The following is a 56,685-nucleotide window of genomic DNA, read 5'->3' on the forward strand; positions in this document are numbered from 1 at the left end:
CCCTCGCCCCCATTCCGGCTTGGTGCTCCTTCAGGATGCCAATGATCTGCTCATCGCTGAAACGGCTTTTCCGCATCGTCTGTCTCCTCGCTTGGAGAACAGGCTAACTTCAAATCGCGGACTTTTCAGGGGAGCACGTCAGATGCTGCGCCGCAGTCCGCCGTTTCGGCCGTTCGCTGCGACTGCGAGGTGTCGGAACCGGTGCCCGAGGAAAGTGGCAAAATGCTTCATCGCACGGATATGCGCTTTCTGCGCCTTGTCGTCCGTCCCGCGGATGCGCATGTTGTCGATCATCCGCTCTCGAAGCGGTGGCGATCTCTCCCCTGGCATGGGAACCTCCTGTCTTCCGATTGAAAAGGCCTCGATCGTCAGGCAGCAATGCCGATCCCCAATTGCCCCACTTTCAGATCATCGCTGAACACCAGCCACCCGCGCCAATGCCGAGGAGCGGTTTCATCCTTTGGCTGCCCGCGGTCAACTGCGACAGCGGCGGTTACCGCCCTGGCCGGTGATCGGCACGCTGCGGTGCTGCAAGGGCAACCTTCGTCCGGCGCATTGAATGGCTGCCGTACGAGCCCAGCTCCAAGCAAATCGAAGACATCCACTTCCGTACGAGCCGCGCATACTGCGGGGGTGAGATGTGCAGCCTCTCGAGGAGCCGCCTTTGCAGGCGCCAGGGCACCAGCCCCAGCCGGAAATCAGCGGGGGTAGCTCAGGACACTATTAATTTTCGGGTGCGGCGAATGGCTGAAGACTTTTTTCGAACAGCGCCAGGAATTCCAGCGTCAGGATCGACGCTGACTTGTGGCTTGGCCAGACCAGCGAAAGCTGGTGGGTGATGTTGGCTGAAAAAGGACGGAAGCTGACCCCTCTGCCGGCATATTGCTGCGCGTCGAGTTCGCTGACCACCGATACGCAGACACCCTTGGCCACCAATTCACAGGCACAGGTGAACTGCCTGGTTTCAATAAAGCTGTCCAGCGTCACCCCTGCCGCATCGAGGGCATCGCGCAACCGCAGGTAAAACTCACTGCCAAGCCGGTCATGCGCTATGCGCTCGCCGGCAAGATCGCTCGGCTGGATGACCCGCTTGGCTCCCAGGCGGTGGCCTTCCGGAAAGATGCAGACACAGCGGATCGGTATTGTTTTACAGTCCAAGGCATGATGCGACCTGAACCCGTCAGTGATACCGCAGTCATATTGTTCGCCGATGACCCAATCCAGAATACGCTCTGGCCGGTCAGGCTCGATTGTCACGGTCGCTTCGGGCCGGGCCGACAGAAAATCGGCAACAACTCCGGGCAGGTGGCTGGTCGAAAAGCCGGGAAGGCAGGCGACCTTCAGATGGCCGCTTGTCCCGGTCTGAATGTTCTGGCGCAGATTGCGGATCTGCCCCATCGCGCCAAATATCCGTTGAATCTCAGGCAGAAGATACTGCGCCTCGCGCGTCAACGCCAGGCGGCGGCCGGAGCGGGAAAACAAGGGGTATCCCAGCTCCTTTGACAAGTCGGCCAGCAATCTGCTGACAGCAGGCTGCGAGATATTCATGGCCTTGGCGGTTAAGCTGATGGTTCCGCTTTCGGCGAGAATATTAAGGGCCTGAAGCTGCCGTATCCGCAGCGGCTCATCAACAGTCATCCCGTTTGTCCTTCTGCCGGGCAGCGATCTTCCGCAGCAACCATAACTCCATATTATATGTAACGAAAATAATAATGTTGAATTATACCCGCGGCTGCGGCACGCTTTCGCCAATGACAGCCGCCCGACTCTTTTTTGCTCTCGGGCGGCCCAAAGAATGGGAGCGTGCCGTGTTGTATCCTGCTCTGCGCAGTCTGCGAATTTCCCAGGCCTGTCAGCCGCCGCTGGAAGGCCGGATGCGTCAATGCTCCCGGGCACTCAAAGACAACAACAGGGAGTTCTACCATGTCAGACAAACTCAATAAGATCGGGCGCATCGCTTTCGCCACGACCGCGATTGCAGCCCTTCCGGTGATGGCAGGCGCCGAAACGCTGCGGCTACTGACATGGGGCGGATACGCGCCCGAGGAGGTCATCGCCAAATTCGAGGCCGAGACCGGCCATACCGTCGAAGTGACCACCTCCAACAACGAAGAGATGATTGCCAAGCTGCGCGCCACAAATGGCGGCGGTTTCGATCTGGCGCAGCCCAGCCAGGACCGGATCACCAGCGCGCAGGAAGAATTCGGGATCTACAAACCGATCGACATGTCGCGCATCAACGCTGACCTGTTCATCCCTTCCATGCTGGAAGCGACAGCCGAGAACACCACCTTCGAAGGCGAGGTCTACGGCCTGCCGCATGTCTGGGGCACCAGCGGCCTTGTCGTGAATACCGCCGCGGCCGGCAATGTGCAGGACTACACCGATCTTTGCGACGCGTCCGTGGCCGGCAAGGTGTCCTACCGCCTCAAGCGCCCGACGCTGATCGGTTTCGCCTATGCGATGGGTCTTGACCCGTTTGCGGCCTATGGCGACAGCGCGGCCTATCAGGGCATCCTCGATCAGGTTGAAGCGAAGCTGACCGAGTGCAAGCCGAACGTGAAGACCTACTGGGGCGGCGGCGATGAGATCAAGAACCTGCTGCGCTCCGGCGAGGTTGTGGCCTCGATGGCTTGGGATACCGGCGGCTGGCAGCTGAACGCCGACAATCCGGACATCACCTTTGTTGCGCCCAAATCCGGCGCATTGGGCTGGATCGACACCTTCGTCCTGCCCGCGCGCGGCCGGGCCGACGATGCGGCCTATGACTGGATCAACTTCGTGATGCAGCCGGAAATCGCCGCCATGATCACCAATACCGCAGGCAACTTCACCGCGGCGGTTGATGGCGATGCCGGTGTGAACGCAGACCTGAAGGCGCGCTACCAGGGCAGCTTCGATCAGGAGGCGATCGACAACATCAAATGGTATCCGCCGGTGCCGGCCGGACTGGAAACCATGGAGGGGGCAACCCTCGACCGGATCAACGCTGCGAACTGAGGTCCGCAAAATTTCAAGTGAAGGGCGCCGCAGGGTGCCCTTTCTCTTCTCATGAGGTTACACTTTGACTGTCTCTCCCCCCGATTTGGAGTGCCGCGACCTGGTGAAGGACTTCAGCGACTTCCGGGCCGTCGACCGCGTCAGCTTCGAGGTTCCGCAGGGCTCCTTCTTCTCCATTCTTGGCCCGTCAGGATGCGGCAAGACCACGCTGCTGCGGATGATTTCCGGGTTCCAATCGCCGACCAGCGGCGATTTGCGGATCAAGGGCAAGTCGATGATCGGCGTGCCGCCGAACAAACGGCCGGTCTCGATGGTGTTCCAGCACCTGGCGCTGTTCCCGACGATGAACATCGGCGACAACGTCGGTTTCGGGCTGCGCCAGCGCGGGGTCGCCAAGGCGGAGATCAGAACACGGGTGGAACAGGTCCTGGAACGGGTCGGGCTTCCCGGCGTCTCGGCGCGGCGGGTCGATCAGCTGTCCGGCGGCCAGAAGCAGCGCGTCGCGATCGCCCGCTGCATGGTGCTTGAGCCCGATGTGCTGCTGCTGGACGAACCGCTGGGCGCTCTCGATCTGAAACTGCGCGAGCACATGAAGGTTGAGCTCAAGGCCCTGCAGGCCGCATTCAACACGACGTTCGTCTACATCACCCACGACCAGTCCGAGGCGCTGGTTATGAGCGACAATATCGCGGTGATGAACAACGGCCGTTTCGAGCAGGTCGGCACCCCGCATGACGTCTACCACAAGCCCGGCACCGCCTTTGTTGCGGGCTTTGTCGGTGACGCAAACAGGTTCAGCGCTAAGGTTACGGCGGCAAATGGCTCCATGCTGTCGCTGGCGACGGATGCGGGCACCGAGATGAAGATCGAGGCGGCGGGCACGGGTCTCAGCGCTGGTGAGCGCGCCCAGATTTTCCTGCGCCCGGAGGCCATCGAGCTGGTGCCGCCGTCCGACGGGACCGGCGAGGGCATCAACGTCAATCCCGGCGTGGTGGATTCGGTCCTGTTCAACGGCGCAAACAGCACCGTGACGGTGCGGGATTCTGCCGGCGGGCTGGTGAAGGCCGCCCTGCCGCAGACCGGTGACTTCGCCGTCTTGCAGAAGGGAGACGCGGTGTTCACCCGCTGGCACCCGCGGCACGCCCGCTGCTTCCCTCTGCCGGGGGCCGGACGATGAGCTCCGATGCGTCCCGTCTGGGGTTCTATCTTCTGCTGGCGCCGATCCTCTTGTGGCTGGTTGTCCTGATCATCCTGCCGCATATCGGCCTGTTCCTGGTCTCGATCAGCGAAAAGACCGGCCCGCGGCAGTTTGAAACCGGTCTCGGGAATTACGCCGCCTTTTTCAGCGAGCCGCTCTACTGGCGGACCTTCGCGCGCACCGCGGTCATGTCGGTTCTGGCCACGGCGCTGACCCTGATCCTCGGGTTTCCGATTGCCTATTACATCGCAAAGCTGACACGGGGGCGGACCAAGACCACTCTGTTCCTGATGTGCATGATCCCGTTCTGGGTGTCGGAACTGGTCCGCACCTTCGGCTGGATGATCCTGCTGCGCGAAACCGGGGTATTCTCCAGCCTGCTGCAATACCTCGGCCTCGTGAACGGCCCGGTCGAGATGCTCTACAACGATGCGGCGATCATGGTGGGTCTTGTCTACACCTCGATCCTGTTCATGGTTGTGCCGCTGGTCACCACACTCGACAGTCTCGATGACAGCCTGATCGAGGCGGGCTATGATCTGGGCGGCACCAGCACGTCCATCATGCGTGAGATCGTCATTCCGCACGCAATGCCGGGCATCGTTTCGGGGTGCATCGTTGTCTTCATGCTGTCACTCGGCAATTACCTGACGCCGATCCTGCTGGGCGGAAAGGACAGCCTGTGGTTCACCGGCATGATCTACACCCAGTTCATCACCCGGTTTAACTGGGAGCTCGGCTCGGCCTTCGGCTTCCTGCTGCTGGCGCTGTCGTCGCTTGTTGTCTTCCTTGGCCTGAGGCTTTCCGGCCAGACCCTTTCCCAAACCATGGGGCGCTCATGATACCCACTGTCCCCCAGCCGGCCTTCGCCAAATGGTGCTACCGGGCTTATGTCGCCGCGTTCTTCATCTACCTCGCGCTGCCGCTGGCGGTCGTGTGTGTCTTTGCCTTCAACAACAGTGTCTTTCCGTCGCTGCCGTGGGAGGGCTTCACCCTGGCATGGTTCTTCGGCTCCGACGCGCCTTTCATCGGGGTCTTCAACGAACGCTCGATCCTGCGGTCCATCGGCACGTCGGCATTTGTCGCCCTGTGGGTGTCCGGACTTGCCGTTGCGGTTGGCACCTGCAATGCCTTTCTTTTTGTGCGCCATGACTTCCGCGGCAAGGCGGTGCTCTATATGCTGATGCTGCTGCCGCTGATCATTCCCGGCGTGATCCTCGGGATTTCGATCCTGGTCTTCTCCAGCTCAGCCGCCAATGCTTTGGAAGACGCAACCGGCATGTGGTTCGACGGGCTGCGCCCCGGCCTGCCGCTGGTGATCCTGGGCCAGTTCTCCTTCATCACGACCTTCGCCACCCTAGTGATTTCGGCGCGGCTGCAGAAGTTCGACCCCAGCCTGGAGGAAGCCGCGCTGAACCTCGGGGCCAGCAAATGGGGCGCAATCCGGCAGATCACTCTGCCGTTCCTGCTCCCGGCGATTGTCGCCTCCGCGGTTGTGTCGATCCTGATGAGCTTTGAGAATTTCAACACGACGCTGATGCTGGTCGGATCCGACTCGCCGCTGACGATCACCATGTTCGACAAGCTGAAGCAGGGGTCCACGCCGGTTCTGAACGCCGTGTCGCTTCTCCTGATCATTATTTCCGCGGCCCTTGGGCTTATTTCGCTGCTCTTCCAGAAAGGGAAAACACGATCCTAATCCGGGCGCCCCAACACCGGTTCGTACAGGTGCATGGGGTTCGGCCAGGCTTAGGGCGACAACCAGGTGTGCTTCACAGTTTCTGCAAAGCCCTCTTTCCGAGCTCCGCGGCCGCTGGACCGGGACGCGTTATCGGTCGGTCCGCCACAACCTCGTGGATGGCCGCTTTCGGATAAATGGCCCATATATTTCACACTCGCAGCGGAGCTGGCACTGCACCTGATACGCATGTCCCGTTTGGGCTGTGACCGGCCAAATGTACCCAGAGGGTTTGCATGAGAAGTGATATAGGCTGCGGATATCATAAGCATCATTGCTGACCTCGCCGCGTTCAAGACACAATTTTGCCAAGAAGGTATCTACTGTCAGTATCCATGGTGTGTGGTGTCTCGTTTCTTCGTTTCCGCAGATTGTTTAGACCCGTTGTTGCGGGGCTTCTTTTGAGTGGCTTGGCTGCGCCCCTGGCTCGCTCTTCGGAGATTGCACCTGATGAACCGGTTGTGATCCTTTACGATCAGGAAGGGCGGCCGGGGAAATGGGCCTTCACGAAGGCTCCGAAAGTCAGGTTGGTTTCAAGCTTCCTGTCAACAAATGCTTTAGCCTTGGAAGGCAGAACCGACGTATCCTTGCGCTTGGCTTCGACCGGTGTTTCGGGGGATGCCGGGGCCGACTGCACCGGCCATGAGACCGTCGTGTCACTGGGCCAGGACCTGACCCGGAACACCATTGAACGCTATACTGCCCGGCTGTCAGCCGAGGGCCATCAGACCGCGCCTGCCGCGGCTTTGCGGCAAGCGGTGGCGGACCTGGCGGCGCTCGGCGGCGGGCGGGTGATCTATTTCGCCGATACGCTGTCAAGCTGCGAAGATGACCCTCTGTGGGTCGCAGAGACGGCCCCGGACACGGTCCGGATCGACGTGGTCGCGATGGGCGCGGCAGCGGATCTGCATGAACTGTCGGAGCTGGCGCTGGCCTCTGGCGGCTTGTTTCATATCTGGTCCGGACCGGACGGTGCTGCCGAGCCCGGCGGAGCGATGATCGACGGGGCACTGCCGCCCGCCGAAGGCGGCGGTGGCGCGGGTTCCGGCACGCGGCCGCCGAGCGGCCGACCGCTGCCCGCAATCGAAGGCGGTGCGGATCCGGACCTTGATATCCCCGCCCTCCGGCTCAGGCGCCCCGGAGCGAACGCAGCTCTCGCACAGGTCGACACCGGGATTGAGCAATGTCCCGCCTTTGACTCGCTGTCGCGCACGCTGCTTGACTACGCGAACGGGGTTGCAGGAGATAAGCCGGTTACTCGGGACGGTCCCGTTGCCATCGCCTTCGTACTCGACGCCAGCGGCTCCATGGCCGGGCGGCAGGACGGCCGCAGCAAGATGGCGATCGCCAAAGAGGCGCTTGGCGAGGCGGTGCAGGCACTGGGTGGCGTGAATGCGGTGTCCTCTCTGCACGCCTATGGCTTTGATGACAGCCTTCCGAAGACGCCGGAAGCGAGCTGCCCAAACACCGCGGAAGTCGTTCCCTTTGGCGCGAACAACGGGCGGCGGATCGCCCGCGTTGCCGGAAGGCTGAAGCCCTATGGGTACACGCCGCTGGGTGCCTCCCTGCGTGCGGCAGGTGAGCGCTTGCAAAGTGTCGAGGCCAGCCGCCGGGTCGCTGTCCTGATCTCGGACGGGGAGGAGACCTGCGGCGGCGACCCTGTGGCCGAGGCTGCCGCGCTCGCGGAAGCGGGGATAGACGTGAATACTTACGTCGTGGGCTATGATCTTGATCCCTCCCAGCGCCTGGAACTGGAGGCCGTGGCTGCTGCCGGCGGCACCGGGTACCTTGATGCGGAGGACGGGCCCGGGCTGAAGCGTGTGCTCAAGGAGCTGGTCTCGGTGGTGGTCGAGAAGACAGAACGCATCGCCCCGAGCTGCTCGAACCCGGTGCGGGGCGGCCTGGCGCCGGACAGCGCCACCGAGATCCCGCCCGGCATCTACACAGTCGGTGAACTGCTGGAGCCGGGCGAGTTCCGGTATTACCGCGTCGCCATGGAAGAGGGCCACCGCGCTGTGATCCGCGGGCTGATCCAGTCCTGGCAATATGCCGACACCGCCGAGGGGCCAAGGGAGTCCGGCGCGGCGCCGGCTGCGCTGACCATCGAAACGCGCTACCCGGATGGCCGCCCCACCGCGGCGCAGTCCGCGCGCGAGGTGGGTATTCCGGGAACCCCGGTGGAAACGACTTTTGTGGACACGACCGGTAGCGGGGTGGTCTTCGGACTGGGGGATGCCTACCGCCGGCTGCCGCCGGAAAGCTTGTTCGAAGTAGAGATCGTGCCCTTCGGCGATGGCGGCACCGGAGATGCCGGCGCGGTGCCTGACGGCGAGGACGTGGCCCGGATCAAGCCGGGCGGAACCGCTGACGGGAATTTCGGATATGAAGACAGGAAGGATGTCTGGCATTACGAGCCGGACGGCCCCGGCCGGCTGACCGCCTCTCTTGTTTACCGCGAGGGGGCGCCGAAATACCGCCTGACGGTTTATGACGCGGCAAGCGGCAAGCGGATCGGACGGGGCAACAATGGCCCGGTTCAATTCGACGCCACTGGCGCGGTCCGGATCGAGGCCGAGAACCGGGCCCCGAAACTGCGGCCGGAACTGGGTGCCTACACGATCGTGGTGTCCAATGAATAGGCATGCGGCAGCCCTGACGGCCATGATCCTGACCCAAGCGGGCCAGGCTGCTGCACAGGACAGTGCGGCAGTAGCGGAGCTCGCCTCAGCCTACCTTTCCGAGGTGATAGACGCAGCTCGCGCCCAGGCCGGTGCTCCGAGCACTGTTGGCGCGCCGCAGGTAACAGAACTGCTTGCAGGGGATCCCAGGTGGGTGGCTCCTCAGGTGCAACCCGGAATCGGCCCTCTGATAGGTCACCTCGCAGTCCACGGCGCCGAAGCCGCGCATATATCCAGCGTGCAGCTGGCAGGCGAAGCAGCGCGCGTGACGGCAGAGGTCTCCTATGCAGAACTGCCCGATATCGAATGGCCTGTCACGGTGGACCTACTGTGGCTCGGCGGGGAATGGAAAGTCCGTGAGGTGGAGCCGGCGCGGCGGCGTGCCTTGCCGGCTGATGCCAGTCCGGACGACGTGCTTGTGGCCTATCTCTCCGATCTGAAGGCAGCCGTCGAACGGCACTCCGGCCTGCCGCCGGAAAGCTGGCTTGCGCAGGCGCTTCAGTCACGCTGGATTGCCGGTGGGGGCGGATATTGGCGGCGGGCAGGCGATTGTCCCCGGGAGCGGCGGGCGGACTGCATGGCAGCGCCGCTGCAGGGCGCTGGCCTATGGACCGCCTTGGCGCGGGACCGCGCCGTTGATGCCCGGATTACCGATTTCCGGCTTCACCCCAGTCGTCCCACAGGCGAGCTGACCGTCACGACCGCGCGCCGAACCTACACAGCGGTCGAGGTCTTCGCCGCCACCCTTGAAAGGGACAAGCGGCACGGATGGCAGGTCACGTCCCTGAAGCGCCGCCAGAATGCGCTAGCCCCGGCCGCGGTGAGCCTGAAGGTAGAGACGAGCAGCGGCCTCGCCCTTGTTACTTCTCTGCTCGACGCGCTGACTGGTCCCGGGGCACCCTCGCAGGCCCAACTGCTTGCCGATCCGGGGGCGATTGCCCGCTACTTCGCCGACAGCCGCGAAGGCCGCAAGGCCGCGGCGCGGACCATGAATTTGCCCCTCATGCTTTCGGCAGCGGGAGTCGATGCAGGCGGCCGGACCATCGCGGCAGAGGGACTGGACCGCGTGAGAGTGTATTACGCCGTTGACCGGGGGATAGCGCGCAGCCTGCTGTTCTCCCTCCTCCCCACCGATGACGGTCCGAAGATCAGAGAGGTCCTGATAGAATGAACACCATTCGCAGCTTCGCGGCCGCCTGCGCCGCCGCCCTGACTGTTTCCGCCGGCGCCCAGGCGGCCAAGCTGACGGACGTCTTCGCGGCGTCGGGATTTCTTGATCCCGGCGCGAACACCTTCGACCAAGTCACCGACTTCCTGAACGCCTGGGATTCGGGGCAGCAGATGCCCGATCAGTGGAATGACGACGCGGCGCCGCCGGAGCCGGAGGACATGACAATCGGCTCGCAATGCCTGACTCACCAGGCCTGCATGACCTGCGCCGAAGGGGCCGCCGACCGGGCGAACCGTGCCTTCGAGGTGCTGGTCAACAACGAACGGCTGCTGGCGCGTACCCTGCGCAAGGCAAAGATCCTCCACACTCTCGCCGAAGGGGCGGCCGCGCAGCACCCGGCGGGCAAGGCGGCTTATGCGCTGCAGCAGATCCGCGATATCGAGCCGGCAAAACGCACCTTTTTCGAGAATCTGGGAAAGGCGCAGGGCAACGCGCTTGAGGCCATGCGGGACTCGCTGAACGTGATCGGCACCTGCGAGCAGCAGCATCTGGGGCACACGGCCTTCCTAGCCCTCGCCGAGCATACCTACCAGATCGCGAAGATCCGCTTTGCTCTGAGCTTGAAAGGGGAGGCGCAATGAAGCGGTTGGCAGCAGGATTGCTGGTGGCGATCGCACTGCCCGTCTCCGCCGCCCCCGTCAATGACGGCGGCTACGCCACTGCCGAGCCGGTGGCGGTCACCCAGCCCATCGCGGGCGGCCCTGTCGGCGGACGCGAGGGGTTCTGGCTGATCTCCCTTGGAGGCGGGGACCAGGCCGACGGCTACCTTATTGATCCGCCGCCGCAAGCCGGGGAGAGGGTCGACATTGTTGGCGCTACGGAGGACGGCCGCCGCATCCCCGCAACGCTTGAACTCGTGCGGCGGTTCGGCGGGCAAGTGGTCGCCCGCGCCAGCCTCATGGAGAGCAAATTCTATGCCAGCTGGGTCGCCGATGCACCGGTCTTTCTCCGGGTATCCATTGAGGCAAGTTCGGCTCCGGTGGAGATGCTGGTTGGAGTTCGGATTGCCCCGGCGGAGCAGACGGCCGCGCCGAAACCGGCTTCAGACATACAAAACCGGGGTGCCGCGCCGGTACCGGCACTCGTTGTTCCCGCGAACTGACCCGAGGCTGCTGGTTGGCGGGGCGTGTCGGGGATTGTCAAGGCAGATTGGCTTGGTGTTGGGACGCACGTAGCCGCAGTCAGCCCAAACGCGACATTCGTGCCAGGCGCAGTGGTTCCTTCTCTATAAGTGTAAAGCGTTTGGGCCATCTTCACGAAAGCAGCCATCCAGCAGGTGGTAGCGGCCTTGGCTGATGTCGCGTTGAATGCTAGTGGCAGCGCTGCGCAGATAGCGACCTTTGCAAAGTTGTGCTGCAGATCCCAAACTGTTGGACTTATCCTCCCCCACTGAAGTGTTCCGCCGATATGTTCAGGAAAACGGAGGATCATAATGGGAACGAAGCGACACAAGCCCGAAGAGATTGTCACGATGCTGCGGCAAATTGAAGTACCTGTTGGGCAAGGGATGGCGCGGGTGGATGCGATCCGCGAAGTGCGCATCACCGAATGGTCATACTACCGCTGGCGCAAGCAATACGGCGGAATGGGAAACGACCAGTTCAGGAAACTCGAACGGTTGCAGAAAGAGAACGAGCTGCTGCGTCATGCCGCCTCGGACCTGACCCTGGACAAGCTCATCGTGACGGAAACAGCGAAGGGAGACTTCTGAGCCCCGCCCGCCGCCGTGCCTGCATTGAGAATGTGCGCAGCCTGTTCAGGGTGTCTGAGCAGCGCGCCTGCCGCGTCCCGGAGCTTCAGCAGCGTCTCGAAAGAAAACTTGGCTCTCTGAACAGGACGCCCATAGACATCCAGCGCGACGACATGAAGAACTTTCTTGCCAATGTCGATCCCGTAGGCTGCTGAGTTCGATTTTGGTTTGGTGCGCATCCGGCGGTTTTTCCCTGCCGGTTGTGGCGCCAAGAGTGACACTGGTTTGATTTTGGTAGGTCGTCGGTCTCGCTTGCCCGTGCCACCTTCAGGCCGGCCAGGCGCGATCGCGGTGTAGAAAGCCGCCCGCCGCCGAGGGGGCGCGAAAGCGCCCTTCCGGCTGGCCGTTTTCCGCGGGATCATGTGGATCAGGGCTTCGCCGCGGCGGAGGATGGAGGATCATGCCGGGGTGCCCGAAAAGTCGATATCTGCAGGCAGCTCGGCTGCCTCGATCCGGGCCGCGTTGGCAAGGTCGTTGCCTTCGGCGCGGGCTGCTGCAGCCTCGGCATCGAGCCCATGCGCCTCCCAGCGTGCGATCAGCCGGCGGCGCAGTTCCGGCACCGGGACCCTGACGCGGACGGAGACATCCCAAAGCAGCGCAAGGTCGCGCCAGCCGGGTTCGCCAAACAGGAGATAGTTGCCTTCCGCCAGCACGACCCTGTGTTCCGGTCCGACCCGGCCGGCCCCGGCAATGGCGATGTCGCGGGCACGGTCGAAAACCGGGTAGAACACCTCGTCCTCCTGCCGCAGCGCTGCAAGCAGGCGGGCAAAGCCGCCGAGGTCGAAGGTCTCAGGTGCGCCCTTGCGGGCGAGGAGGCCGCGGGTTTTCAGGATTGCGTTGTCAAGGTGAAACCCGTCCATCGGAACCACCACGGTGCGGAGCCCCTTCTGATTCAGCGCATCGGCGGCGGCTTGCGCGAGGGTCGACTTTCCGGAGCCCGGCGCACCGGAAAGCCCCACCAATAGCCGCCGCCCCCCAGGCGTGGCCGTGGCAATCGCTGAAGCCAGCGCCCCAATGCCGGACAGCCTCGCGGTCATGCGCTCGCGTGGTCCTCTTCCGGGGTTTTGGCGCCGGTCATATAGGCCACAGCGTCCGACATCGAGTGCTCTTTCGGGTCCAGCACGCACAGCCGCCGGCCGAGGCGGTGGACGTGGATGCGGTCCGCCACCTCAAAGACGTGCGGCATGTTGTGGCTGATCAGGATAATCGGGATGCCGCGCGACTTCACGTCGAGGATCAGCTCCAGCACGCGGCGGGATTCCTTGACGCCAAGCGCCGCCGTCGGCTCGTCCAGGATGATCACCTTGGAGCCGAAGGCCGCCGCCCGCGCCACCGCAACGCCCTGGCGCTGGCCGCCGGACAGCGTTTCGACCGCCTGGTTGATGTTCTGGATGGTCATTAGCCCCAGGTCATTAAGCTTTTCCCGGGCGATGCGCGCCATCTCCGGCTTGTCGAGCTGGCGCAGGTATTTGCCGCGCCAGCCCGGCTTCCTGAGTTCGCGGCCCATGAACATGTTGTCGGCAATTGACAGCGCGGGCGACATGGCGAGGGTCTGGTAGACCGTCTCGATGCCTTCCTCGCGGGCGTCGAGCGGCGAAGAAAATCGTACCTTGCGGCCCTCCAGCCAGACTTCGCCGTCATCCGGGGCCACCGCGCCGGAGACCGCCTTGATCAGGGTGGACTTGCCCGCCCCGTTGTCGCCGATCACGGCGAGGATCTCCCCGGGCATCAGGTCGAAATCGCAGTGGTCCAGCGCGGTCACCTTGCCGTAGCGTTTGACCAGGTTGCGGGCTTTGAGAATGGGTTCCATCAGACCGATACCTTTCTGATCCATTGATCCACGGCGACGGCGGCGATGATCAGCAGGCCGATCAGCAGATAGGTCCACTGCGCGTCCGCTCCCATCAGGCGCAGGCCCAGCGAGAACACCCCGACGATCAGCGCTCCGAAGAAGGTGCCGAGGATCGAACCGCGGCCGCCGAAGAGCGAGATGCCGCCGATCACCACCGCGGTGATGCTTTCGATGTTTGCAAGCTGGCCCGAGGTCGGTGAGACCGAGCCGATCCGGCCGATCATCGCCCAGCCGGCAAAGGCGCAGATCAGCCCCGACAGCATGTAGACGGAGATCAGGGTGCGCTTGACCTTCACGCCTGACAGCTCCGCCGCCTCCGGATCATCGCCGACGGCGTAGACGTGGCGCCCCCAAGCGGTATGGCGCAGCACGTAGGCCAGGAGCAGCACCAGAAGCACCATGAAGATCACCCCGTAGGTGAAGACGGCGCCGCCGACCCGGATCTTTTCTCCGAACAGTTGCAGCAGCGGCGCCTGTTCGGCGATGTCCTGACTGCGGATGGTTTCGTTTGCGGAATAGAGGAAATTGGTCGCCAGCACGATTTGCCACATACCCAGCGTCACGATAAAGGGCGGCAGCTTGATCCGCGCGACCAGCCAGCCGTTGATGAAGCCGCAGAGCGTGCCGCAGGCCAGCCCGCAGAAGATGGCGACTGTTGGCGGCAGGCCGTAGCGGAAGGTGAACTGCCCCATCACCACCGAACTCAGCACCATGATGGCCCCTACCGACAGGTCGATGCCTGCAGTGAGGATCACCAGCGACTGGGCACAGGCGACGATTCCGACGATGCCGACCTGCTGCAGGATCAGGGTCAGCGCGAAAGGCGAGAAGAACTTCGAGCCGAGCAACAGGCCGAAAACGATCACCGACAGCGTCAGCACGATCAGGGGCACCAGCGACGGGGTCACGTGCAGCAGGTGCTGGAATTTCGACAGCAGGGATGCGGAGTGTTCGTCGAACTCGGCCACGGCCTGCGGGCTGCCAGCGGCCGCCGCCTCGAAGTTCTGCGGATTGGTGGTCATGGGAAGCCTCCGTTCGCCCGGAAAGCGCCTTGGGGCTCCGGGCCGGTGAGGGGCAAGCGCAGCGCCCGCCCCCCAAGGATTCAGGTGTTAACGCAAGGAGAAGCTATGCGGCATCAGCCCCAGCACAGCTCGGTGCCCTTTTCGGTGTCGATCGACTCCACGCCATCCACCGGCTTGTCGGTCACCAGCGCAACGCCGGTGTCGAAAAAGTCCTTGCCTTCGGACGGCTGCGGCTTCTCGCCGGTTTCGGCCCAGGTCTTGATCGCCTCCATGCCGAGCGCGGCCATGTCGAGCGGATATTGCTGCGAGGTGGCGCCGATCACGCCGTCCTTCACATTCTGCACCCCGGGGCAGCCGCCGTCGACCGAAACGATCAGAACGTCGTTTTCCCGGCCGATCGCCTTCAGCGCTTCATAAGCACCGGCAGCGGCCGGCTCGTTGATGGTGTAGACCACGTTGATCATCGGATCGGAGGCGAGAAGGTTCTCCATGGCGCGGCGGCCGCCCTCCTCGTTGCCGGCGGTCACGTCATGGCCGACGATGCGCGGGTCGTCCTCGTCTCCCCACTTGTTCGGATCGCCCAGATCGATGCCGAAGCCCTGCAGGAAGCCCTGGTCGCGCAGTACGCCCACCGAAGGCTGGCTGACAGCCAGGTCCAGCATACCGATTTTGGCGTTTGCGGCTTCCTCGCCCAGGGTGGCGGCGGCCCATTTGCCGATCAGCTCGCCCGCGACGAAGTTATCGGTGGCGAAGGTGGCGTCGGCCGCGTCGATCGGCTCCAGCGGGGTGTCGAGCGCGATCACCAGGAGCCCGGCATCGCGCGCCTGCTCTACGGCCGGCACGATCGAGCTGGTGTCCGAGGCGGTCAGCAGGATGCCCTTTGCGCCGTCCGCAATGCAGGTCTCGATCGCCGCGACCTGGGTTTCGTGGTCGCCATCGACCTTACCCGCAAAGGATTTCAGCGACATGCCAAGCTCTTCGGCCTTGGCCTCGGCGCCTTCCTTCATCTTCACGAAGAAGGGGTTTGTGTCGGTCTTGGTGATCAGGCATGCGGTGATATTCTCCTGGGCCTGAGCCATCCCGGCCAGACCGGTCAGGCCCACGGCGGCCCCCAGCATCAGTCGTTTCATCTTGTCCTCCCTACATCGGTTGTTTTTTGCGCAATGCGCCCGAATGCAGGCAGGAAAGCCCGAATCGCGCGCCTGCGTCAATAATTAAATCAAGTTGATTTATTAATCGGCGCGGACCATTGTTCTTCTACCCCGGACAGGTTTAAGGCTGCGGCATGGCAATCGACAAAGTCAGAACCTTGAGCAGCGGCGTGAACCAGAGCGGTGTGCGCGCCTATAACGAGCGGCTGCTGCTCTCAACCCTGCTGCGCCACGGTGCGCTTCCGGGCAGCGAGATCGCGCGCCGCACCAAGCTGTCGCCGCAAACGGCCTCGGTAATCCTGCGCAAACTGGAGAGCGACGGGCTGCTGATCCGCGGTGAAAGCGTGAAAGGCAGGGTGGGCAAGCCCTCGGTGCCAATGACCATCAATCCGGACGGGCTGTTTTCCTACGGGCTCAAGATCGGGAGGCGCAGCGCCGACCTGCTGCTGATGGATTTCACCGGCGGGATCCGCAGCCAGTTGCAGCTGCGTTATGACTATCCGATGCCGGAACCGGTGTTTGACTTTGTCCGGGCGGGCATGCGCAAGATCGAGGGGGCCCTGCCGCCGGAAAGTGTGGGGCGGATCTGCGGCATCGGCGTCGCCGCGCCGTTCGAGCTGTGGAGCTGGCATGAGCAGGCCAAGGCGCCGAAAGCGGACTTCCGGGTATGGAAGGACATCAGGGTTCCGGATGAGATCGCGCGCTTCTCGGCGCTTCCGGTGTTCCCGGTTAACGACGCCACCGCCGCCTGCCGGGCCGAGCACGCCTTCGGCCGCGGCAAGGAATTCCGCGACTACGTCTATTTCTTCGTCGGTGCCTTCATCGGCGGCGGGGTCGTACTGAACCACTCGGTCTACGAAGGCGTGCGCGGCAATGCCGGCGCTCTGGGACCGATGACGATCCAGGGGGCGCACGGACCGCAGCAGCTCTTGGACGTCGCGTCCCTGCATGTGCTGGAAAGCCGCCTCAATGCGGCCGGGCTGGAGCGCGAACGGCTCTGGCGCCTGCCGCTCGACTGGTCCGGGTTCGAGGCGCAGTCCGGTCCGTGGCTCGCGGAGGCGGCTTCGGCTCTGGCGCAGGCCAGTCTCGCAGCATGCGCGGTGATCGACTTTGAGGCGGTGCTGATCGATGGCTTCCTGCCGGTGGAGATCCGGGCGCGGCTGGCGGAAGGTGTGCAGCAGGAGATCACAAAGCTCGATGTCCGGGGTCTGATCCGTCCGGCGGTTGCGGAGGGGCTGACCGGCGCCAATGCCCGCCCAATCGGGGCGGCAAGCGGCCCGCTCTTTGCCCAGTTCCTGCTCGACACCCATACCGGCCCGGGCGAGGTTTACCAGACACCCTGAGACATCACCCCCAGGGCTCGGCACGGCTGCTGTCCCTGGCCCCAACCATGGCCGCTGTCCTATGACACCAGCGCGTCAGGAAAATCCGCCAGCGGGGCCGGGTGAGCGAGCGCCCCCAGCCTCTCTAAATCCCTGCCACCTGCGCGCCCGCTTCCTTCAGTATAGACCAAGGTCCCCGGCATTGCCGCGGAAGGTCCGCCGGAGCTCTTTGGCTGGTCCCGCCTGGCGCCAGCCGAAAACGGCGGTCCCAGGCCTGCGGGGGAGGAGGAAAAGTCCGGCACCTTTTAGAGCTGAACTGTCGTTTGACCCCGCCCTTTGAGAAAAAGGGCGGGGCAGTTGGCGCAGGATGAAGTCCCGGGGATCGGGGGCCGGCGCGTGACCGGCCGCGCTCAGGGCAGGAACGCGGGGCTGTCGATGCTTGCGAGAAGCTCCTGGGCCAGCGGATTGGGGAACCGCCGGCGCAGAGTGATGGCATAGAAGGTTTCGTGGATGCGGGGGTGCTCCTCAGCCTCCAGCAGCACGCCGGATGCTAGCTCCCCCTGCACCACGATCGGCGCCACCAGTGCCAGGCCGATGTCCTCGCGCGCAAGCAGCCGCATCATCGCCATGTCGTCCACCTCCGCTGCAACCTGCGGGCGCACAGACAGGCGGCTGGCCAGTGCGTCGAAAGCAGTGCGCAGCGTATTGTCGGGGGTAGGCAGGATGAAGGGCTGGGTCTCCATAAGCGCCTTCAGCGGCAGCGCAGGGTCGAGCCGTCCGGGGCAGCCGACGATGCTGACCGCCTGTTCGGCGATGCGGTGGGTTTCATACGGCGTGAGGCTGTCGTCAGGTGGCGGCCGGTTCATCAGAACCAGATCGAAATTCAGCGTTTCCAAGCCTTCAAGCAGCTCCACAGGGCTGCCGGAGCGCAGGATCACCTCCACATCCCGCCGCGCCAGGATCGGGCGCAGGAAGGCGATCTGGAAGTTGCGCGACAGGGTGGCCTGCGCGCCGATGCGCAGCGCCTTGCGGCCCTGACCCGCCTCCTGCAGCGTCGCGACAAGCTCCTGCCCGGCGGCAAAGATCGCATCTGCATGGTCCAGTGCGATGCGCCCCGCCTCAGTCAGGTGCAGCTTTCGGCCGCGCCGCTCGAACAGCGCATGGCCAAGCCGTTCCTCCAGCTGCCTGATCTGCACTGACAGGGCCGACTGCGATAGATTCAGCCGGTCCGCCGTCCGGGTCAGGTTGCCGTCATGGGCGACTGCCCAGAAATAGCGCAGATGATGATAGTTCAGCGGCATGTCGTTTAATTTAATAGAATGATATCGCGCTAACAATGAATTTTATTCGCGAAGGCTGGCAATCTATTTCTCCCCCCGCAAAGGGCCGCGGCCCGTCGATAAATAGGGGAATCGCATAATGCTCCATCTCTTTCTGCCATTGGTCAGCCCGCTGATCCTGCTTGCGGCGGCGTTCCATGCCAGCCGTCATCCGGGGTTCCGCCCGGGGCGTGTGCCGCAGTTTGCGGCGTGGGCGGGGCTCTCTGCTTTTGGCGTCTCGGCCGCCGCCGCGGCGCTGCTGGTGATATACGGCCCAGGTACTTCGCCCCTGATAGGGGCGCTGGGCGTGGGGCTTTCGGTGCGGCTTGATGCGGTGAGCGCTGCCATGCTGGTGCTGGTGAGCTTCATCGGCTGGATAGTCTTGCGTTATTCGGCCACCTGCATGGATGGCGAGGCGCGGCAGGGGGCCTTCACGGCCTGGATGACAGCTACGCTGGCGGCCGTGCTCCTGCTGGTGACCGCGGGCAACCTGATCCAGCTGCTAGGCGCTTGGGTGGCCACCAGCTTGGCGCTGAACCGGCTTCTGCTGTTTTACCCGGAGCGCCCCACCGCCCGGCGGGCGGCGCGCAAGAAGGCCGTGGTATCGCGCCTTGCCGAAGTGGCGCTGGGCGCCGCCGTTGCGGTGCTGATCGCGCTGCATGGCACCACCGACATCGCCACCATCCTCGCTGCTGCGGAGCCCGGCGCGCTCACCATCGCGGCGGCGCTTCTGCTGGCGCTGGCGGCGGTGGTTGCCTCGGCGCAGTTCCCGGTGCATGGCTGGCTGACCGAGGTGATGGAGGCGCCGACGCCGGTCTCCGCCCTGCTGCATGCGGGCGTGATCAACGCGGGCGGCTTCCTCCTGATCCGCTTTGCCGACGTGATGCTGGCGGCGCCCGGAGTGATGGCGTTGCTGGTGATGCTGGGCGGCTTCACCGCGCTGTTCGGCGGCCTGGTGATGCTGACCCAGCCCGCGGTCAAAACCTCGCTCGCCTGGTCCACCATTGCGCAGATGGCTTTCATGGTGATGCAATGCGGCCTCGCGCTGTTCCCGCTGGCGCTGCTGCACATCGTGGCGCATTCGCTCTACAAGGCGCATGCCTTCCTGAGCGCTGGTGAAGCGGTGCGCAATGTCGCAGCGATCCGCCGCCCAGGCCCCGTCGCGGTGCCGAGCGCGCGCAACGTGCTGCAGGCCTTTGGCGCCGCCATCGCGATCTACGTGCTGATCGGGGCGCTGTTCGGCTTTGACGGCAAGTCGGTGCAAGCAATCGCGTTGGGCGTGATCCTGATCTTCGGGGTGGCCTACCTGCTGGCGCAGGGTTTTGCCGACGCCGCCCCCGGCGCGCTGACCCGGCGCACGGTGCTTTGCGCGTGCGCTGCCTCGGTCAGCTACTTCCTGCTGCAGATGGCGGCGCAGTTCCTGACCGCCGGCACCCTGCCGCCCGCGCCGGCTCCGGGGCCGCTGGAATGGGCGCTGATCGTGCTCGCGCTGCTGAGCTTCGGCGTCACTGCCGTCGCGCAGGCCACCTTCCCGCTCTGGGCCACGCATCCGGCCGCCGCCGGCCTCCGGGTGCACCTGTCCAACGGACTTTACGCTAACGCGGTCTTCGACAAGCTGCTGGGCGGCCGGGCGAAGCAAGAAACTGCCTGAAGGGAGCTCCAACATGTTCATGAAGCTTGAAACCTATCCCGCCGCGCTCCTGGAGCTGGTGTCCGAGGCGAACAGCGCCGCCAAGGCAATCCCGCCGCTGTTTCCGCTTTCGGCCAGTGTCGCGGTGAACCCCTTCCTGGGCCAGACCGGCGAGCCGCTGGCGGTGACCGCCGCCCGGCTGGCGCGGGTGGCGGGCGGCCGGATCACGCCGGAGCGCCAGCATTGGGCCGCGAAACTGGCGGCCGGAGAGATTCTGGACGAAGACTTGCGCGCAGCGCTTTCCGGGATGGACGGCCCTTTTTACAGGCCCAGCCTGGAGGACGTCAAAGCCGCTCTCGGCAGTGAGGGGGATGCACCCCAGGCGCTGCCCACGGTGGCTGAGCTGGCCGCCGATGTCTCCGGTATCGATTGGCCGGGGCTGATCGAGGAGCGCATCGGTCATTGGGCGGCGAGCCATTTCGACCAGGGCCAGGCGCTCTGGCAGCCCGGCCGGGCGGGCGGCGCCTACACCGCGTGGCGCGAGTACGCAATGCGCGACCTGACGCCGGAAATCCACGGGCTGACCGGCTTTGCGGCCTTTGTTGCGGACACCAACCGCTCGCACTGGCGGGTGATCGGCCGCGCGAGCGAGGCGCTGGGCGTGAGCTCAGCCGCCGCCGGCACGCTGTTCCACCGCTGGCTCTGCACCCTGGGCGGCTGGGCGCAATATGCCCGCTACCTCCTGTGGCAGGCCGAGCTGGAAGGCGGCAGCGACAACACGGTGACCGAGCTTCTGGCGATCCGCATGGTTTTTGAAGAGGCGGTGTTTGCACTCTACCGCGAGCAGATCGCGGAGCGCTGGCAAGAGGTCGTCGAGGCGCATGAGGCGCCGGTGGCCCCTGGCCGCGCGGAGGTGATCGACGCCGTGCTGCAAGAGGCAGCCGAACGGGCCGGGCAGCGCAAGCTTGCGGGCATGCTGGCTGAAGCCGCCCCGCGCAAGCGGGAGGGCCGCCCGCAGGTGCAGGCCGCCTTCTGTATCGACGTGCGCTCCGAGGTGTTCCGCCGGGCGCTGGAGGCGCAGGATGCAGGCATCGAGACCATCGGCTTTGCGGGCTTCTTTGGCCTCGCCAGCGCCCACAAGGCGGCCGGATCCGACGTGACCGAAGCCCGCGGGCCGGTGCTGCTCAACGCCGGTGTCCAGTCCGAGGCCGCCGAGCCCGAGCAAGCAAGCCACGACCGCCGCTATGCGGCGCGGGCCAAGCGGGCATGGGGACGGTTCAAGCTGGCGGCGGTTTCGTCCTTTGCCTTCGTGGAGGCAACCGGCCCGGTCTACGCGGGCAAGCTGCTGCGCGATGCGCTGGCACCGGGCGGCAAGCCCGCGGCCGCGGAGCCCGCGCCGCAGCTCGACCCTGCGATCGGGCTGGAGGCGCGCATAACCATGGCAAAGACCGTGCTGGGGGCGATGTCGCTCACCAAGGACTTCGCGAAGATGGTGATGCTCGTCGGCCATGGCGCCGATGTGACCAACAACCCGCATGAAAGCGCGCTGCATTGCGGCGCCTGCGGCGGCTACGCGGGCGATGTGAACGCGCGGCTGCTGGCGGGGCTGCTGAACGACGCCAAGGTGCGCGAAGGGCTGCGCGAACATGGGATCGAGATCCCCTCGGACACCGTGTTCCTGCCCGCGATGCACCACACCACCACCGACCGCGTCACGCTCTACGAGCAGGACCTGCCGAACGGACCGTGGAAGGACGCCGTCGCACGGCTGCAGTCCTGGCTGGAGGCCGCGGGCCGGCTGGCCCGGGCCGAGCGGGCGGGCCGTCTGCCGCGCGCGGGCGGCGAGGCGGACGTGCTGCGCCGCGCCCAGGACTGGGCCGAGCTGCGGCCCGAATGGGGTCTCGCGGGCTGCCGTGCCTTCATCGCCGCGCCGCGCCACCGCACCGAGGGCACTGCGCTGGCCGGGCAGTCCTTCCTGCACAGCTATGACTGGCAGAGCGACGAGGGCTTCGGCGTGCTGGAGCTGATCCTCACCGCGCCGGTGGTGGTCGCGAGCTGGATCAGCCTGCAATACTACGGTTCCACCGTGGCACCGGAGCTGTTTGGTGGCGGCAACAAGCTGCTGCACAATGTGGCGGGAGGTATCGGCGTCCTCGAAGGCAACGGCGGCGCGCTGCGGTCCGGGCTGCCGTGGCAGTCAGTGCATGACGGCAGCGGGCTGCAGCATGACCCTGTGCGCCTGACGGTGGCGATCGAGGCCCCGCGTGAGGCGATGAGCGAAATCTTTGGCCGCCATCCGCAGGTGAAGGCGCTGTTCGACAACCGCTGGCTGCACCTCTTTGCCATGGATGACGCGGGCCAGCTGGCCTGGCGCTACGAGGGTGATCTGGCTTGGAGCCCGGCAGGGAACCGGGAGGCGGAGACTGCGCTCGCCGCCGAGTAGGGCGCTCACCAAACGGCACTCACCGGGCTCTTGCGGTCGTGCAGGCGCCCGGCTTTCTTCGCGGGCGGGGCCCGCGCCCGCGTGCCCCCCCGGCGCGGGACAAGGCCGAAAGCCGCCGGTGGTGGGCACTGCCGCAGGAGTGGTGCGGCTTGACGCTGGTTCAGAGGCGTTCCGCGCCAGTCCCTTCCGGGCAAACCTCTGGCGTCACGGCGTTTGGTGGTACAGTTTGCAGCGCGGGCGGTACGGCGCTGCCCGCGGAACTGCGAGGGGTAAAGTCTTGAAACGGATACTGCTGATCCACACCGGCGGCACCATCGGCATGGCCGAAACACCGGATGGGTTCGCGCCGCGCCAGGGCGTGGTGGAGGCTGCGGTGCAGGAGCTCACGGCGAAGGCCACGGTGGCGGCCGGGATCCGCATCGAAACGCTGGAACCGCTCATCGACAGCGCCGAAGCGACGCCCGCTGACTGGAACCGCATCGCAGAGACGATCTTCGCCGCGCGGGAGTGCTGCGACGGCTTTGCCGTGACCCATGGCACCGACACGCTGGCCTATACCGCCGCGGCGCTCTGCCTCGCGCTGGAAGGGCTGGAAAAGCCGGTGATCGTGACCGGCGCGATGCTGCCGCTGACGGTTGCGGGCAGCGACGGGAGCCGCAACCTTGCCGACGCGCTGAACGCCGCCGCCAGCACCGCGCCGGGTGTCTGGGTGCAGTTTGCGGGCAAGCTGCTGCACGGCGCGCGGGTGCGGAAGTCGCATTCCAGCGCACTCGATTCCTTTGCCGCGAATACCAGTGCCGTCGCGCCGCTGATTCCGGCGGATCAGCCCGGACTGCGGCGCACCGCGGGGGACCGGGTGGGCGTCTTCTCGGTCACGCCGGGGCTTTGGGCCGGGCTTCTGGACCACGCCGCCGCGCATTGCGCCGGGCTGGTGCTGCGCTGCTATGGCTCGGGCACCGCACCGGACCTGCCGGAGCTGCGCGCCGCGCTGGAGGCCGCCCGCGCGCGGCAGGTGCCGGTGATCGCGGTCAGCCAATGCCCCGAGGGCGGCATGCGGCTCGGCACCTATGCGGCGGGCAAGGTGCTGCGCGACAGCGGCGTGATCGACGGCCGCGATATCACTCCCGAGATGGCTTATGTGAAGATGCATTTCGCGCTCGCCCGCGCGGCGGAGTTCGAGGCGCGGCGGCAGTATCTGCAAACCTGCCTCTGCGGCGAGCTGACCGCGGCGCCCTAGCTCAGGGGCGCTTCGATCAGGCTGGAGCGGTCCCGCAGGCCGGCAGCCAGCGTGCTGCGGATCTCCTCGGGGATTTGCGGATCCTCGGGCCGGAGCAGCGCGCACATCCGCATCGACTTGCGCAGGTCGGCAGTCTTGCCAAGGTACTGGAACACGATCTGCGTCGCGGCAGGCGGCCGCGGCGCGCGGGCCGCTACGCCCGAGACCACGCCCGTCAGGAAGCGGATGCGGTTGTTGTAGCTGGGATAGAGGATGATCTGCATCACCTCGTTGCGGGTCAGCATCTCCATCACCGTCATGAAAATCCGGTCGCCCAGCATGAAGCAGGCGCCTTCGTACTTGCAAGTGAATTTGCGCGCCCCAGGAAAGCCCACGCTCTCCACGCTTTTCACGTTGATCCCATGCGGCGTGCGGTAGAGCCGGGTCAGCGAGCGCAGGATCAGCCCCGGGTGCGACATCGAGTTGTAGTAGGTGAAATAATAGCCCGTGTAGTGATCAAGCGGCGCGCGCGAGCCCTGGCGCAGGTCGCCGGCGATGGCCGCGACCAGATCGGTTTCCGCCCGCACCCCGGACTCGCTCGGTTTCAGCCGCACCACCTCGGCAAACTGGCCGTGCGGCAGCAGGAGCTCGCTTTCCTCCACCCCGAAGAAATCGCACAGCCGCCGCATCAGCCTGAGCGACGGGAAGCTGGTGCCGTTGAGGTAGCGGTTGAATTGCGAGCGGTTGACGCCGAGCCGCCGGCACACCTCGGCGACGGACTTGTGGTAGCTGCACAGCAGGCGCAGGTTTTGGGGCAGGTCGCGCGACATCTGAACGGAACTTTCGCTAGTTGATGCGGTTTTTGTTACAAGCCGCTCATTCCGGCCGCAAGTTTGTGAATTCAGAATTCCGGCCGCCCTGCCTAGGTTGCGCCGAACTGGCGGGGAGGCGTTTCCCGCCGCAGAAGGAGTCATCTTATGGAGTTTGTCGAAGGAATTTTCGGCTTGATCGGCGACCTGACCTGGGGCTGGTCGCTGATCCCGATCCTGGTCATTTTCGGCGTTTTCATCACCCTGGCCACCGGCTTTGTGCAGTTCCAGTTCTTTGGGCGCATGTTCCGCGTGCTGCGCAATGATGCCAACTCGGACGATCCCGGCCAGATTTCCGCGCGCGAGGCGCTGTTATTGTCGGTCGGCGGCCGGGTCGGCGGCGGCAATATCGCGGGCGTGGCTGTGGCCATCACGCTCGGTGGGCCCGGTGCAGTGTTCTGGATGTGGGCAGTTGCACTGGTCGGCATGGCGACCAGCCTGGTCGAATGCTCGCTTGCGCAGCTGTTCAAGCGCCGCGAGGGCGAGAACGATTTCCGCGGCGGGCCCGCCCGCTCGATCATCCACGGGCTCGGGGTCGAGTACAAGTGGCTGGCGGTGATCTATGCCATCTGCCTGATCGCGGCCTTCGGCTTCGGCTTCAACGCCTTCCAGGGCAACACCGTGGCGGGCGCCGTACAGGACAGCCTGGGTGTGGACCGGCTCTACACGGGCGCGCTTCTGGCCCTCGCGGCGGGCATCATCATCTTCGGCGGTATCCACCGCATTGCCAAGGTGGCGGACGTCGTGGTGCCGGTTATGGCGATCGGCTACATCCTGATGGCGCTGGTGGTGATCGTCCTGAACTTCACCGAGCTGCCGGGTGTCCTCCTCTCCATCGTCAGAAACGCCTTTGGCCTTGAGCAGGCCGTCGGCGGCGGCATGGGCGCGGCAATCGCGCAGGGTCTGCGGCGCGGGCTGTTCTCCAACGAGGCCGGGCTCGGCTCGGCTCCCAACGTCGCAGCAACTGCTGACGTGCGCCACCCGGTAAGCCAGGGCATAACCCAGGCATTTTCGGTATTCATCGACACCATCCTGATCTGCTCCTGCACCGCTTTCGTGATCCTTCTGGGCGACGTCTACCAGCCGGGCGCCGAAGGCATTGATGGCGTGGCGCTGACGCAGCAGTCGATGGTCCATCACCTGGGCGACTGGGCACAGTACTTCCTGACCGGGGCGATCCTGCTGTTTGCCTTCTCCTCGATCACCTACAATTACTACCTGGGTGAGAATGCGCTGACCGTGCTGACGCCGCACCCGATGTCGCTGACCCTGTTCCGGCTGGCGATCATAGGCATCGTCTTTTTGGGTGCGACCGCGCCGGGCGCCACGGCGGTGTTCTTCTTCTCGGATCCGATGATGGGCATTCTGGCACTGGTGAACCTGCTGGCAATCATGATGCTCTTCCCGGTCGCGATGCGTCTGCTGCGCGATTTCCGGGCGCAGCTGAAGGCGGGCGTGGCACGCCCGGTGCTGGATCCGGACAACTATGCCGACCTGGACATCGACCGCACCGCGTGGAAGCCGGTGGCGCAGCAGCGCGAAAAGGCCGCGTAAGCGCTGATGGGGGAATGCGGCGCGCCGCTATGGCGGCGCGCCACTGGCAGTCCCCGGCTCAGACCGGCGGCTTGCCGGGCGGCGCAAAGGGCTGAGCCCCGCGCGGCCACCCAAAATGCCGGGGGCGTCCCGCAGAGTTTCGCCCCCGGCAGGGCCCCCATGCGGACCTGCCAGCGCCGCGCCGGGATTGATCTCAATACCGTTTCCCATGGCCTGGAATTGCATCGCGCGGAACTCCGCAGCCCGGCCGGGACCATCCAGTCCGTCGGTGCGTGTGAGCTTGCCTGCAGTGCATCTGCGGCATCTGTATCTTTCCGGCCTTTTACTTGGATATGAATGCGCCAGTGAACGGCGCGCGGGCAAGGGCAGCCATAGCTGCCCCCGCCCCGGCGCTAGCTTGCCGCGGCCAGCTTGTCTTCCAGCGCTTCGGCGCAGCGTTTCAGCTCGCGGTCCAGCTGCTGCTGCAGGGCCGGAGCAGCGGCCAGCTGCTCGCGCTGGCCCGCAGCTTCCAGTTGTTCGGCGAGGGCAGCGACACCGGAGGCGCTCACCACCTTGGCAGAGCCCTTCAGCGTGTGGGCCGCGCGGCGCAGTTCCGCGGCGTCGCCCGCAGTGCGCGCCGCCTCGATAGCTTCGGCCAGCCCGGGGGCCTGGGACAGGAACAGCTCCGCCATCTCGCGCAGGAGCGCTTCGTCGCCCAGCCGCCCCAGAGCATCCTGCCAGTCCACCGGCGCGGGCTCCTGATCCGCACCCTGCGCCGTTACTGCAGCGGAAGGGCCGCGGTCCTCTCTGCCGCCGGCCAGCAGCGCGAGCCCGCCGCGCCCAGCTTGGGCCGGGGCTTCGGCGACCGCCTGCAGCAGGTCTTCGCCGCGGAACGGTTTGCCCAGAAAACCATTCATCCCGGCGGCGGCGCAGCGGGCGCGGTCTGCCGGGGTGACGCTGGCGGTGCAGGCGATGATCGGCACTGGAGGGCGGCCGTCCGCCTGTTCGCGGGCGCGGATTTCCCGGGCGGCGGCGACGCCGTCCAGCACTGGCATATGCATATCCATCAGCACCACGTCATAGCGGGACCGCGCCGCCATGTCCGCCGCCGCGCGGCCGTTCTCCGCGAGGTCGACCCGGTGGCCCTGACGGCTGAGCAGGTCCATCGCCACCCGCTGGTTCACCACGCCGTCCTCGGCCAGAAGGATGTGCAGCGGCGGCGGTCCTGCGTCCGCGCCTGCTTTTGGACCGGCGGGGATGCCCGGCTTGACGGGCACTTCGCCGGGCCCGGCCACGGCCAGGATGGCATTGAGCAGGTCCGATTGCTTCACCGGCTTTACCAAGAGGCGGTGGACGTCCAAGCTATGCAGCCGCTTATCGCCGTCCGGATAGCCTGCCGAAGACATCATCAGGATGCGCATGTTCTTCAATTCCGCTCGGCTTCGGATCTGCTCGGCCAGCATCAGCCCGTCGGTTTCCGGCATCATCAGGTCGAGCAATGCCAGCCGCGGCGCGGCATCCTCCGCAGCCAGTGCATCGAGCCGCTCAAGTGCGCCCGCGGCATCCTCGCTCAGCACCACCTTCATGCCCCAGCTTTCCAGCACCTCGGCCAGGATGCGGCGGTTGGTGGCGTTGTCGTCGGTCACCAGCACCGCCATACCCTCCAGCTCCCGTGGCACGGCGGCCCGCGGCAGCTCATCTTCGCTGGCGCGGCCCAGCTGAACCGCAAATGAAAACACGCTGCCCTGGCCGGGAGCGCTCCGCAGCCGCATTCCCCCGCCCATCTTGCGCGCCAGCCGGGCGGAGATAGCCAGTCCCAGCCCGGTGCCGCCATAGCGCCGGGTGGTGGAGGCGTCGGCCTGGCCAAAGGCCTCGAAAATGCGCTCCTGCTGTCCGGCCGGGATGCCGATGCCGGTATCGCGCACCTCAAATTCCAGTGTCACATGATCTTCGTTCTGACCGGTCAGGCGGGTGTCGACGATGACTTCGCCGGTCTCGGTGAACTTAATGGCATTGCCGACCAGATTGACAATGATCTGCCGCAGCCTGGTCGGGTCCCCCATCAGCCGGTCGGGCACCTCGGGCGGGATGTGATGCGCCAGCTCCAGCCCCTTTTCGGCGGCCCGCATCGCGAGCGTGTGGAGTGTATCGCCGAGAAGGTCCCGCAAGCGGAAGGGGACGGTTTCAAGCTCCAGCCGCCCCGCCTCGATTTTGGAGAAGTCGAGGATGTCGTTGATCAGCGCCAGCAGCGTGTCGCCCGCCTGCATGATGATCTGCGCATATTCGCGCTGCTGCGGCGTGAGGTCGGTGCCGCAGAGCAGCTCAGCCATGCCGATCACCCCGTTCAGCGGTGTGCGGATCTCGTGGCTCATGTTGGCGAGGAACTGGCTCTTGGCGGTGCTCGCCTGCAGCGCCGCATCGCGGGCCTTTTTAAGCTCCGCATGAGAGCGGCGCAGCTCCTCAGTGCGCTCGTTCAGTTCGGCGGTGCGGCCGGCCACCATCTCTTCCAGCCGTGTGCGGTGCTTTTGCAGCTCGGTGATGTCGGTATAGGCGCAAACGGTGCCGCCGTCGCGGGTCTTGTGTTCGCTGATCATAATCCAGCGCCCGTCCGTCGTCTCCGCTGTTATCGGCTTGCCCGGATTGCGGTGAATGGCCAGGCGGGACTCCAGGAACTCGTCGTCGCTCATTTCCGCCGGCCGGAGGAGACCGCCGCCAGCCCGAAGCGCTGACGATATCACTTCGTGGAACGTCATCTCCGGTTCCAGTTTTTCCCCCGGCGGGTAGAATTTTTGCTGGAAGACCGAATTGAACAGGACCAGCCGGTCGTCGGCGTCGTAGAGCACAAAGCCCTCCTCCACCGCCTCGATCGCGTCGGTGAGCTGGGCGCTGGCGTATTCGGCCTTGGCACGGGCCTCGCGAGCGTCGCTTTCGGCGCGCTGGCGGGCCACCACGATGCCCAGCTGCACGCCGATCTGCGCCATCATGTCCATCAGCGCGGGGTCTTTCTCCTCCACCTGGTCCGAGAAGAACTCCAGCACCGCCACCACTTGGCCATCATGGGTAACCGGGAAACCCGCGGCGGTACGGACGCCGATATCGGTACCCTGCTGCGCGCGCGGGAAGTTGGCATCGCGGGTGACATCTTCAATCCAGGCGAGCTGCCCGCTTTCGTAGACCCGCCCGGGCAGGCCGGTGCCGGGTGCAAAACGTGCGGTTGCGGTGACCCGGCGCAGGGCGGCGAAGGCGTCCGGCTCCGGCAACTGCCAGATGCCGGAAGGGACCAGCTCACCGGAGGCGGCATCGAAGAGGTAGACATGCCCGGCCGGCCAGCCGGTGTGGCGGCAGATCTCGGTCAGCGCGGCTTGCAAGGCTTCTTCCTGCCCCGCGGCCTCGTTGGCGGCGCGGGTGATCGCCTGGTTGCACCGCAGCAGGGACGCCTGTTCGCGCAGCGCGGCCTCAGCGCGGCTGCGCTCGGCGATCTGGCGGCTGAGCGAGGTGAGGAAGGCCGCAAGCAGCGCGGTCACCGTCAGCCCGCCCGCCAGCGCGACGGTAGCTCCCGACAGCCATTGCCCGGGCGGTGCGGTCCGGGCCGGCAGGGCAATCAGGGTCAGGCCGCGGCCACGGAAGCGGATGCTGGCCCGGTGGCTGACAGGTGCCGCTGCCAGAAGCGCCTCGGCATCCAGCGCGTCCTCCGTAGCCGCAGGGCCCGGCGCCACGCCGGCCATGTATGCGCCGCTGGTGCCGTCGAACAGGTGCAGCGCGATACCGTCCCGGGGAAACTGCTGCTGCACGGCAGCCAGGATCCCGCTTATCTGCAAAACCACCGCAACTACGCCCTGCGGCTCCGCCTCGACCTGGCCCTCGCGGCCAAAGTGGAGCCCCACGACCGCGATGCGCGCCTGCCCCGCTGCCAGCCCTGGCAGCGAGAGCGGGGCGGTGGCAGCAGTGCCGCGGCTCGCGCGGGCGGAGGCAATTGCCGCCATCACCACCGGCTCCGCAGCAAGGTCATAGCCCAGAGTTCCGGTGACACTGCCCTCGGCGGACTGGGCAAAGAAAACCGGATAGTGGAGTGGCCGCGGCTCCACCTCCCGGCGGCTGCCTTCTGGCGCGGTCTCAAAGATGGCGAAGGCCTCACCAAGTTGAGCGGTGCCGAGGTTTTCCCAGAAGCCCAGCAGGTTATTTTGCACCGCAGGGGCATAAAGTGCGAGATCGATGTTCGGCTGGCTCTCCAGGAACGGGCGGGAGAAGGTGGCGAACTCGCGCCGCTCGACGGAGCGCGAACTGGCGAAGAAACCATGCAGCGCATCCAGCGCCGAGGCGCCCTGCAACAGCTGCCGTTCAACTGCTTCGACCTGGCGCGCAGCCATACGGGCAAATTCCGCCGCCCTCGTTTCGCGGGCTTCCTTCAGCAGTGCCAGCCACACCACCAGGGTCAGCGCCAGGCTGAGGAGCGCAACTGTGCCGATCACCCAGCCCCGGCCGCGCAGCAGGATGCGTTCTGCCAGCGCGGTCCGGGCCGGTGCGGCGGTATGGGGCGCCTTTTGCATCCGGCCGGCCTTTCCATTACCGCGTCATGCGTATGCGCGATATCCCCCCGCTCCTGTCCGGCTTGCCGGACTCACGGGAACAACCCGCGCAGGAGCTTCGCGTCGGTCACCCGCTGCACCCCTTCCACCAGCGCCGCGGTCCGCATATCGAGCCCGCCGCGCGCCGCCCGTGCCACCGTGCGTTCAAAGGCATTGAGCATGATCTCCCGCAGGCGGCGGTTGATTTCCTCCAGCTTCCAGGTGAGGTTCTGGGTGCCCTGCACCCACTCGAAATACGATACGGTGACACCGCCGGCGTTTCCCAGAATATCAGGCAGGATCGTGACGCCTCGTTCATTGAGGATCTCATCCGCCTCCAGAGAGGTCGGCCCATTGGCACCCTCGGCCAGGATCCGGCACTGCACGCGGTCGGCATTGGCGGCGGTCACCTGGTTCTGCAGCGCGGCCAAGGCTAGCACGTCGCATTTGGTCTCCAGCAGTTCGGCATTGGTGATCGCCTCGCCGCCCGCAAAGCCCTTGAGCACCCGGTTTTCCGCCACATGCTGCATCAGCGCGGCGACCGGCAGCCCCTTGGGATTGTAGAGCCCGGTGGAAACGTCGCTCACAGCGATGACCCGGGCGCCGGCGTCCTCCAGGAACTTTGCGGTGAAGCTGCCGACATTGCCGAAGCCCTGCACCACGGCGCTGGCGCCTTGCAGATCGAGGCCGGTGTGTTTTGCCGCCGCCTCGATCATGTAGACTAGGCCGCGCCCGGTGGCCTCGCGGCGGCCAAGCGAGCCGCCCAGCACCACCGGCTTGCCGGTGACCACCGTGGGCACGGTGTAGCCCACCTGCTGGCTGTAGGTGTCCATCATCCAGGCCATCACCTGCTCGTTGGTGCCCATGTCCGGGGCGGGGATGTCCTTGTCCGGGCCGATGATGTCGATGATCTCGGTGGTGTAGCGCCGGGTCAGCCGCTGCAGCTCGTGGCGGGAGAGGCCGGTCGGGTCGACGCGGACGCCGCCCTTGGCGCCGCCGAAGGGCAGCTGCATCAGTGCGCATTTCCAGGTCATCCAGGTGGCCAGCGCCGCCACTTCGCCCAAGTCCACGTCTTCGTGGTAGCGCACCCCGCCCTTGGTCGGCCCCATCGTCAGCACATGCTGCACCCGGTAGCCGAAGACGGTTTCCACCTGGGTGCGGTCGTCGCGGAAGAAGGGGAAAGAAACCACCTGCGTGCGCTGCGGAAACAAAAGCCGCTGGCGGATGTTGTCGTCGAGCTCCATGATTTGCGCCGCCTTCAGGAACTGCTGCTGTGCGAGCCGGAACATTGGCGAGTCCCACTCCGCGGTGCGCGCCCGGGCACGCGCCAGCGTGTAACGGATGGCCCGGTCCAGCGAGACCGCGTTGAGATCGGATTTCACCAGGTAGTCGCTGGCGCCTGCCTCCACCGCGCTGGCGGCGAGCTTGAGATCATCGACCGCGGTCAGCACCACCACGGGCGTCTCGGGTGCCGCGGCCCGGACCCGGAACAGGGTTTCCAGATCGCGGCTGTCGGGCAGCACCAAGTCGAGAAGCACCAGGTCCACCCCGCCCGCGCTGAGGCACGAGAGTCCCTCCGCCAGGGTCGCTGCGGTCTCCAGCGCGCAATTCAGTTGCGGCGCGCCTTCGATCAGGCGTTCAACAAGCTTTGCGTGCAGCGGGTTGTCCTCGACCAGGAGGAGACGGACAGGCGGGCCGGCCATGCTGTGTCCTTTCAGCAGTGAAAACGGCGGCAAACGGCTGTTCTATGCTGATACAGAACACCGCCGCAGTCACCTTTTCGGGCTTCTGATCGCCAAGATGTGATCGCAGAACACGCGCGCCGCGGCTGGCGGGAGCGCTAGGTCCGGGCGAACGGAAGGCAAGCAAATCGCGGCAGAATCGGAAAAATAAAACCGGGAATTGGGCCTTCGCGATTCTCACAGTTCATGCCGACTTTGTGATATCCTGTTTCTTGCGCGTGCGTGGCGGTTGAAGCGGGACGCTGCGTCTCACACGCCATTAGCGGCCGTCCGGTGCTGTTCCCCTGCGGTTCCGGAAACGGCGCATTGAAGACCTGTGTGATTAATTAGTGAAACGGGGGAATCGATGTCCGGTACTTTTCATGCGGCCAGGCGGCCGGCCGATGGCTCTTGGTCCAATCCGGAAAATCCCGACTGGGGGGCAGCAGGAACAGCCCTGCTGCAACTGGCACCGTCCGAATTGGGCCCGAATGGCGAGATGTCCGGCGGAGACAGGCCGAACCCGCGGGAGATTTCCAATATGATCGCGGTGCAGACGGGCGGGCCCGGCAATGCAGCGGGCCTGTCCGACTTCCTGTGGATCTGGGGGCAGTTCCTCGATCACGACCTGTCGCTGACCGAGGCCGGGCACAGCGTAACCGCCAATATTCCGGTGCCCGCCGGAGATCCTTACTTCGATCCCAATGGCAGCGGCGATGCAGTGATCCCTTTCTCCCGGGTGGACCAGGAGAACGGCGCCTATGTCAATCAGATCACCGGCTACATCGATGCCTCGATGATCTATGGCTCGGACGCCGCGGCGCTGGAGGCCATGCGGGGCGAGGGCGGCAAAATGAAGATGACCGCGGGGGGGTATCTCTACTTGGAAGACGGCGCCCTGCTGACCGGCGATGTCCGGGCGGCAGAGAACACGGCACTGTCCTCGATGCACACGATCTTCACCCGCGAGCACAACCGCCAGGTGGACCTGCTGGCCGAACGCATGCCGCACCTTTCGGAAGAGGCGCTGTTCGACGCCGCGCGGGTGCGGGTGGAGGCGGTCATCCAGGCGATTACCTACAGGGAGTTCCTGCCGCTGCTGATTGGCGAGGACGCGCTGCCGGAGTACCGGGGCTTTGATGCCGCGGTGAACCCGGGCATCTCAGCGGAATTCTCTACCGTGGTGTTCCGGCTGGGTCATACGCTCCTGTCCGCGAACCTGCAGCGAACCGCCGAAGACGGCACCGCGCTGGAACCGCTGGCGCTGCGCGATGCCTTCTTCCAGCCGCATCTGCTGACCGAAAAGCACATGATCGACGACGTTATACGCGGTGCTGCGGGGCAGCAGTCGCAGGCCATCGACACGCAGGTGGTGGAGGATGTGCGCTCCTTCCTGTTTGGCCCGCCAGGGGCGGGGGGCTTAGATCTCGCGGCGTTGAATATCCAGCGCGGCCGGGATCTGGGGATGGCCAGCTACAACAACCTGCGCGAAGCGATGGGGCTCACGCGGGCGGCGCACTTCTCCGACATCACCTCCGACCTCGATCTGGCGGCGCGTCTGGAGGCGCTTTACGGCGACACTGATCTTGTCGACGCTTGGATCGGCGGCCTCGCCGAGGATCCTGTGGGCAGCGGACTCCTGGGAGAGACCTTCACCGCGGTGATGGTCGATCAGTTCACCCGGCTGCGCGACGGCGACCCCTTCTGGAGCGCCAGCAGCAGTAATCTGACAGCGGCGGAACGGACGGCGCTGTGGGAGACCCGGCTGTCCGATGTCCTGCTTGCCAACACCGGGATCGAGGCGATCCAGAAGGACGTGTTCGCCGCGATGAACCGGATTGGCGGCAGCGAACTTCAGGACATTCTCAAAGGGACGGGACAGGCAGACTTCATCTTCGGCGGCGACGCAGATGACTTTTTGTATGGCCGGGGCGGCGATGACGACCTGCAGGGCGGCGCCGGTGACGATCTCCTCAAAGGCAGCAACGGCGCCGATTGCCTGGACGGCGGCTGGGGCAACGATCTGCTCCGTGGCGGCCGGGGCGACGACTTCGTCTTTGGCGATGCCGGGCACGATACGCTCTACGGCCTGGGCGGAAACGATGCGCTGAAAGGGGGCAGGGGCAACGACGTGCTGCGCGGCCACCGCGGCAATGATCTGCTGGAGGGCGGCGGGGGAAATGACACTCTGGCCGGCGGGGCCGGAGACAACATTTTGCAGGGGGACGCCGGCTTGGATGTGTTTCTGTTCAAGACCTATGAGCAGGGTGCCAACAGGGTCACGGATTACGAGGCCGGTCATGACCAGATCCGCATCCACAGCCGCGATCCGGGTGGGCTTGAGGTCACTGAAACCAGCGACGGTGTTTCCATCGTCAACGGCGACGGCTGGTCACTGCTGATCGAAGGCACGGGCCTGGCTGAATTGGATATGCAGGGGGCGAGCCTGTTCTGGTAGGACCTTACCTCGCCGGCCGCACCGCGTCCGGGTGCGCCGCGGCAAAGGCCGGGTGCTGCGCGCAGGCGGCCTCCACTGCAAGCACCCGGTGCAGGCCAGAGAGATCCGTCTGCCAGCGCCGCGCGTTGTAGAGCTGCGGCATCAAACAGATGTCGGCCAGCCCCGGTGATGCCCCGGCGCAGAATGGCGCGGCATCGAACTCCTGCAGCAACGCCTCGAACGCCCTGAGGCCGGGGGTGATGAAGTGCTGCATCCAGGCCATCGGCATGTCCGCTCTGTTGCCACTGATGAGGGTGGCGTGCTTGGCGACCTGCAGGTTGCAGACCGGGTGCACATCCACAGCGATCGAGTGCGCGAGCGCCCGCACCTTGGCCCGCTGGGCGGGGGGTCTGGGCAGCAGGCCGAGGTTTCGGGATTCCTCCAGGTAATCAATGATTGCGAGCGACTGGGTCAGCCGCAGCCCGTCTATCTCCAGAACCGGCACGAACCCTTGCGGGTTGCGGGCCAGATGTTCACGGCTGCGCTGTTCGCCCGCGGCCAGATCCACCGGCACCGCGCGGTAAGCGATGCCCGCGAGGTTCAGCGCGATGCGCACCCGGTAGCTGGCCGACGAGCGCCAGTAGTCATAAAGCACTACCTCGCTCATGCCGCATGCCCCCTGCGCCGGGCACCGCAACTCAATTGCGCGCAGCTCAAGCGCTGGCCTCCGCGGGCTTGCGCGCGGCAGCCTGCAGCGCCTGGTTCAGCACACTGCGGGAGCCGATGTGGTTGGCCAGCACCAGCACCAGCCGGGCGTTATAGGCATCGCTTTCGGCTTTGCTCAGACCCTCATGCGCCGCGAGGAGATCGGCGTAGAAGTCGTCTGCGCCTTCGATATTGGGGGTCAGGATCAGGTCGTCCGTGGCAGTCATTGCGCGTGCTCCATACCTGCAGCCCGGCGGATCGCGTGCCGGAACTGATTGTCGTCATAACTGGGGCGGCGGGCAGCGATGTGCTGGTCCGGGCGGATCAGGTAGACGCCGCTTTCGGCTTTGCCCAGATAACGGTCCTTCAGTGCCAGTGTCTTGTCGTCCTTCACCGAAAGCGCCAGCCGGGTGGCCTCGATTCCCGCTTCCTCGATGCGGTCCGGGGCGTCGGCATCGATTGTAAGCAGCACGAACTTGCCTCCCAAGCGATCAAGCAGGAAGCCGTCGCCCAATGGTGCATCGGGGCAGGGGGCGCCGGGGCGGGTGCGTTCGGGCCCGTCCAGCGCGTCCGCCGAATTGAGTGGCGAGCCATCGTGGATCGCCGGCAGCGACAGGCGGCCCGAGTTCACCAGCGGGCGCGCGAATTCATGATGTTCTGACAGGTCCAGCACCGCATCGCGCAGTATCCGGCTCATTTCCGACTTGGGGGTGATGAAATCGGTCGATCGGGTAGAGTTCAGAATGTTCTCGTCCGCCGCCTGGATGCGCTCGGCGTCATAGCTGTCAAGCAGCGCCTCCGGCGCGGTACCGTCGATTACCAGCTTCAGCTTCCAGCACAGGTTGTCGGTGTCCTGAATGCCCGAATTCGCCCCGCGCGCCCCGAAAGGTGAGACCTGATGCGCGGCGTCACCCGCAAAGATCACCCGGCCGTGACGGAACTCCTCCATCCGGCGGCACTGGAAGGTGTAGATCGAGACCCACTCCAGCTCGAACTGCACATCCTCGCCCAGCATCGCCTTCAGCCGCGGGATCACGTTTTCCGGCCGCTTCTCGCGCTCCTTGTCGATGTCCCAGCCCAGCTGCAGGTCGATGCGCCAGACCCCGTCCGGCTGCTTGTGCAGCAGCGCCGACTGGCCGCGGTTGAAGGGCGGGTCGAACCAGAACCAGCGCTCGGCCGGGAACTCGGCCTCCATCACCACGTCGGCAATCAGAAAGTTGTCCTCGAAGACGCGGCCGGCGAAGTCGATGCCCAGCATCTTCCGGGTCGGGGAATGTGCGCCGTCACAGGCGATCAGCCAGTCGGCCTCGATGTTGTAGGCGCCCTCCGGCGTGTCCACCTCCACCGTGACATGCTCCGGGTGGGTGCCGATGGCGGAGACCTTGTTGCGGCCGCGGATCTCCACCGGGGCGCCCTGTTCCTGCAGCTCGCGCAGGCGCTTCACCAGGTAGGCCTCGAAATAGTACTGCTGGAGGTTGATGAAGGCGGGGCGGCGGTGGCCGGTCTCCGGCAGCAGGTCGAACTCATAGACCTTGCGGTGATCGAAAAACACCTTGCCGGTGTGCCACTGCACCCCCTTTTCCACCATCGGCCCGGCGCAGCCCACCCGGTCGAGGATCTCCAGCTGCCGCTTGGCAAAGCAGATCGCGCGGGAGCCGAAGCTGACCTTGTCGTTGTCGTCGAGCACCACGGTCTCGACGCCCTGCGTGGCGAGGTCGATGGCCGCGGCCAGCCCGACCGGCCCGGCCCCCACCACGAACACTTTGTGGCGCACCGGGGCCGGGGCATCCTGATCCGGGCTGCGCTGGTAGGCGTACTGGGGGCGTTCAAAGATCTGGTTCATCGGTTTCCTCCCTCGGGTGGGTGCCATCCGGCACAGCTCCGCCGCGCCCCGGCGCCCGGCCAGTAACTGGCCGGCATCCGGACGGCATGCGGCACGCCGGGAGGGCAGCCAATTGTCCCACGGTTTTGCCGGGCGCGACACGATCTGGATCAAACCACGTCCGGGATGCGGCGCGCGGCCTAGCCCTGCAACGCGTCCCACATCTCCAGATCGCGCTGGGCGGTCCAGATGCGGGGCGTGTCGATGCCGCGGGCTTCGTCATAGGCGCGGGCGACGTTGAAGGGCAGGCAATGCTCGTAGATCGCGTAGTCGGCGAACTTCGGGTCGCATTCCGCACGCACCGCGTCCCAGGCCTCCTTCAGCGAGCCGTTGCGGGCGGCCACCTTCGCGGCCGGGCGGTAGGTGCTCTCGACGAAGTCGCGGGTGTTTTCGATTGCGGTGTTGACCATCTCGCGGCCCACGAGTGCATCGCCGCGGCCCGGGGCAATGGCGTCGACGTCAAATGCCTTGATCGCGTCCAGTGTCTTGCCCCAGTCGCCGAAGTGCCCGTCGCCGCAGTAGCAAGCCGAGTGGTATTCGACGATGTCGCCGGTGAACATCACGTTCTGGTCCGGCACGTGGATCACGATGTCGCCCGCGGTATGGGCGCGGCCGAGGTGCATGAGGTCGACCCGGCGGCTGCCGAGGTAGACGCTCATCCGGTCCGAGAAGGTGGTGGTCGGCCAGGTCAGCCCGGGGATCGATTCATGCCCCTCGAACAGCCGCGGGAATCGCTGGAACTCGCTGTCCCAGTCCTCCTGCCCGCGTTCCGCCACCATGGAGCGGGCCGTGTCCGACATGATGATCTGTTCGGCGCCAAATGCCGAGGCGCCAAGCACGCGGACGGCGTGGTAATGGGTGAGCGCCACATGGGTGATCGGCTTGTCGGTGACCGAGCGGACGCAGTCGATCACCTTCTGCGCCAGCCGCGGGGTCGCTTGCGCCTCGACGATCATCACGCTGTCGTCGCCGATGATCACGCCGGAGTTCGGGTCGCCTTCGGCGGTGAAGGCATAAAGCCCGTCGCCCACCTCGGTGAAGGAGATCTTCTTTTCGCTCATGTCCCCTTGGGACGCGAATGCCTTGGCCATGGGTCTGTCCTTTCAGCGCTGCGCCGGAGGGCGGGTGCAGGAATCTCCGGCGGGGATATTTGGGGCAAGAAGAAGGGCGGGGCCTACTTCCGGAACGGATCGTCAAGCGCGGGCAGCAGGGTGCCGGTGCAGTCACCAAAGCCGATGGAGTAGCCATCGCCCCGGGCCGCGCCCTTCAGGGTCAGCGTGTCGCCATCCTCGACGAAGGACCGGGTTTCGCCGCCGTCCAGTGTCAGCGGCTCCTTGCCGCCCCAGCTGAGTTCCAAGAGCGAGCCGCGGCTGTCCTTCTCGGGCCCGGAGATGGTGCCGGAGCCCAGGAGGTCGCCCGCGTTCATCGGGCAGCCCGAGGTGGCGTGATGCGCAAGCTGCTGGGCGGCGGAGTAGTACATCTCCTTGTAGTTGGTGCGCGCGATGGTGACCGCGTCCTTGCCCTCGGGTGCCAGCGTCACTTCCAGCTCGATATCGTAGAGCATCGGTCCGCAATCCTTCAGGTGGTCCAGGAGTTCCACTTCGCGCTCCGGCGTGTCGCAGCGGAACGGCTCCAGCGCGGCTTTCGTGACAATCCAGGGGCTGATCGAAGTTGCGGTCGCCTTGGCCTGGAAGGGCCCAAGCGGCTGGTATTCCCAGGCCTGGATGTCGCGCGCGGACCAGTCGTTCAGGAGCACGTAGCCGAAGATGTGATCGTCCGCCTCCTGCACGGTGATCGGACCGTTCGAGGGCGTGCCGACGATCGCCCCCATCTCCAGCTCGATGTCGAAGCGGGCGGAGGGCGCCCAGCGGGGCGCATCATCATCCGGGCCCTTCAGCTGCCCCCAGGGGCGGCGCACATCGGTGCCCGACACGACCACCGAAGATGCCCGCCCGTTGTAGCCGATCGGGATGTGCAGCCAGTTCGGCGGCAGCGCGTTCTCCGGTCCGCGGAACATGGTGCCGACGTTCTGAGCGTGGTGGCGGCCCGCGTAGAAGTCGGTGTATTCGCTGACCGCGAAGGGCATGTGCAGATCGGCCTCCGCCATCGGCACCAAGAGCGGCTCCACCTTTTCGCGCTCCGCAGCGCCCGACTCCAAGAGCGCCATCAGCCGCGCGCGCAGCGCGGCCCAGACCGCCGGGCCTTGCTCCATCAGGTCGTTCCAGTAGGGCACATCGAACAGCGGGGCATCCCCTAGCTGGATCAGGCCGCGCTCTTCGGCCGCCTGCATATCGAGGATCATGTCACCGATGGCAACGCCGCAGCGCGGCTCGCCATCGCCGGTGGAAAACACGCCGTAGGGCAGGTTGTTGAGCGGGAACGGGTGGGCCGCGTCATTGGCCGAGGCCACCCAGGATTTCAGAAGCGGCATGTTGCCTCCAGGTATTCGGGGGGCAGGACCCCGTGTTCATCTTTCCGGAAATACTCCGGGGGTGAATGGGCCGCTTGAGGCCCGGAGGGGGCAGCGCCCCCTTTGCCGTCACTTCAATCCGGGCGTGCCGTCGAACTTCTTCTCGATGTCGGCCCAGCAATCAATGTAGTCGTCCTGCAAGGGCGCTTCCGTGGCGGCGAACTCGGTCAGGTGCTGCGGAAAGCGGGTTTCGAACATGAAGGACATTGTGTTGTCGAGCTTCTCGGGTCCCAGCTCGGCGTTCGAAGCACCTTCGAAGGCGTTTTTGTCCGGTCCGTGCGGCAGCATCATGTTGTGGAGCGACATGCCGCCTGGCACGAAGCCCTTGGGTTTGGCGTCATACTGGCCGTAGATGTTGCCCATCAGCTCGGACATGATGTTCTTGTGATACCACGGCGGGCGGAAGGTGTTCTCGGCCACCATCCAGCGCTCGCGGAACAGCACGAAGTCGATGTTCGCGGTGCCCGGCACGCCCGAGGGCGCGGTCAGCACGGTGAAGATCGACGGGTCCGGGTGGTCGAACAGGATCGCCCCGACCGGGCAGTAGGTGCTGAGGTCGTATTTGTAGGGCGCGTAGTTGCCGTGCCAGGCGACCACGTCCAGGGGCGAGTGGCCGATCTTGGTCTCGTGGAACTGGCCGCACCACTTGATGGTCACGGTGGAGGGCGCCTCGCGGTCCTCGAAGGCCGCCACCGGGGCCTTGAAGTCGCGCGGGTTGGCGAGGCAGTTGGCGCCGATCGGCCCGCGGCCGGGCAGTTCGAACTTCTGGCCGTAGTTCTCGCAGACAAAGCCGCGGCAGGGGCCTTCGAGTACCTCGACCCGGTAGACTAGCCCGCGAGGTATAATCGCGATCTCCTGCGGCGCGAGGTCGATGATGCCCAGCTCGGTGGCAAAGCGCAGGCGGCCTTCCTGCGGCACCACCAGCAGTTCGGAATCGGCGGAGAAGAAGTAGCTGTCCACCATCGACTCGGTAACCAGGTAGATGTGGCTCGCCATGCCCACCTGGGTGTTCACGTCGCCCGCGGTGGTCATCGTGCGCATGCCGGTGAGCCAGGTAAGACCCTTGTCCGAATGCGGCACCGGATCCCAGCGGTACTGGCCGAGGCTGGTCACCTCATCCACAACATGCGGGGCCGACTTCCAGTAAGGCAGCTCGATGCGCTCGTAGCGGTGCGAATGCTTGACCGAGGGGCGGATGCGGTAACTCCAGGTGCGCTCCGGCGGGTCGGCGGTGAAGGCGGTGCCCGAAAGCTGCTCGCCGTAGAGGCCGTAGTTGCATTTCTGCGGGCTGTTCATGCCCTGCGGCAGCGCGCCGGGAAGTGCTTCGGTCTCGAAGTCGTTGCCGAAGCCGGGCATGTAGCCCTCGTGCGGGCCCGCCATCGAGGGGGCCTGGATCATCTGCTGCGGATCTGCGGGCCGATTCATGACACGTTCCTCCTGTTGCTGCTTGCGGGGTAATAGTTGTTTTTGTAACCAACAAGAGAGAGGGGGCGCAAATGGACAAAAAAGATGATTTCACCCTGCAGGATTTCCTGCCCTTCCTGCTGAACCGCGCGGCCGAGGAAAGCTCGCTGGAATTTCAGCGCCATTACAAGGACCGCTATGGTATGCTGCGCACCGAATGGCGGGTGCTGTTCCACCTGGGCAGCTACGGCCAGATGACGGCAAAGGAGATTGGCGCGCGGGCGAAGATCCACAAGACCAAGATCAGCCGCGCTGTGGCCAAACTCGCGGAGAAGCGGTTTGTGACCCGCAGCCGCGACGAGACCGACCGGCGCGCCGAGCATCTTACGCTGACGCCGGCTGGGCAGGCGGCCTACCGCGACCTGCGCGAGGTGGCCAAGGCGTTCGATGCGGAGATGTGCGCCCGATTCACCGCGGGCGAGGTTGCGATTTTGCGGCATATGCTGCGCAAATTAGCAGGGATCGAAGCGTAGACATTGGCTGCGCGAGGCCCCAAATGAAGGCGATTAATTGAAAGGCAAAAAATGATTCAAGTTGACGTCAATGCCGGCCCTTTGATTGCCTGGCTGATGGAGCAGGGCCTGCAGGGTGCCCGGCAGCAGGACCTGCTGCAGGGCTATTGCCTGCGGCTGGCTGATGCCGGAGTGCCGCTGTGGCGCTTCCACCTGGCGCAGCGCGCGTTCCATCCGCGGTTTGGCGGCATCGGCTTCAACTGGACCCGCGCCGCGGGGATTTCGCACGAGCATTACGAATACCGCGAAAGCCCGCGCGAGGAATGGCTGCGCAGCCCGTTCTACCATATCCTGGAGCACGACCTGGAGGAGTTCCGCGAGAACCTCGAAAACGGCGCGCCGGAGGAATTCCCGCTGCTGCCCGAACTGCGCGAGCGCGGCGCCACGGAATATTTTGCCAAGGGCCTGCGCTTTGCCCCGCCCGATGCCGGGCCGAACGACCCGCGCCACCCGCAGGAAGGCATGCTGGTGTCCTGGACCACCGACCGCAAGGGCGGCTTCACCAGCCGGGAGCTGGACCTGATCCGCACCACGCTGCCGCATTTGGGGCTGGCGCTGAAATCTTCCTCAAACCGGCAAATGGCGAGCGATCTTTTGCAGGTTTACCTGGGCCGCGATGCCGGCCGCAGGGTGCTGTCGGGCGAGATCCAGCGCGGCTCCTCCGAGAAGATCGACGCGGTGCTGTGCCTGTTTGACCTCAAGGGCTTCACCGAGCTGGCAGAGGCGCTGCCCGGCGAAGAGCTGATTGAGATGCTGAACGGCTATTTCGGCCTCGCGGTGGCAAGTATCCAGGCGCATGGCGGCAACATCCTGAAGTTCATGGGCGACGGCATGCTGACCATGTTCAATCTCGGCAGCATCGAAGAGGACGCTCATGCCGCACTCGCCGCCGCCAACGAGCTCTGCGGCAAGGTGCGCGCCCACAACGCCGCGCGCCAGGCGGAAAACCTGCCGACTATGGGCTTCACCCTTGCCGTCCATGCGGGCGAGATCCTTTATGGCAACGTCGGGGCAGAGAACCGGCTGGATTTCACCGTGATCGGCCAAGCGGTGAACCAGACCGCACGGATCTCGGACATGCACCGTTCGGTCGGGCAGAACATCATAGTGTCCGAGGAGGTGAAGGCGGCGGCCAGGGGTACAAACCACGACCTGGTGTCGCTGGGGCGCTATATGCTGCGCGGCGTCGCGGATCCGATCGAGCTCTATACGATCTACCGCGGCAAATGCGGCTGCGACGGCTGAGCTTTCCTGGGGCCCGGGCTTCAGTCCGGGGCGCGGGCCGCTAGGGGACGGTCAGAGGCTGACCTCGACCCCCGGCAGGTTCATTTCCTTCATCATGTCGCGGAGCTCCTGCCGCGCGGCGATGTTGGAGATGTTCAGCTGCTTGACGCCGACGTCCTTGAGGTCCAGCAGCGTGAGCCCGCGAGGGAACAGCTCGCGGAAGATCACCCGCTCGGAGAAACCCGGCGCCACGCGGAAACCGATGCGGCGCGACAGCATGTTGATTGCCCGCTCCATCTTTTCCTTGTTGACCATGCGCTGGGTGCCGACGCGGTTGCGGACCACGATCCAGTCGATTGGCTTCAGCCCGGCCTGGGCGCGCAGCTGGCGGGCGTTCCAGACCATTTCGGAATAGACTGAGGGGCCGGTGATCTTCTCGCCTTTGTGGTCGACATGCGCGAGCAGGTCGAAGTCCACGAAACTGTCGTTCAGGGGCGTGATCAGCGTGTCGGCCAGCGAATGCGCCACCTGGCTCAGGCGGGTGTGCGAGCCGGGGCAGTCGATCAGGATGAAATCATGGCCGGGCTCCAGGCTCGCAACGGCAGCAGAGAGCCGATGATCATAGACGTTCTCGCCCGGCTGAAGGCTGGCGGCGTCGATTTCCGGCAGCTCATGCATTTCCACCGTCGGCAGGTCGAGCCCGGCCTTGGCCATGAATTCCTTGCGGTTTTCCAGATAGCGGCCCAGCGAACGCTGCCGCAGGTCCAGATCCAGCGCCGCCACCCGGTGGCCGAGGCGGGCCAGGGTGGTGGCGACATGCATGGAAACAGTTGATTTGCCCGCGCCGCCCTTCTCGTTTCCGACGACAATGATATGCGCCATGTACCGGTTCCTTCGCTCATACGCGCATGCGCACGTCCTTGTTCCGGCCCTGTATAGGCACTGTTCCCGGCCAAGAAAAGCGCCGGGCACGGGCTGGTAAACTTAGTGTATCACTTGTGTTTTCCGGGTCCCGCGGGCTTGCGCTGCGGACGCGCGTCGCCGCCCTTGGCACCCTTGCCGCCAAAGGCGGCCGCGGCGCGGGCCTTGTTCTTCTTGCTGGTGGGCTTGCCCACGGGCGGCTTCGGCCCCTTGGCGCGCTGCGGTTTGCCCGGTGCGTTCGGGTTTACCATCCGCTTGGACGTGTCCGAGGCGCCCGAGGGCTTGAGCGGTTTGGCGACGGCAGCGGGTTCGGGCTTCTTGAAGCGGCCTTCGGGCTTGTCGCGGCGCGGGCCCTTCCCATCGGCACTGTCGCGGCGCGGCTTGTCTTTCCAGTCCGCGCGCGGCGGGCGGCTGTCGCGGTCGGCACCAAAGCCGCGCGGCTTGCCAGCCGGTTTGCCACGGGGGGCAAAGGAGTCCTCGGACTTCTTCTGATACGGCTTGCGGTCCGCGGGTTTACGGCCCTCATAGCCGCCGCCGTCACGGTCGCCGCGCGGCTTGTCCCAGTCCCGCTTTTCCCAGTCCCGCTTTTCCCGGTCCGGTTTGCCGCCCTCGGGCTTGCCGCGGTGCGGCTTGCCCTTCGGGCCGCGCGGGCCGCCAAAGCCGCCGGGGCCGCCCGGGCCGCGGCGCGGGGCCGGCGGCAGGTCGGGGGCCTCGGCCAGGCGGGTCAGCTCGACGCCCGGTTCCAGCTCGGATTTGCCGCCAAGCGCGCTGAGGAAGCCCTCGACCGCGCCTTCGCTGATTTCGGCAAAGGTTTCATTTTCCTGCACACGGATCGCGCCGATGGCGTCGCGCTCGATATTGCCGGCCTTGCAGAGCATCGGCAGCACCTTGCGGGGGTCGGCCCCGGCTTCGCGGCCGCCCGAAAGCGAGAACCAGACGCTGGGGCCGAACTCGCGGCGCTCCTTGCGCTCCTTGCGGGGCGGGGCGGCGTCTGCCGGGCCCAGCTCCTCGGGCGCGGAATGGCGGCTGCGGTAGAGGCGCAGGTAGGCGGCGGCGAGCTGATCGGGGGAGAACTGCGCCATCAGGGTCTCCACCCCGGACTGCTCGCTATCGGTCACCGGCTCCTGCCAGATCGCATCGCCCAGCATCCGCTCCTCGTCGCGCGCCAGCACTTCGTCGGCAGAGGGGGCTTCGCAGTGTTCCGCCGAAAGCTTGGCCCATTTCAGAAGGCGCAGCGCCTTGCTGCGTGCCTTCGGCGGCACGATGAGCGCGCTCACGCCCTTGCGCCCGGCCCGGCCGGTGCGGCCCGAGCGGTGCAGCAGGGTTTCGTGGTTCGAGGGCAATTCGGCGTGGATCACCAGTTCCAGACCCGGAAGGTCGATGCCGCGTGCCGCCACGTCGGTGGCCACGCAGACCCGCGCGCGCCCGTCGCGCATCGCCTGAAGCGCGTGGCTGCGCTCGGTCTGGGACAATTCGCCCGACAGCGTCACTACCGGCAGGCCGCGGTTGGTCAGCCGGGTCGCCAGCCGGTTCACCATCGCGCGGGTGTTGGCAAAGATGATCGCGCTCGGCGCCTCGTAGTAGCGCAGCACGTTGATGATCGCGTTTTCCGCGTCCTGCTGCGCCACCGCCATCAGCCGGTATTCGATATCGGCGTGCTGCGAGGTCTCCGCCACGGTCTTGATCCGCAGCGCGTCCTTCTGGAAGGTCTCCGCCAGGCTGGCGATTGCCGGCGGCACGGTGGCCGAGAACAGCAGCGTGCGGCGGTCCTCGGGCGCTTCGCCGAGGATGAATTCCAGATCCTCTCGGAAGCCCAGGTCCAGCATCTCGTCGGCTTCGTCCAGCACCACCGCGCGCACAGCGGAAAGGTCGATCGAGCCGCGCATGATGTGGTCGCGCAGGCGGCCCGGGGTGGCGGCGACGATATGGGCGCCGCGGGCCAGCGCCCGGCGCTCGTCGCGCATGTCCATGCCGCCGACGCAGGACGCGATGGAGGCATTCGCCCCGGCATAAAGCCAGCTCAGCTCATGTTTCACCTGCAGGGCCAGTTCGCGCGTCGGCGCAATCACCAGGGCCAGCGGTGCCGCGGCCTCGTCAAAGCTTTCGCCCTCGCCCAGAAGGTCCGGCGCCAGCGCCAGCCCGAAGCCCACCGTCTTGCCGGAGCCGGTCTGCGCCGAGACCAGAAGGTCGCGGCCTTCCACCTCGGGCTTGGTCACTGCCTCCTGCACTTGCGTCAGGGTGTCATAACCGCGCTGTTCGAGCGCGTTGGCCAGGGCTTGTTTCACGGGCAGGGTATCTTTCCCGCGCAGCCAGCTGCCGCGCGCAAGGGAGAACAGAAAAAAGGCTGCCCGTCAGGGGCAGCCTTCGGGATGTGTCGAGTAATACGCAGTGGCTTAGAAGCCCAGGCCTTCGTATTTCTTCTTGAACTTGGAGACGCGGCCGCCGGCATCCATCAGGCGCGAGGTCCCGCCGGTCCAGGCCGGGTGCACCGAGGGGTCGATGTCCAGCGACAGCTGGTCGCCTTCGGAACCCCAGGTGGAGCGCATCTTGAGGACGGTGCCATCGGTCATTTTGACGTCGATGAAGTGGTAGTCGGGATGGGTGTCTTTTTTCATGATACCGCTCCTCAGGCTTTCTTGGGCTTGTAGTTCGCGTCTTCTGCGATCCGGGCCGACTTGCCGCGGCGCGCACGCAGGTAGTACAGCTTGGCGCGGCGCACACGGCCGCGGCGCACCACTTCGATCGAGTCGATGTTGGTGGAATAGAGCGGGAACACGCGCTCCACGCCTTCGCCAAAGGAAATCTTGCGGACGGTGAACGAACCGGCAATCCCTGCGCCGTTCTTGCGGCTGATGCAGACGCCTTCGTACATCTGCACGCGGGTGCGCGAGCCTTCGGTCACCTTGTAGCCGACACGGATGGTGTCACCGGCTTTGAAGTCGGGGATCTCTTTCCCCAGGGCGGCGATCTGTTCCGCCTCCAGCTGTGCGATCAAGTCCATCGCAACTCTCCTAATCTGCCCGCGGTTCACGCCGCGGAGGTTTCTGCCGTCATGAGAGCTCCTGGTCTTCACCGGGTCCCGCCTCGCGGCCCGCCAGAGATCACGCCGTTCGTTTCTTGAGTATTGCGGCGGGCCGGCTGGGAGGGGCCGAAGAAGGCCGGGCAGCTTTGAGTGGCAAACCGCAAAAAGGCCCGGAGCCGCGCAAGCGAATCCAGACCGGCGCTTCATACGGCCGCCGGCGCCGCAAATCAAGGGCAATCGCGCCCGGGCCGGCTTCCGCCGGCGGGGCTTGGCCCAGCGGCTATCGGCTCAGGACTTGGATTTGGCCTCCTGGTAGGCCCGCCACAGATCCGGGCGCCGCTCCCGCGTAATCTCCTCGCTCATCGCGCGGCGCCATTCAGCGATCTTGCCGTGGTGGCCCGACATCAGGACCTCTGGGATGGCGCGGCCCTGCCATTCGGCCGGACGGGTATATTGCGGATGCTCCAGCAGACCGGAGGAAAAGCTCTCTTCCTCGGCCGAAGCCTGATTGCCGAGCACGCCGGGCAAGAGCCGGACAGTGGCGTCGATCAGCGCCTGTGCGGCGATCTCGCCGCCGGTCATCACGAAATCGCCAAGGCTCACCTCCTGGATGCCGTAGTGCTGCAGCACCCGCTCGTCGACGCCCTCGAAGCGGCCGCAGAGCAGGGTGAGCCCGTCGCAGCGCGCGAAGTTCTGCATCATCTGCTGATCCATCCGCCGCCCGCGCGGTGACAGGTAGATCAGCGGCCAATTGCCGCTGGCGCCTTCCATCGTGTGATCGATCGCCTCACCCAGCACATCCGCGCGCAGCACCATGCCGGCGCCGCCGCCTGCAGGGGTGTCATCGACGTTGCGGTGCTTGCCGATGCCGAACTGGCGCAGGTCCACCGTCTCCAGCTGCCAGAGCCCGTCCTGCAGCGCCTTGCCGGTCAGGCTCTCTCCCAAGACGCCGGGAAAGGCGGAGGGAAACAGGGTGATGATCTTTGCCTTCCACACCCCGGCCAGGTCCGGCGTGGGCGTGATCAGCTCGCGCGGCTTCAGGGTGGGGCGGATGGCCTTGCGGCCGTGGGATTTATTTGGTGCACTCATGAGAAGGTGTTTAGTCGAGCCAGTTCTGCGCGCAATAAAAAGCTTTTGGAGATTGCATGAGTTCAGAAATGCAGCGAGCGGCCGCCGGGGACGATCCGTTTACTGTGATCGACCGGGTTCAGGCCCGCGCCGAAGCGCTCTGGCCGCGGGTGGCGACGGGTGCTGGGATTCCCGAAGCTGGGGTTGTGTTTCGCAGGATGCAGGTCAATCGTCGGCTTGAACATCGCCGCTGTGTATTGGAAGTCCGGGCCGCAAGCGGCCAAAGTTATGTTCTGAGGGCCGATTTTGAGGACAATAACCCGCATCGGTTGATGAGATTTTTGAAACGGCACGAGGAGGCTGTTGACGACCTGAAGCCGGTGGCTGGCGTGTCTGCACCAGCCCTCCTGTGGCGGGACACACAGCACCCTCTGGCTCTTATGGAATTTGTCCGTGGTGATACAGCTTACCGTGAATTGGCGCTCACTGAATACGGTGTTGGCGACAGAAACCATGTATTGCGGCGTATCGGGCATGCAGTGGCCGCTTTGCACAGGGTTTCGGACGCAGGCCAGCGGAAATTCTGGCCGAAGCCATTTGTCGCTCGTGTGTCCCGCCAGGCTCAGGAGGTACGCGACGGGCGGTTACTGGTCCCCAAACCTAATAAGTTTTTAGGGTTGTGTGCTTTCCTGCACCGGTCGGCGCGGCGGGCCCGGGGGCATTCGTTTCGCGGCGCGGTCGAGCATGGCGACTTGCACCTGCGCAATATACTGCTGTCGGAAACAGCCGTTTCCTTCATCGATTTCTCTAACCATGACAGCATTTTTCCGCAGCGCGATCTGGCCAATATTTGGCTGGCAAACTGCCCTGACCATCTGGCCTCGCAAGGCCGGACGCCTGGTTTCGGATTGGTAGCGCAAGCGGACTGGGATGCGTTTCAGGAAGGGTATGGTGCGGAACTGGTTCATGACCCTGTATTCCGCTTTTTCTACGCACACCGCCTGTTGAAGAACTGGGTGGGGTTGTCCCGTAAACCGACTATGCAGGACCCGAGAACCAAGCGGGTCGCGGCCAGCATCGTCGAAGTGTTTGATGCACTGCTGGCCAGTGAAACAGGATGAGCGGATTTCTTCAGAACAGCCCTTCCGGCGGGTCGGCGACAATGCGGCCCTGGGCGAGGTCAACGGTGGGCACCGCTGCCTTGGTGAAGGGCAGCAGCACGGTGGCCTTGAGGCCGGGCCCGTGGATCTCCAGGAGGTCAGCCGCGCCGTGGTTCTGCACCGATTTTACCCGGCCCAGCAGGGTGCCGCCGGTGTCATGCACCTCCAGCCCGATCAGGTCAGCGTGGTAGAACTCGTCATCCGGCAGCGAGGGCAGCTGATCGCGGCGGGCAAACAGTTGCAGCCCTTTGATGGCGTCGGCGTCCTCCTTGGTTTCAACACCGCTCAGGATGGCGGCGAAGCCGTTCTTGACGGGCCGGGTGATGGTCAGAGTGTAGCTCTGGCTGCCGTCCTCGCTGGTCAGCGGGGAGTAGCTTTCGATTTCTTCCGGCACCGCGCAGAAGCTCTTCAGGCGCACCTCGCCGCGGACGCCGAAAGCGCCGGCCACCGCGCCCACGCAGATCAGTTCGCTCATCGTCTCATTCCTTTGCACAGAAGCCGTTGCGCTGCCAGGTTCCGCCGGCCGCTTCGCAGCGTTCGCTCTGGTTGTTGCGCTCGGCGAAGATGCCAGCGGTAAAGGCCACTGCAACAAAAAACGCAAGCCGGATCAACCGTCCCACCGGCGGCCTCAGCGGGTCTCGACGGGCAGGGCGGCCATGCGCCTTTCCCAGCCCTGTTCCTCAAGTTCCGGTGTGCCCGAAAGCCGTTCCGGGTAGCCGATGCAAAAATAGCCAATGAGTGCCCAGCCCTCAGGGGCGTTGAGGTCGCGGTTCAGCTCTTCGGGATCAAGCACTGAGACCCAGCCGAGGCCGAGACCTTCAGCGCGCAGCGCCAGCCAGAACAGGGTGATCGCGGTCACCACCGAATAGCGGCGCATCTCCGGCATGGTGGCGGCGCCGAGGCCGGACCCTTGCGCGGTTTCATCGTCGCAGTAGATCGCCAGCTGCACCGGCGCGTCTCGCATGCCCGAGAGCTTCAGCCCGGCATAGCGTTCCGCCTTGGCGCCGGAGTAGCCCGCAAGCGCGCGGGCGTTGGCCGCTTCGAAATTCTTCAGCGCAGCGGCGCGGGCGGTTTCGCTTTCCACCCGCAGGATGCGCCAGGGTTCGCTCAAGCCCACGGAGGGGGCGAGCGGGATGGCGGCGAGGCAGCGCGCGAGCACCGCCTCTTCCACCGGGTCAGAACGGAACCGGCGCACATCGCGCCGGAGCCGCATCAGCAGATCCAGCTGGCTGCGGAAGCCCTCGGGAAAAGCGCCCCGCAGCTCCACCGGATTATTCCGCGCTTTCAGCCGCTTCGGCGGCCTTGGCGGCTTTTTCTTCGGCGCGTTCCTGGGCTTTCTTGCCCGGGGTGCCTTTTTTCGGGTTGCTGCGCTCGGCCTTGGAGCGGACGCCTGCGGCTTCCAGCATGCGGGCGATGCGGTCGGTCGGCTGGGCGCCCTGGTCGATCCAGTGCTGCACGCGCTCGACGTCCATCTTCACGCGGTCTTCGGAATCTTTCGGCAGCAGCGGGTTGTAGGTGCCCAGCTTCTCGATGAAGCGGCCGTCGCGCGGCATGCGGCTGTCAGCTGCCACGATGCGGTAGAAGGGACGCTTTTTCGAGCCGCCGCGGGCCAGACGGATTTTCATTGCCATGGGTTCAGTCTCCTTTGATGGCGTTTTCCGGGAAAAGCCCCGGTTTGTCCTGTTGTGTGCTCTTATGCCGGGATCATTCCCGGTGTTTGTTGTGGTGGCGGATCACTTCATCGATGATGAAGTTGAGAAATGCCTTGGCGAACTCGGGGTCCAGCTGGGCCTGTTCCGCCAAGTCTTCAAGCCGTGCGATCTGGGCCGCCTCGCGGGCCGGATCGGACGGGGGAAGCTTATGTTCGGCCTTGAGCCGGCCGACTGCCTGGGTGTGCTTGAAGCGCTCGCCCAGGGTGTAGACCAGGATCGCGTCGAGCCGGTCGATGCTTTCGCGGTGTTCCTTCAGCAGCTCGGCGGCGCGGGCAACGGCGTCCTGCGCGGCGGCGTCTTGAGTGGCTGTAGTCATCTGTTCCTCCGCAGGGCATCACTTCCGGGGCGGGCGGTTTCGGCGCGTGCCGGCATCAGGCGGCCTCCCTTTGTTTCGGGTGGCGCCAGATCTGGCAGGGTTTGCCCATCAACTCGCCGTCCCGCTCAAAGCGTGCGCCGAGCCGTTCGGCCAGCTTCAGCGAGCGGGTGTTGGCCGGGTCGATAGGGGACATCACCCCGTCGAGCCCGAAGTGGCGGGCGCCGAAGCTGCGCGCGGCCAGCGCGGCCTCGAAAGCGATGCCCTTGCCTTCGGCGTCGGCATAGACGTGCCAGGCAAGCTCGGGCTCGTCCCAGCCCTCATTGTTGATGAAACCCACCCGGCCCAGCGGCGCGGTGCCGTCCTTCCCTGTGATCACCCACATGCCGTAGCCGCGCACCGCCCAGTGGCCGATGCTGCCGCAGAAACCGCGCCAGGCGTCTTCGCGCGGCTGCGGGCCGCCGACAAAACGGCTGCGGTCCGAGGCGATGAAGGCGGCATGCGCCTCGAAATCCGCGGCCTCGGGGGCGCGCAGGATCAGGCGGGCGGTTTCCACGCGGGGAACAGTGAACTGGACGGCGGCTGGCGTCATTGCAGTATCCTCGCCGCAGCAATCTGGCCGTGGCGGTAACGGTCCGGGTCGTGGCGCCAGGCGCGGATGTTCGGGGCGGGCTGCAGCCGGAAGGAGACCGGTTCGCCCGGCTGCGCGCCGATGCGGCGGGCAAGCGCAATGGAGGCTGCGTTTTCTTCGGGAATGTAGGAAACGATCGTATCCCAATTCTGTGCCGAGAATAGCCACTCCAGCACACATTCCGCAGCCTCGCTGGCGTAGCCTTTGCCGCGGGCGGTTTCGATCAGGTGCCAGGACAGCTCGGGCTCGGGCCAGCCCTTGGGGAACCAGGGGCCGACCAGGCCGACGGGATCGCCGGTGCTGCGTTCGATCACCACAAACAGCCCGTAGCCGCGCAGGTGCCAATGGCCAATGATCGAGGCGATCGACCACCAGAGCGAATCCGGATCATCCGAGGCCTCGAAGAAACGGGGCGCATCGGGGGCAAGGAACGCTTCGCTGGCGTCAAAGCCCGGTTCGGCCGGCGAGATCAGCATCAGCCGGGGCGAAATCAGCCGCGCAAAGCGGTGGAACTTGTCAGACATAACATCTCCCTTCGCCAGCCGGGCGCTGGGACCGGCTGGTGATTGAGCTACGTAATCCGGGAGTATGCTGCCGCCTGCGTAACATTCGGTTAAACCGCGGGTTCTGGCGGCCGGATGGCAGGGGCGCATGCAGCGGGGGAGGGCGGTCATGTGGGTGCCTCCATCCCTCGGACGCCGTCGAAGGTGTGGCGGTAGACCAGAACCGGCGCGTCAAACGCGGCTTCGGCACCGGTGTCGCGCCGGGCGCCAGAGCGTACAGCCGCGCGTGCGGAGCGGGTGTTGCCGGGATCGACGTAGCTCACCAGCGAGGGCAGCTCCAGTCCGGAGAGGGCGAAGTCGCGCACCGCCGCGATGGCCTCGGCCGCGAGGCCCTGGCCTTCGCAGGCGCCGCTCAGAAGATAGCCCAGCTCGTGCTCGCGGTCGCCGTATTCCATGCCGGCGGAGAAGAAGCCGGCGATATCGCCCGAGGCACGGAGTTCCGCCGTCCAGATGCCCGCGCCGCGCAGCTGCCAGCCCGCGACGTACTGGGTGAAATCCAGCCAGGCGTCCTGGCGGCTGAAGGGCCCGCCCATGTGGCGGGCGCGGTCCGACATCAGGATGGCGGCATAGGCCGGGAAGTCGTCCAGCCGCGGCGCGCGCAGAACCAGGCGCGCGGTCTCCAGCCGCGGCACGGGGCCGCCCATCTGCCGCGCGAGCGCGGCGGCAGCGCCGGAGGCGGGCGCCTCCCAGGGATATGCCGCCTGGCCGGTCACTTCTTCTTGCCGAAGCCGCTGAGGCCGCCTGGCAGGCCCATGCCGCCGCCGAGGCCGGGGAGACCGCCGGGCAGACCGCCGGGGAGGCCTTTGCCGCCGCCCATGGCCTTGGCTGCGGCTTCCAGCGCCTTGGGATCCATCTGGCTCGGGTCCATGCCCGCCATATCCGGCATGCCGCCCTTGCCGAACATGCCCTTCATGGCCTGTTTCAGCATCTTGCCTTTGCCCATCTTGCCCATCTTCTTCATCACAGCCGCCATCTGCCGGTGCATCTTCAGAAGCTTGTTGAGGTCGGAGACCTCCATACCGGAGCCGGCCGCGATGCGTTTTTTGCGGGAGGCCTGCAAGAGGGCGGGGTTGGCGCGCTCCTTCTTGGTCATCGACTGGATCATGGCGATCTGGCGCTTCAGCACCTTGTCGTCCATGCCCGCATCCTGCACCTGCTTGGCCATTTTGCCCATGCCGGGCATCATCGCCATCATGCCTTCCATGCCGCCCATCTGGAGCATCTGTTCAAGCTGCATCTTCAGGTCGTTCATGTTGAACTGACCCTTCATCATGCGCTTCATCATCTTCTCGGCCTGCTCGGCCTCGATGGTTTCCTGTGCCTTCTCGACCAGCGCCACGATGTCGCCCATGCCGAGGATGCGGCCCGCGATGCGCTCGGGCTCGAAGGTCTCGATGGCGTCCATTTTCTCGCCGAGGCCGACAAAGCGGATCGGCTTGCCGGTCACCGCGCGCATGCTGAGCGCAGCACCGCCGCGGCCGTCGCCGTCCATCCGGGTGAGCACCACGCCGGAGATGCCGATCTTGGCGTCGAATTCCTCGGCCACCTCGACGGCGACCTGACCGGTCAGGCCATCGACCACCAGCAGGGTCTCGCGCGGGGAGACCACGTTGCGGACCTCCTCGACCTCCTGCATCAGGGTTTCGTCGATGTGCAGGCGGCCCGCGGTGTCGAGCATGTAGACGTCATAGCCGCCAAGAGCGGCCTGCTGCTTGGCGCGCTTGGCGATGTCGACGGGCTTCTGGCCGGGCACGATCGGCAGCGTGTCGACGCCGATCTGCGCGCCGAGCACCGCCAGCTGGTCCATCGCCGCCGGGCGGTAGACGTCGAGCGACGCCATCAGGACGCGCTTGCCCTCTTTCTCTTTCAGCCGCTTGGCGAGCTTGCCGGTGGTGGTGGTCTTGCCCGAGCCCTGCAGGCCGACCATCAGGACGGGCGCCGGCGGGTTGTCGACCTTAAGCTTGCCTGGATCTTCCGAGCCGCGCAGCACGCCGATCAGCGCGTCATGCACGATCTTCACCACCTGCTGGCCCGGGGTTACCGACTTGGTGACCGCCTGGCCGGTGGCCTGCTCCTGCACCTTCTTCACGAAGTCGCGGGCAACCGGCAGCGAGACGTCGGCCTCCAAGAGGGCAACGCGCACCTCGCGCAGGGCGGTTTTCACGTCCTCCTCGCTGAGGGCGCCCTGTTTGGTCAGCCGGTCGAAGACGCCGGAAAGGCGTTCGGATAGATTTTCAAACATGCCTCTCGGCCTCCTTAGCCGGTTTCACCTGTAGTGTCCCCCGTATGTAGGGAACATGCGATCCATGCGCAAATGCCCCCAAGGTCGTGGTGTCTGTCGTGGGGGCAAACCAAACGAGTTTGCCCCCACGGGCGTGACACGCTGGTGGGGGGCGATCCCTGGCACGGGCAGGGACCGGAAGACTCAGTGCTTCCGGATGTTCGGGCAGGCGGTACCCTGAAAGCAGCGGCGAGTCAACCGTTGCGCCCCGGCTGCGGGAGCGTGCGGGCGGCTTGACGGAAGGGGGCGGCTGGCCGAACATGGATGGGAGCGGGCGCCTGCCGCGGGCCGAGTCTTCCTTTAGAGACCCCGGCCCCGCGTGACAGGCTCCGCCCGCGCGCGTTACGAGGCAGCGCGCATCTCAGGCAAGCGCCGCGCCCATGAGAGGCGCGCGGTTTTCCTCATTGGGCAGCCACACCAGCCGAGGGAGGATCTGAGAACATGCGCGTCTTTACCATACTGGGACCGTCGCAGTCCGGGAAATCATCACTGGCCAGGGCGCTGGCCGAACTGGACGGTGCCCCGGGCAAGCGTCAGGAGGTTGCAGGTGTCGCCGCTCTGCAACCTTTTTCATTCATGGGGGAGGACTGGGCCGCAATCGACATCGCAGGCGGAGCCGACAACCTCGCACAGGCGGGCCCGGCGCTGGCGGCCAGTGACGCCGCGGTGCTCTGCGTGCCGGCCGATGCCGGGGCTGCGGTGCTGAGTGCGCCGTATCTGCGCAAGCTGGAAGAGGCGGGTATCCCCGCCTTCATTTTTATCAACCGCATGGATCAGGCCACGGACCGGGTGGCGGAGATCGTAGCGGCGCTTCAGGCGTTCTGCGGCCACAACATCATCCTGCGCCAGGTGCCGATCCGGGCGGACGGACAGGTGGTCGGCGCGGTCGACCTCATCTCGGAGCGCGCCTGGCAGTACCAGGAGGGCCAGCCCTCGGCGCTGATCGAGCTGCCGGCGGCGATGCAGGCCCGCGAGCAGGAGGCCCGCACCGAACTGCTGGAAGCGCTGGCGGATTTCGATGACGCTCTCCTGGAAGAGCTGATCGAGGATCAGCAGGTGATGGCGGAGGAAGTCTATGACGTTGCCACCAAAGTCCTGCAGCATAACGACCTGATCCCGGCGCTGATGGGCTCGGCCGAGCACAGGAACGGCATTCTGCGGCTGATGAAGTCGCTGCGCCACGAGGCGCCGGACGTGGGCGCCGCGCTCAAGCGGCTGTCGCCGGACGGCAGCGTGGTGGCGGTTGGCTGCATGGCGGATCTGGTCAAGCACCTTGGCAAGACGGTGATGGTGCGCGCGCTTGATGGCGGCATGGGCAACGGGGCGCCTCTTGGCGGTGCGACGCTCGGGGCGCTCACCGGCATCGGCGGCGCGGTCAGCAACGCGATGCTGGCGGGCGACATGGGGCAGGCGGTGAAATCGGACCACCTGAACCTTGGCTTTGCCTATGGCCGCGACGGCCCCGCCCCGCTGCCGGACTGGGCACAGCCCCGGCCTTCGACCTTCTGCCGGGTACTCACTCCGGTGCATGAGCGTGACGATGCCCGGCTCTCGTCGGCATTGGAGCGGCTGGCGGAGATCGACCCGGCGCTGCGGGTGAGCCAGGACGAGGCCTCGGGCCGCGCGCTCCTGGCCCTGCAAGGCCCGCTGCACCTGCGCCGCATCATGCAGACCCTGAAGGACGAGTTCGGGATTGAGGTGGAAGAGCAGCCGGTGCCGCCGGCGCTGCGGGAGACCATCACCAAACCGGTGCAGATTCATCACCGCCACCGCAAGCAATCGGGAGGCGCGGGGCAGTTTGCCGATGTGGTGATCGAGCTTGCGCCGATGCCGCGCGGCAGCGGCTTTGTTTTTGAGGAGACCGTGAAGGGCGGCGCGGTGCCCAAGAACTACATTCCCTCAGTCGAGGCCGGCGCACGCGAGGCGCTTGTGCAGGGCCTAAACGGCCATCCGGTGGTTGACGTCAAGGTCACGCTGAAGGATGGCAAGCACCATTCGGTCGACAGTTCCGACTATGCCTTCCGCACCGCCGGCAAGAACGCGGTCAGGGAAGCGCTGGCGGAGGCCGGGGTGATCCTGCTG

48 protein-coding genes and 1 pseudogene (1 of these 49 only partly in view) are annotated in these 56,685 nt (G+C 65.7%); 19 read left to right on the forward strand and 30 right to left on the reverse strand.

The window, feature by feature from the left end:
- Positions 1-138: 138 nt before the first annotated feature.
- Together ACOHWE_RS15990 and ACOHWE_RS15995 are read right to left on the reverse strand one after the other, a co-directional pair.
- The gene (locus ACOHWE_RS15990; RefSeq protein ID WP_420667722.1) at positions 139-330 is read right to left on the reverse strand and encodes a hypothetical protein; all 192 of its coding nucleotides are present in this window, start codon (positions 328-330) and stop codon (positions 139-141) included.
- Positions 331-723: 393 nt separating this feature from the next.
- Positions 724-1,638: a LysR family transcriptional regulator gene (locus tag ACOHWE_RS15995; protein WP_420667723.1), complete on the reverse strand. Its 915-nt coding sequence runs from the start codon at positions 1,636-1,638 to the stop codon at positions 724-726.
- 285 nt (positions 1,639-1,923) lie between these two features.
- On the opposite strand from ACOHWE_RS15995, the gene ACOHWE_RS16000 reads away from it, so the two are divergent.
- From ACOHWE_RS16000 to ACOHWE_RS16040, 9 genes and pseudogenes are all read left to right on the forward strand, one after another.
- Positions 1,924-3,000, forward strand: coding sequence for an extracellular solute-binding protein (locus ACOHWE_RS16000; RefSeq protein ID WP_420667724.1), 1,077 nt, complete (start codon positions 1,924-1,926; stop codon positions 2,998-3,000).
- A 64-nt stretch (positions 3,001-3,064) separates the two neighbouring features.
- Complete coding sequence (locus ACOHWE_RS16005; protein WP_420667725.1) at positions 3,065-4,177, forward strand: ABC transporter ATP-binding protein; 1,113 nt, start codon at positions 3,065-3,067, stop codon at positions 4,175-4,177.
- A complete protein-coding gene (locus tag ACOHWE_RS16010) occupies positions 4,174-5,040 on the forward strand; it encodes an ABC transporter permease (protein ID WP_420667726.1) in 867 nt (288 codons plus the stop codon). The genes ACOHWE_RS16005 and ACOHWE_RS16010 overlap by 4 nt, the downstream gene beginning before the upstream one ends.
- Entirely contained in the window at positions 5,037-5,897 is an 861-nt protein-coding gene (locus ACOHWE_RS16015; protein ID WP_420667727.1) for an ABC transporter permease, read from the forward strand. Before ACOHWE_RS16010 ends, ACOHWE_RS16015 begins: the two co-directional genes overlap by 4 nt.
- Before the next feature lie 632 nt (positions 5,898-6,529).
- Positions 6,530-8,575, forward strand: coding sequence for a vWA domain-containing protein (locus tag ACOHWE_RS16020; protein ID WP_420667728.1), 2,046 nt, complete (start codon positions 6,530-6,532; stop codon positions 8,573-8,575).
- A 22-nt stretch (positions 8,576-8,597) separates the two neighbouring features.
- On the forward strand, positions 8,598-9,785 hold the full coding sequence (locus ACOHWE_RS16025) for a hypothetical protein (protein WP_420667729.1): 1,188 nt from the start codon (positions 8,598-8,600) through the stop codon (positions 9,783-9,785).
- Entirely contained in the window at positions 9,782-10,426 is a 645-nt protein-coding gene (locus ACOHWE_RS16030; protein WP_420667730.1) for a hypothetical protein, read from the forward strand. Before ACOHWE_RS16025 ends, ACOHWE_RS16030 begins: the two co-directional genes overlap by 4 nt.
- Complete coding sequence (locus ACOHWE_RS16035; protein WP_420667731.1) at positions 10,423-10,947, forward strand: hypothetical protein; 525 nt, start codon at positions 10,423-10,425, stop codon at positions 10,945-10,947. The genes ACOHWE_RS16030 and ACOHWE_RS16035 overlap by 4 nt, the downstream gene beginning before the upstream one ends.
- Before the next feature lie 330 nt (positions 10,948-11,277).
- Positions 11,278-11,666 (forward strand): annotated as a pseudogene (locus ACOHWE_RS16040) (transposase); the annotation flags it as partial.
- Between the two features lie 327 nt (positions 11,667-11,993).
- Here the strand turns inward: ACOHWE_RS16040 and ACOHWE_RS16045 are convergent.
- From ACOHWE_RS16045 to ACOHWE_RS16060, 4 genes are all read right to left on the reverse strand, one after another.
- Complete coding sequence (locus tag ACOHWE_RS16045) at positions 11,994-12,632, reverse strand: nucleoside/nucleotide kinase family protein (RefSeq protein WP_420667732.1); 639 nt, start codon at positions 12,630-12,632, stop codon at positions 11,994-11,996.
- On the reverse strand, positions 12,629-13,405 hold the full coding sequence (locus tag ACOHWE_RS16050) for an ATP-binding cassette domain-containing protein (protein WP_420667733.1): 777 nt from the start codon (positions 13,403-13,405) through the stop codon (positions 12,629-12,631). Before ACOHWE_RS16050 ends, ACOHWE_RS16045 begins: the two co-directional genes overlap by 4 nt.
- A complete protein-coding gene (locus ACOHWE_RS16055) occupies positions 13,405-14,469 on the reverse strand; it encodes an ABC transporter permease (RefSeq protein WP_420667734.1) in 1,065 nt (354 codons plus the stop codon). Before ACOHWE_RS16055 ends, ACOHWE_RS16050 begins: the two co-directional genes overlap by 1 nt.
- Positions 14,470-14,582: 113 nt before the next feature.
- Complete coding sequence (locus ACOHWE_RS16060; protein WP_420667735.1) at positions 14,583-15,599, reverse strand: sugar ABC transporter substrate-binding protein; 1,017 nt, start codon at positions 15,597-15,599, stop codon at positions 14,583-14,585.
- Positions 15,600-15,754: 155 nt separating this feature from the next.
- Between ACOHWE_RS16060 and ACOHWE_RS16065 the strand changes: the two genes are divergently transcribed.
- Positions 15,755-16,963: an ROK family transcriptional regulator gene (locus tag ACOHWE_RS16065; protein ID WP_420667736.1), complete on the forward strand. Its 1,209-nt coding sequence runs from the start codon at positions 15,755-15,757 to the stop codon at positions 16,961-16,963.
- A 389-nt stretch (positions 16,964-17,352) separates the two neighbouring features.
- Here ACOHWE_RS16065 and ACOHWE_RS16070 read toward each other — a convergent pair whose 3' ends face one another.
- The gene (locus tag ACOHWE_RS16070; RefSeq protein ID WP_420667737.1) at positions 17,353-18,243 is read right to left on the reverse strand and encodes a LysR family transcriptional regulator; all 891 of its coding nucleotides are present in this window, start codon (positions 18,241-18,243) and stop codon (positions 17,353-17,355) included.
- 118 nt (positions 18,244-18,361) lie between these two features.
- Between ACOHWE_RS16070 and ACOHWE_RS16075 the strand changes: the two genes are divergently transcribed.
- From ACOHWE_RS16075 to ACOHWE_RS16085, 3 genes are all read left to right on the forward strand, one after another.
- Complete coding sequence (locus ACOHWE_RS16075; RefSeq protein ID WP_420667738.1) at positions 18,362-19,912, forward strand: proton-conducting transporter transmembrane domain-containing protein; 1,551 nt, start codon at positions 18,362-18,364, stop codon at positions 19,910-19,912.
- A gap of 13 nt (positions 19,913-19,925) precedes the next feature.
- Positions 19,926-22,334, forward strand: coding sequence for a YbcC family protein (locus ACOHWE_RS16080; RefSeq protein WP_420667739.1), 2,409 nt, complete (start codon positions 19,926-19,928; stop codon positions 22,332-22,334).
- Between the two features lie 277 nt (positions 22,335-22,611).
- Entirely contained in the window at positions 22,612-23,571 is a 960-nt protein-coding gene (locus tag ACOHWE_RS16085) for an asparaginase (RefSeq protein WP_420667740.1), read from the forward strand.
- Here the strand turns inward: ACOHWE_RS16085 and ACOHWE_RS16090 are convergent.
- Positions 23,568-24,380: a helix-turn-helix transcriptional regulator gene (locus ACOHWE_RS16090; protein ID WP_420667741.1), complete on the reverse strand. Its 813-nt coding sequence runs from the start codon at positions 24,378-24,380 to the stop codon at positions 23,568-23,570. The two genes, ACOHWE_RS16085 and ACOHWE_RS16090, sit on opposite strands and share 4 nt — an antisense overlap.
- 147 nt (positions 24,381-24,527) lie before the next feature.
- Between ACOHWE_RS16090 and ACOHWE_RS16095 the strand changes: the two genes are divergently transcribed.
- Positions 24,528-25,973, forward strand: a complete 1,446-nt coding sequence (locus ACOHWE_RS16095; RefSeq protein ID WP_420667742.1) for an alanine/glycine:cation symporter family protein — start codon at positions 24,528-24,530, stop codon at positions 25,971-25,973.
- A gap of 392 nt (positions 25,974-26,365) precedes the next feature.
- Here the strand turns inward: ACOHWE_RS16095 and ACOHWE_RS16100 are convergent, their stop codons facing one another.
- Positions 26,366-30,499, reverse strand: coding sequence for a response regulator (locus ACOHWE_RS16100; RefSeq protein WP_420667743.1), 4,134 nt, complete (start codon positions 30,497-30,499; stop codon positions 26,366-26,368).
- 71 nt (positions 30,500-30,570) lie between these two features.
- The gene (locus tag ACOHWE_RS16105) at positions 30,571-32,220 is read right to left on the reverse strand and encodes a Glu/Leu/Phe/Val dehydrogenase dimerization domain-containing protein (protein WP_420667744.1); all 1,650 of its coding nucleotides are present in this window, start codon (positions 32,218-32,220) and stop codon (positions 30,571-30,573) included.
- A gap of 385 nt (positions 32,221-32,605) precedes the next feature.
- On the opposite strand from ACOHWE_RS16105, the gene ACOHWE_RS16110 reads away from it, so the two are divergent.
- Positions 32,606-34,696, forward strand: a complete 2,091-nt coding sequence (locus ACOHWE_RS16110) for a peroxidase family protein (RefSeq protein ID WP_420667745.1) — start codon at positions 32,606-32,608, stop codon at positions 34,694-34,696.
- Between the two features lie 4 nt (positions 34,697-34,700).
- Here the strand turns inward: ACOHWE_RS16110 and maiA are convergent, their stop codons facing one another.
- The 6 genes from maiA to hmgA form a co-directional block, all read right to left on the reverse strand.
- Positions 34,701-35,342, reverse strand: coding sequence for a maleylacetoacetate isomerase (gene maiA / locus ACOHWE_RS16115; protein ID WP_420667746.1), 642 nt, complete (start codon positions 35,340-35,342; stop codon positions 34,701-34,703).
- A 46-nt stretch (positions 35,343-35,388) separates the two neighbouring features.
- Entirely contained in the window at positions 35,389-35,607 is a 219-nt protein-coding gene (locus ACOHWE_RS16120) for a DUF2783 domain-containing protein (protein WP_420667747.1), read from the reverse strand.
- Positions 35,604-37,223, reverse strand: coding sequence for an FAD-dependent oxidoreductase (locus ACOHWE_RS16125; RefSeq protein ID WP_420667748.1), 1,620 nt, complete (start codon positions 37,221-37,223; stop codon positions 35,604-35,606). The genes ACOHWE_RS16120 and ACOHWE_RS16125 overlap by 4 nt, the downstream gene beginning before the upstream one ends.
- Positions 37,224-37,402: 179 nt before the next feature.
- Positions 37,403-38,353: an MBL fold metallo-hydrolase gene (locus ACOHWE_RS16130; protein WP_420667749.1), complete on the reverse strand. Its 951-nt coding sequence runs from the start codon at positions 38,351-38,353 to the stop codon at positions 37,403-37,405.
- Between the two features lie 83 nt (positions 38,354-38,436).
- Positions 38,437-39,693: a fumarylacetoacetase gene (gene fahA, locus ACOHWE_RS16135; protein WP_420667750.1), complete on the reverse strand. Its 1,257-nt coding sequence runs from the start codon at positions 39,691-39,693 to the stop codon at positions 38,437-38,439.
- A 108-nt stretch (positions 39,694-39,801) separates the two neighbouring features.
- Positions 39,802-41,157 (reverse strand): homogentisate 1,2-dioxygenase, encoded by a 1,356-nt coding sequence (hmgA, locus tag ACOHWE_RS16140; RefSeq protein ID WP_420667751.1) that lies wholly within the window; start codon positions 41,155-41,157, stop codon positions 39,802-39,804.
- Positions 41,158-41,228: 71 nt separating this feature from the next.
- On the opposite strand from hmgA, the gene ACOHWE_RS16145 reads away from it, so the two are divergent.
- Both ACOHWE_RS16145 and ACOHWE_RS16150 read left to right on the forward strand, forming a co-directional pair.
- Positions 41,229-41,669: a MarR family winged helix-turn-helix transcriptional regulator gene (locus ACOHWE_RS16145; protein ID WP_420667752.1), complete on the forward strand. Its 441-nt coding sequence runs from the start codon at positions 41,229-41,231 to the stop codon at positions 41,667-41,669.
- Between the two features lie 51 nt (positions 41,670-41,720).
- Positions 41,721-42,953: an adenylate/guanylate cyclase domain-containing protein gene (locus tag ACOHWE_RS16150; RefSeq protein ID WP_420667753.1), complete on the forward strand. Its 1,233-nt coding sequence runs from the start codon at positions 41,721-41,723 to the stop codon at positions 42,951-42,953.
- A gap of 51 nt (positions 42,954-43,004) precedes the next feature.
- Here the strand turns inward: ACOHWE_RS16150 and ACOHWE_RS16155 are convergent, their stop codons facing one another.
- The 5 genes from ACOHWE_RS16155 to trmD form a co-directional block, all read right to left on the reverse strand.
- A complete protein-coding gene (locus tag ACOHWE_RS16155; RefSeq protein ID WP_420667754.1) occupies positions 43,005-43,814 on the reverse strand; it encodes a division plane positioning ATPase MipZ in 810 nt (269 codons plus the stop codon).
- 110 nt (positions 43,815-43,924) lie between these two features.
- Positions 43,925-46,138 (reverse strand): DEAD/DEAH box helicase, encoded by a 2,214-nt coding sequence (locus tag ACOHWE_RS16160; protein ID WP_420667755.1) that lies wholly within the window; start codon positions 46,136-46,138, stop codon positions 43,925-43,927.
- A gap of 108 nt (positions 46,139-46,246) precedes the next feature.
- Positions 46,247-46,468, reverse strand: a complete 222-nt coding sequence (rpmE, locus tag ACOHWE_RS16165; RefSeq protein WP_420667756.1) for a 50S ribosomal protein L31 — start codon at positions 46,466-46,468, stop codon at positions 46,247-46,249.
- Positions 46,469-46,479: 11 nt separating this feature from the next.
- Complete coding sequence (gene rplS / locus ACOHWE_RS16170) at positions 46,480-46,854, reverse strand: 50S ribosomal protein L19 (protein ID WP_420667757.1); 375 nt, start codon at positions 46,852-46,854, stop codon at positions 46,480-46,482.
- A 309-nt stretch (positions 46,855-47,163) separates the two neighbouring features.
- Positions 47,164-47,964, reverse strand: coding sequence for a tRNA (guanosine(37)-N1)-methyltransferase TrmD (trmD, locus tag ACOHWE_RS16175; RefSeq protein ID WP_420667758.1), 801 nt, complete (start codon positions 47,962-47,964; stop codon positions 47,164-47,166).
- A gap of 56 nt (positions 47,965-48,020) precedes the next feature.
- On the opposite strand from trmD, the gene ACOHWE_RS16180 reads away from it, so the two are divergent.
- Positions 48,021-49,064, forward strand: a complete 1,044-nt coding sequence (locus tag ACOHWE_RS16180; protein ID WP_420667759.1) for an aminoglycoside phosphotransferase family protein — start codon at positions 48,021-48,023, stop codon at positions 49,062-49,064.
- Positions 49,065-49,074: 10 nt separating this feature from the next.
- Here the strand turns inward: ACOHWE_RS16180 and rimM are convergent, their stop codons facing one another.
- The 9 genes from rimM to ffh all read right to left on the reverse strand — a co-directional run bounded on the left by rimM (position 49,075) and on the right by ffh (position 54,564).
- A complete protein-coding gene (rimM, locus tag ACOHWE_RS16185) occupies positions 49,075-49,578 on the reverse strand; it encodes a ribosome maturation factor RimM (RefSeq protein ID WP_420667760.1) in 504 nt (167 codons plus the stop codon).
- Between the two features lie 4 nt (positions 49,579-49,582).
- Positions 49,583-49,723, reverse strand: coding sequence for a hypothetical protein (locus ACOHWE_RS16190; RefSeq protein ID WP_420667761.1), 141 nt, complete (start codon positions 49,721-49,723; stop codon positions 49,583-49,585).
- Positions 49,724-49,731: 8 nt separating this feature from the next.
- On the reverse strand, positions 49,732-50,370 hold the full coding sequence (bluB, locus tag ACOHWE_RS16195; RefSeq protein WP_420667762.1) for a 5,6-dimethylbenzimidazole synthase: 639 nt from the start codon (positions 50,368-50,370) through the stop codon (positions 49,732-49,734).
- A 4-nt stretch (positions 50,371-50,374) separates the two neighbouring features.
- Entirely contained in the window at positions 50,375-50,734 is a 360-nt protein-coding gene (gene rpsP, locus ACOHWE_RS16200; RefSeq protein WP_420667763.1) for a 30S ribosomal protein S16, read from the reverse strand.
- Positions 50,735-50,807: 73 nt separating this feature from the next.
- Entirely contained in the window at positions 50,808-51,131 is a 324-nt protein-coding gene (locus ACOHWE_RS16205; protein ID WP_420667764.1) for a chorismate mutase, read from the reverse strand.
- A 55-nt stretch (positions 51,132-51,186) separates the two neighbouring features.
- Entirely contained in the window at positions 51,187-51,720 is a 534-nt protein-coding gene (locus ACOHWE_RS16210; protein ID WP_420667765.1) for a GNAT family N-acetyltransferase, read from the reverse strand.
- Positions 51,717-52,283: a GNAT family N-acetyltransferase gene (locus ACOHWE_RS16215; RefSeq protein ID WP_420667766.1), complete on the reverse strand. Its 567-nt coding sequence runs from the start codon at positions 52,281-52,283 to the stop codon at positions 51,717-51,719. The genes ACOHWE_RS16210 and ACOHWE_RS16215 overlap by 4 nt, the downstream gene beginning before the upstream one ends.
- A gap of 146 nt (positions 52,284-52,429) precedes the next feature.
- Positions 52,430-53,035 carry a GNAT family N-acetyltransferase gene (locus ACOHWE_RS16220; RefSeq protein ID WP_420667767.1) on the reverse strand — a complete coding sequence of 202 codons (606 nt, stop codon included), beginning with the start codon at positions 53,033-53,035 and terminating at the stop codon, positions 52,430-52,432.
- Positions 53,032-54,564 (reverse strand): signal recognition particle protein, encoded by a 1,533-nt coding sequence (gene ffh, locus ACOHWE_RS16225; protein WP_420667768.1) that lies wholly within the window; start codon positions 54,562-54,564, stop codon positions 53,032-53,034. Before ffh ends, ACOHWE_RS16220 begins: the two co-directional genes overlap by 4 nt.
- A 480-nt stretch (positions 54,565-55,044) precedes the next feature.
- On the opposite strand from ffh, the gene ACOHWE_RS16230 reads away from it, so the two are divergent.
- On the forward strand, positions 55,045-56,685 hold the 5' portion of the coding sequence (locus tag ACOHWE_RS16230) for an elongation factor G (protein ID WP_420667769.1). Its footprint extends 267 nt past the window's final position; 1,641 of the gene's 1,908 nt are visible here — the first part of the coding sequence; the start codon lies at positions 55,045-55,047; its stop codon lies beyond the right edge, outside the window.

It is taken from the genome of Cribrihabitans neustonicus (assembly GCF_048820895.1).
GTDB classification, from domain to species: domain Bacteria; phylum Pseudomonadota; class Alphaproteobacteria; order Rhodobacterales; family Rhodobacteraceae; genus Cribrihabitans_A; species Cribrihabitans_A neustonicus.

Bases quoted from the DNA above. Each gene is read 5' to 3' on its own strand.
- ACOHWE_RS15990 (WP_420667722.1), bottom strand. From the start codon at position 330: ATGCCAGGGGAGAGATCGCCACCGCTTCGAGAGCGGATGATCGACAAC.
- ACOHWE_RS15995 (WP_420667723.1), bottom strand. From the start codon at position 1,638: ATGACTGTTGATGAGCCGCTGCGGATACGGCAGCTTCAGGCCCTTAAT.
- ACOHWE_RS16000 (WP_420667724.1), top strand. From the start codon at position 1,924: ATGTCAGACAAACTCAATAAGATCGGGCGCATCGCTTTCGCCACGACC.
- ACOHWE_RS16010 (WP_420667726.1), top strand. From the start codon at position 4,174: ATGAGCTCCGATGCGTCCCGTCTGGGGTTCTATCTTCTGCTGGCGCCG.
- ACOHWE_RS16015 (WP_420667727.1), top strand. From the start codon at position 5,037: ATGATACCCACTGTCCCCCAGCCGGCCTTCGCCAAATGGTGCTACCGG.
- ACOHWE_RS16025 (WP_420667729.1), top strand. From the start codon at position 8,598: ATGATCCTGACCCAAGCGGGCCAGGCTGCTGCACAGGACAGTGCGGCA.
- ACOHWE_RS16030 (WP_420667730.1), top strand. From the start codon at position 9,782: ATGAACACCATTCGCAGCTTCGCGGCCGCCTGCGCCGCCGCCCTGACT.
- ACOHWE_RS16035 (WP_420667731.1), top strand. From the start codon at position 10,423: ATGAAGCGGTTGGCAGCAGGATTGCTGGTGGCGATCGCACTGCCCGTC.
- ACOHWE_RS16045 (WP_420667732.1), bottom strand. From the start codon at position 12,632: ATGACCGCGAGGCTGTCCGGCATTGGGGCGCTGGCTTCAGCGATTGCC.
- ACOHWE_RS16050 (WP_420667733.1), bottom strand. From the start codon at position 13,405: ATGGAACCCATTCTCAAAGCCCGCAACCTGGTCAAACGCTACGGCAAG.
- ACOHWE_RS16055 (WP_420667734.1), bottom strand. From the start codon at position 14,469: ATGACCACCAATCCGCAGAACTTCGAGGCGGCGGCCGCTGGCAGCCCG.
- ACOHWE_RS16060 (WP_420667735.1), bottom strand. From the start codon at position 15,599: ATGAAACGACTGATGCTGGGGGCCGCCGTGGGCCTGACCGGTCTGGCC.
- ACOHWE_RS16065 (WP_420667736.1), top strand. From the start codon at position 15,755: ATGGCAATCGACAAAGTCAGAACCTTGAGCAGCGGCGTGAACCAGAGC.
- ACOHWE_RS16070 (WP_420667737.1), bottom strand. From the start codon at position 18,243: ATGCCGCTGAACTATCATCATCTGCGCTATTTCTGGGCAGTCGCCCAT.
- ACOHWE_RS16075 (WP_420667738.1), top strand. From the start codon at position 18,362: ATGCTCCATCTCTTTCTGCCATTGGTCAGCCCGCTGATCCTGCTTGCG.
- ACOHWE_RS16080 (WP_420667739.1), top strand. From the start codon at position 19,926: ATGTTCATGAAGCTTGAAACCTATCCCGCCGCGCTCCTGGAGCTGGTG.
- ACOHWE_RS16090 (WP_420667741.1), bottom strand. From the start codon at position 24,380: ATGTCGCGCGACCTGCCCCAAAACCTGCGCCTGCTGTGCAGCTACCAC.
- ACOHWE_RS16095 (WP_420667742.1), top strand. From the start codon at position 24,528: ATGGAGTTTGTCGAAGGAATTTTCGGCTTGATCGGCGACCTGACCTGG.
- ACOHWE_RS16100 (WP_420667743.1), bottom strand. From the start codon at position 30,499: ATGCAAAAGGCGCCCCATACCGCCGCACCGGCCCGGACCGCGCTGGCA.
- ACOHWE_RS16105 (WP_420667744.1), bottom strand. From the start codon at position 32,220: ATGGCCGGCCCGCCTGTCCGTCTCCTCCTGGTCGAGGACAACCCGCTG.
- ACOHWE_RS16110 (WP_420667745.1), top strand. From the start codon at position 32,606: ATGTCCGGTACTTTTCATGCGGCCAGGCGGCCGGCCGATGGCTCTTGG.
- maiA (WP_420667746.1), bottom strand. From the start codon at position 35,342: ATGAGCGAGGTAGTGCTTTATGACTACTGGCGCTCGTCGGCCAGCTAC.
- ACOHWE_RS16120 (WP_420667747.1), bottom strand. From the start codon at position 35,607: ATGACTGCCACGGACGACCTGATCCTGACCCCCAATATCGAAGGCGCA.
- ACOHWE_RS16125 (WP_420667748.1), bottom strand. From the start codon at position 37,223: ATGAACCAGATCTTTGAACGCCCCCAGTACGCCTACCAGCGCAGCCCG.
- ACOHWE_RS16130 (WP_420667749.1), bottom strand. From the start codon at position 38,353: ATGGCCAAGGCATTCGCGTCCCAAGGGGACATGAGCGAAAAGAAGATC.
- fahA (WP_420667750.1), bottom strand. From the start codon at position 39,693: ATGCCGCTTCTGAAATCCTGGGTGGCCTCGGCCAATGACGCGGCCCAC.
- hmgA (WP_420667751.1), bottom strand. From the start codon at position 41,157: ATGAATCGGCCCGCAGATCCGCAGCAGATGATCCAGGCCCCCTCGATG.
- ACOHWE_RS16145 (WP_420667752.1), top strand. From the start codon at position 41,229: ATGGACAAAAAAGATGATTTCACCCTGCAGGATTTCCTGCCCTTCCTG.
- ACOHWE_RS16150 (WP_420667753.1), top strand. From the start codon at position 41,721: ATGATTCAAGTTGACGTCAATGCCGGCCCTTTGATTGCCTGGCTGATG.
- ACOHWE_RS16155 (WP_420667754.1), bottom strand. From the start codon at position 43,814: ATGGCGCATATCATTGTCGTCGGAAACGAGAAGGGCGGCGCGGGCAAA.
- rpmE (WP_420667756.1), bottom strand. From the start codon at position 46,468: ATGAAAAAAGACACCCATCCCGACTACCACTTCATCGACGTCAAAATG.
- rplS (WP_420667757.1), bottom strand. From the start codon at position 46,854: ATGGACTTGATCGCACAGCTGGAGGCGGAACAGATCGCCGCCCTGGGG.
- trmD (WP_420667758.1), bottom strand. From the start codon at position 47,964: ATGAGTGCACCAAATAAATCCCACGGCCGCAAGGCCATCCGCCCCACC.
- ACOHWE_RS16180 (WP_420667759.1), top strand. From the start codon at position 48,021: ATGAGTTCAGAAATGCAGCGAGCGGCCGCCGGGGACGATCCGTTTACT.
- rimM (WP_420667760.1), bottom strand. From the start codon at position 49,578: ATGAGCGAACTGATCTGCGTGGGCGCGGTGGCCGGCGCTTTCGGCGTC.
- rpsP (WP_420667763.1), bottom strand. From the start codon at position 50,734: ATGGCAATGAAAATCCGTCTGGCCCGCGGCGGCTCGAAAAAGCGTCCC.
- ACOHWE_RS16205 (WP_420667764.1), bottom strand. From the start codon at position 51,131: ATGACTACAGCCACTCAAGACGCCGCCGCGCAGGACGCCGTTGCCCGC.
- ACOHWE_RS16210 (WP_420667765.1), bottom strand. From the start codon at position 51,720: ATGACGCCAGCCGCCGTCCAGTTCACTGTTCCCCGCGTGGAAACCGCC.
- ACOHWE_RS16215 (WP_420667766.1), bottom strand. From the start codon at position 52,283: ATGTCTGACAAGTTCCACCGCTTTGCGCGGCTGATTTCGCCCCGGCTG.
- ffh (WP_420667768.1), bottom strand. From the start codon at position 54,564: ATGTTTGAAAATCTATCCGAACGCCTTTCCGGCGTCTTCGACCGGCTG.